48 protein-coding genes (2 of these 48 cut by a window edge) are annotated in these 57,671 nt (G+C 33.1%); 27 read left to right on the forward strand and 21 right to left on the reverse strand.

Annotated elements, in window-relative coordinates:
* Positions 1-785: the 5' portion of an alpha-L-fucosidase gene (locus ACVCXO_RS11160; protein WP_452229666.1), read on the reverse strand. The gene continues 208 nt to the left of window position 1, outside the view; the window shows 785 of its 993 coding nt (coding positions 1-785); the start codon lies at positions 783-785; its stop codon lies off the left edge, out of view.
* 297 nt (positions 786-1,082) lie between these two features.
* Between ACVCXO_RS11160 and ACVCXO_RS11165 the strand changes: the two genes are divergently transcribed.
* Positions 1,083-2,231, forward strand: a complete 1,149-nt coding sequence (locus tag ACVCXO_RS11165) for an alpha-hydroxy acid oxidase (RefSeq protein WP_452229667.1) — start codon at positions 1,083-1,085, stop codon at positions 2,229-2,231.
* A 548-nt stretch (positions 2,232-2,779) separates the two neighbouring features.
* On the forward strand, positions 2,780-3,772 hold the full coding sequence (locus tag ACVCXO_RS11170) for a LacI family DNA-binding transcriptional regulator (RefSeq protein WP_452229668.1): 993 nt from the start codon (positions 2,780-2,782) through the stop codon (positions 3,770-3,772).
* Positions 3,773-3,858: 86 nt separating this feature from the next.
* Here ACVCXO_RS11170 and ACVCXO_RS11175 read toward each other — a convergent pair whose 3' ends face one another.
* The 4 genes from ACVCXO_RS11175 to ACVCXO_RS11190 form a co-directional block, all read right to left on the reverse strand.
* Positions 3,859-6,741 (reverse strand): alpha-amylase family glycosyl hydrolase, encoded by a 2,883-nt coding sequence (locus ACVCXO_RS11175; protein ID WP_452229669.1) that lies wholly within the window; start codon positions 6,739-6,741, stop codon positions 3,859-3,861.
* Between the two features lie 70 nt (positions 6,742-6,811).
* Entirely contained in the window at positions 6,812-7,888 is a 1,077-nt protein-coding gene (locus ACVCXO_RS11180; RefSeq protein ID WP_452229670.1) for a SusE domain-containing protein, read from the reverse strand.
* Positions 7,889-7,904: 16 nt separating this feature from the next.
* On the reverse strand, positions 7,905-9,443 hold the full coding sequence (locus tag ACVCXO_RS11185; protein WP_452229671.1) for a RagB/SusD family nutrient uptake outer membrane protein: 1,539 nt from the start codon (positions 9,441-9,443) through the stop codon (positions 7,905-7,907).
* Positions 9,444-9,453: 10 nt separating this feature from the next.
* Positions 9,454-12,555, reverse strand: a complete 3,102-nt coding sequence (locus tag ACVCXO_RS11190; protein WP_452229672.1) for a SusC/RagA family TonB-linked outer membrane protein — start codon at positions 12,553-12,555, stop codon at positions 9,454-9,456.
* 224 nt (positions 12,556-12,779) lie between these two features.
* On the opposite strand from ACVCXO_RS11190, the gene ACVCXO_RS11195 reads away from it, so the two are divergent.
* From ACVCXO_RS11195 to ACVCXO_RS11235, 9 genes are all read left to right on the forward strand, one after another.
* Entirely contained in the window at positions 12,780-13,820 is a 1,041-nt protein-coding gene (locus tag ACVCXO_RS11195; RefSeq protein ID WP_452229673.1) for a LacI family DNA-binding transcriptional regulator, read from the forward strand.
* 136 nt (positions 13,821-13,956) lie between these two features.
* Positions 13,957-15,330, forward strand: a complete 1,374-nt coding sequence (locus ACVCXO_RS11200; protein ID WP_452229674.1) for an MFS transporter — start codon at positions 13,957-13,959, stop codon at positions 15,328-15,330.
* Between the two features lies 1 nt (position 15,331).
* Positions 15,332-15,988 (forward strand): beta-phosphoglucomutase, encoded by a 657-nt coding sequence (gene pgmB / locus ACVCXO_RS11205; RefSeq protein WP_452229675.1) that lies wholly within the window; start codon positions 15,332-15,334, stop codon positions 15,986-15,988.
* A 147-nt stretch (positions 15,989-16,135) separates the two neighbouring features.
* Positions 16,136-18,442, forward strand: coding sequence for a glycoside hydrolase family 65 protein (locus ACVCXO_RS11210; RefSeq protein ID WP_452229676.1), 2,307 nt, complete (start codon positions 16,136-16,138; stop codon positions 18,440-18,442).
* Between the two features lie 68 nt (positions 18,443-18,510).
* Entirely contained in the window at positions 18,511-20,448 is a 1,938-nt protein-coding gene (locus ACVCXO_RS11215) for a glycoside hydrolase family 13 protein (protein WP_452229677.1), read from the forward strand.
* 42 nt (positions 20,449-20,490) lie between these two features.
* Positions 20,491-23,973, forward strand: a complete 3,483-nt coding sequence (locus tag ACVCXO_RS11220) for a TIM-barrel domain-containing protein (RefSeq protein ID WP_452229678.1) — start codon at positions 20,491-20,493, stop codon at positions 23,971-23,973.
* Between the two features lie 7 nt (positions 23,974-23,980).
* Positions 23,981-25,654, forward strand: coding sequence for an alpha-amylase family glycosyl hydrolase (locus ACVCXO_RS11225; RefSeq protein ID WP_452229679.1), 1,674 nt, complete (start codon positions 23,981-23,983; stop codon positions 25,652-25,654).
* Positions 25,655-25,662: 8 nt separating this feature from the next.
* Positions 25,663-27,084 (forward strand): alpha-amylase family glycosyl hydrolase, encoded by a 1,422-nt coding sequence (locus ACVCXO_RS11230; RefSeq protein ID WP_452229680.1) that lies wholly within the window; start codon positions 25,663-25,665, stop codon positions 27,082-27,084.
* A gap of 11 nt (positions 27,085-27,095) precedes the next feature.
* A complete protein-coding gene (locus ACVCXO_RS11235; RefSeq protein WP_452229681.1) occupies positions 27,096-27,515 on the forward strand; it encodes a hypothetical protein in 420 nt (139 codons plus the stop codon).
* 78 nt (positions 27,516-27,593) lie between these two features.
* On the opposite strand, the gene ACVCXO_RS11240 is transcribed toward ACVCXO_RS11235, so the two are convergent.
* Positions 27,594-29,186, reverse strand: a complete 1,593-nt coding sequence (locus ACVCXO_RS11240; protein WP_452229682.1) for a Kelch repeat-containing protein — start codon at positions 29,184-29,186, stop codon at positions 27,594-27,596.
* Between the two features lie 200 nt (positions 29,187-29,386).
* Here ACVCXO_RS11240 and ACVCXO_RS11245 point away from each other — a divergent pair, with 200 nt between their 5' ends.
* Positions 29,387-31,759: a GAF domain-containing protein gene (locus ACVCXO_RS11245; RefSeq protein ID WP_452229683.1), complete on the forward strand. Its 2,373-nt coding sequence runs from the start codon at positions 29,387-29,389 to the stop codon at positions 31,757-31,759.
* Here the strand turns inward: ACVCXO_RS11245 and ACVCXO_RS11250 are convergent.
* Both ACVCXO_RS11250 and ACVCXO_RS11255 read right to left on the reverse strand, forming a co-directional pair.
* A complete protein-coding gene (locus ACVCXO_RS11250) occupies positions 31,749-32,957 on the reverse strand; it encodes a Pycsar system effector family protein (protein ID WP_452229684.1) in 1,209 nt (402 codons plus the stop codon). The two genes, ACVCXO_RS11245 and ACVCXO_RS11250, sit on opposite strands and share 11 nt — an antisense overlap.
* A gap of 92 nt (positions 32,958-33,049) precedes the next feature.
* The gene (locus tag ACVCXO_RS11255; RefSeq protein ID WP_452229685.1) at positions 33,050-33,892 is read right to left on the reverse strand and encodes a hypothetical protein; all 843 of its coding nucleotides are present in this window, start codon (positions 33,890-33,892) and stop codon (positions 33,050-33,052) included.
* 139 nt (positions 33,893-34,031) lie between these two features.
* Here ACVCXO_RS11255 and ACVCXO_RS11260 point away from each other — a divergent pair, with 139 nt between their 5' ends.
* Both ACVCXO_RS11260 and ACVCXO_RS11265 read left to right on the forward strand, forming a co-directional pair.
* Positions 34,032-35,243, forward strand: a complete 1,212-nt coding sequence (locus ACVCXO_RS11260; RefSeq protein WP_452229686.1) for an NAD(P)/FAD-dependent oxidoreductase — start codon at positions 34,032-34,034, stop codon at positions 35,241-35,243.
* 2 nt (positions 35,244-35,245) lie between these two features.
* Positions 35,246-35,776 (forward strand): DUF1697 domain-containing protein, encoded by a 531-nt coding sequence (locus ACVCXO_RS11265; RefSeq protein WP_452229687.1) that lies wholly within the window; start codon positions 35,246-35,248, stop codon positions 35,774-35,776.
* On the opposite strand, the gene ACVCXO_RS11270 is transcribed toward ACVCXO_RS11265, so the two are convergent.
* Together ACVCXO_RS11270 and ACVCXO_RS11275 are read right to left on the reverse strand one after the other, a co-directional pair.
* Entirely contained in the window at positions 35,765-36,343 is a 579-nt protein-coding gene (locus ACVCXO_RS11270) for a TetR/AcrR family transcriptional regulator (protein ID WP_452229688.1), read from the reverse strand. The genes ACVCXO_RS11265 and ACVCXO_RS11270 overlap by 12 nt on opposite strands.
* A 2-nt stretch (positions 36,344-36,345) precedes the next feature.
* Positions 36,346-36,879 carry a TetR/AcrR family transcriptional regulator gene (locus tag ACVCXO_RS11275; protein WP_452229689.1) on the reverse strand — a complete coding sequence of 178 codons (534 nt, stop codon included), beginning with the start codon at positions 36,877-36,879 and terminating at the stop codon, positions 36,346-36,348.
* Between the two features lie 200 nt (positions 36,880-37,079).
* Here ACVCXO_RS11275 and mvaD point away from each other — a divergent pair, with 200 nt between their 5' ends.
* The 4 genes from mvaD (at position 37,080) to ACVCXO_RS11295 (ending at position 41,214) form a co-directional block, all read left to right on the forward strand.
* On the forward strand, positions 37,080-38,162 hold the full coding sequence (mvaD, locus tag ACVCXO_RS11280; RefSeq protein ID WP_452229854.1) for a diphosphomevalonate decarboxylase: 1,083 nt from the start codon (positions 37,080-37,082) through the stop codon (positions 38,160-38,162).
* 58 nt (positions 38,163-38,220) lie between these two features.
* Positions 38,221-39,150, forward strand: a complete 930-nt coding sequence (locus ACVCXO_RS11285; RefSeq protein WP_452229690.1) for a mevalonate kinase family protein — start codon at positions 38,221-38,223, stop codon at positions 39,148-39,150.
* 65 nt (positions 39,151-39,215) lie between these two features.
* A complete protein-coding gene (locus ACVCXO_RS11290) occupies positions 39,216-40,127 on the forward strand; it encodes a geranylgeranylglycerol-phosphate geranylgeranyltransferase (protein WP_452229691.1) in 912 nt (303 codons plus the stop codon).
* A gap of 211 nt (positions 40,128-40,338) precedes the next feature.
* Positions 40,339-41,214, forward strand: a complete 876-nt coding sequence (locus tag ACVCXO_RS11295; RefSeq protein ID WP_452229692.1) for a pseudouridine synthase — start codon at positions 40,339-40,341, stop codon at positions 41,212-41,214.
* A gap of 392 nt (positions 41,215-41,606) precedes the next feature.
* Here ACVCXO_RS11295 and ACVCXO_RS11300 read toward each other — a convergent pair whose 3' ends face one another.
* The 8 genes from ACVCXO_RS11300 to ACVCXO_RS11335 form a co-directional block, all read right to left on the reverse strand.
* Positions 41,607-42,317: an aromatic aminobenezylarsenical efflux permease ArsG family transporter gene (locus tag ACVCXO_RS11300; protein WP_452229693.1), complete on the reverse strand. Its 711-nt coding sequence runs from the start codon at positions 42,315-42,317 to the stop codon at positions 41,607-41,609.
* Positions 42,318-42,758, reverse strand: coding sequence for a nitrophenyl compound nitroreductase subunit ArsF family protein (locus ACVCXO_RS11305; RefSeq protein ID WP_452229694.1), 441 nt, complete (start codon positions 42,756-42,758; stop codon positions 42,318-42,320). It lies immediately after the preceding gene.
* 30 nt (positions 42,759-42,788) lie between these two features.
* A complete protein-coding gene (locus ACVCXO_RS11310; RefSeq protein ID WP_452229695.1) occupies positions 42,789-43,763 on the reverse strand; it encodes a permease in 975 nt (324 codons plus the stop codon).
* Positions 43,756-44,163: an OsmC family protein gene (locus ACVCXO_RS11315; protein ID WP_452229696.1), complete on the reverse strand. Its 408-nt coding sequence runs from the start codon at positions 44,161-44,163 to the stop codon at positions 43,756-43,758. The genes ACVCXO_RS11310 and ACVCXO_RS11315 overlap by 8 nt, the downstream gene beginning before the upstream one ends.
* Positions 44,164-44,174: 11 nt before the next feature.
* Positions 44,175-44,411, reverse strand: a complete 237-nt coding sequence (locus ACVCXO_RS11320) for a thioredoxin family protein (RefSeq protein ID WP_452229697.1) — start codon at positions 44,409-44,411, stop codon at positions 44,175-44,177.
* Positions 44,412-44,461: 50 nt separating this feature from the next.
* On the reverse strand, positions 44,462-44,767 hold the full coding sequence (locus tag ACVCXO_RS11325) for an ArsR/SmtB family transcription factor (RefSeq protein WP_452229698.1): 306 nt from the start codon (positions 44,765-44,767) through the stop codon (positions 44,462-44,464).
* Between the two features lie 115 nt (positions 44,768-44,882).
* Positions 44,883-45,452 carry a sugar O-acetyltransferase gene (locus tag ACVCXO_RS11330; RefSeq protein ID WP_452229699.1) on the reverse strand — a complete coding sequence of 190 codons (570 nt, stop codon included), beginning with the start codon at positions 45,450-45,452 and terminating at the stop codon, positions 44,883-44,885.
* 320 nt (positions 45,453-45,772) lie between these two features.
* Entirely contained in the window at positions 45,773-46,450 is a 678-nt protein-coding gene (locus ACVCXO_RS11335) for a hypothetical protein (RefSeq protein ID WP_452229700.1), read from the reverse strand.
* Between the two features lie 956 nt (positions 46,451-47,406).
* Between ACVCXO_RS11335 and ACVCXO_RS11340 the strand changes: the two genes are divergently transcribed.
* The 8 genes from ACVCXO_RS11340 (at position 47,407) to ACVCXO_RS11375 (ending at position 54,368) form a co-directional block, all read left to right on the forward strand.
* The gene (locus tag ACVCXO_RS11340) at positions 47,407-48,804 is read left to right on the forward strand and encodes an arginine decarboxylase (RefSeq protein ID WP_452229701.1); all 1,398 of its coding nucleotides are present in this window, start codon (positions 47,407-47,409) and stop codon (positions 48,802-48,804) included.
* Positions 48,794-49,735, forward strand: a complete 942-nt coding sequence (gene speB / locus ACVCXO_RS11345) for an agmatinase (RefSeq protein WP_452229702.1) — start codon at positions 48,794-48,796, stop codon at positions 49,733-49,735. Before ACVCXO_RS11340 ends, speB begins: the two co-directional genes overlap by 11 nt.
* The gene (locus tag ACVCXO_RS11350; protein WP_452229855.1) at positions 49,725-50,699 is read left to right on the forward strand and encodes a deoxyhypusine synthase family protein; all 975 of its coding nucleotides are present in this window, start codon (positions 49,725-49,727) and stop codon (positions 50,697-50,699) included. The genes speB and ACVCXO_RS11350 overlap by 11 nt, the downstream gene beginning before the upstream one ends.
* Positions 50,699-52,234, forward strand: a complete 1,536-nt coding sequence (locus tag ACVCXO_RS11355) for a bifunctional GNAT family N-acetyltransferase/carbon-nitrogen hydrolase family protein (RefSeq protein ID WP_452229703.1) — start codon at positions 50,699-50,701, stop codon at positions 52,232-52,234. The genes ACVCXO_RS11350 and ACVCXO_RS11355 overlap by 1 nt, the downstream gene beginning before the upstream one ends.
* Positions 52,235-52,305: 71 nt before the next feature.
* Positions 52,306-52,629 carry a hypothetical protein gene (locus ACVCXO_RS11360; protein WP_452229704.1) on the forward strand — a complete coding sequence of 108 codons (324 nt, stop codon included), beginning with the start codon at positions 52,306-52,308 and terminating at the stop codon, positions 52,627-52,629.
* Between the two features lie 67 nt (positions 52,630-52,696).
* A complete protein-coding gene (locus ACVCXO_RS11365; RefSeq protein WP_452229705.1) occupies positions 52,697-53,110 on the forward strand; it encodes a VOC family protein in 414 nt (137 codons plus the stop codon).
* A complete protein-coding gene (locus tag ACVCXO_RS11370; protein WP_452229706.1) occupies positions 53,110-53,886 on the forward strand; it encodes an RMD1 family protein in 777 nt (258 codons plus the stop codon). The genes ACVCXO_RS11365 and ACVCXO_RS11370 overlap by 1 nt, the downstream gene beginning before the upstream one ends.
* A gap of 140 nt (positions 53,887-54,026) precedes the next feature.
* Positions 54,027-54,368, forward strand: a complete 342-nt coding sequence (locus tag ACVCXO_RS11375) for a hypothetical protein (protein WP_452229707.1) — start codon at positions 54,027-54,029, stop codon at positions 54,366-54,368.
* A gap of 55 nt (positions 54,369-54,423) precedes the next feature.
* Here ACVCXO_RS11375 and ACVCXO_RS11380 read toward each other — a convergent pair whose 3' ends face one another.
* Both ACVCXO_RS11380 and ACVCXO_RS11385 read right to left on the reverse strand, forming a co-directional pair.
* Complete coding sequence (locus tag ACVCXO_RS11380) at positions 54,424-55,245, reverse strand: alpha/beta hydrolase (RefSeq protein ID WP_452229708.1); 822 nt, start codon at positions 55,243-55,245, stop codon at positions 54,424-54,426.
* Entirely contained in the window at positions 55,235-56,650 is a 1,416-nt protein-coding gene (locus tag ACVCXO_RS11385; RefSeq protein ID WP_452229709.1) for a mannosyltransferase, read from the reverse strand. Before ACVCXO_RS11385 ends, ACVCXO_RS11380 begins: the two co-directional genes overlap by 11 nt.
* A 110-nt stretch (positions 56,651-56,760) precedes the next feature.
* Between ACVCXO_RS11385 and ACVCXO_RS11390 the strand changes: the two genes are divergently transcribed.
* Positions 56,761-56,904 carry a hypothetical protein gene (locus ACVCXO_RS11390; protein ID WP_452229710.1) on the forward strand — a complete coding sequence of 48 codons (144 nt, stop codon included), beginning with the start codon at positions 56,761-56,763 and terminating at the stop codon, positions 56,902-56,904.
* A gap of 183 nt (positions 56,905-57,087) precedes the next feature.
* Here ACVCXO_RS11390 and ACVCXO_RS11395 read toward each other — a convergent pair whose 3' ends face one another.
* A protein-coding gene (locus tag ACVCXO_RS11395; protein WP_452229711.1) for a cellulose synthase family protein crosses the window boundary here: on the reverse strand, positions 57,088-57,671 show its final stretch. 907 nt of this gene lie beyond the right edge of the window; only the last 584 of its 1,491 coding nucleotides appear in the window; the start codon falls outside the window, past its right edge; the stop codon is at positions 57,088-57,090.

A 57,671-nucleotide genomic window follows, 5' to 3' on the forward strand; every position in this document is an offset into this window, starting at 1 on the left:
TTATATTCTAAATCTAAATAATAATAGCCAGGTTCTTGCACATTAACTTCCCAAGTCACTGTACCGTCTTTTTCCCAATTACTTACTTGGTTAGCATGTTTCCATTCCCCAAATTTTTCCATCCAACGCACGTTTTCTTGTACTGCGCCTTCCGCTTTTCCAAATTCGGTTAATAATCTAGTAGGTACATTTGGATAAATGCCCAAATGCGTTTCTACAATAGGTTCTGCATCTTCCAATGCAACCTGAATAACAGAAATTAATTCTTCTGGAGCTTTATAAGGCACATCGATAACTAACCAATCGTTGTCTTTAGAAAATTTAAGTGGACTACTTTGTGAGCCATCTAAAAGCGATATTTTTTTCACCTTTGATTTTAAACCTGGTACGTATAATTTACCATCCGTTGGCCATTCGCTTACAGACAAATAAAGAGAATTATTGTTTGTTGTAATATCTCCCCAAGGTAATGCATAACCCCAAGGGGAACTACCTGCATCATAAATTACTTGCGGATATTTTTGGATCCAACGACCAGATTCTTGTAAAAACTCTATTCCAATGTTTGGAATTGCTCCATTACTATCTGGACCTACATTAAATAAATACGTACCACCTCTAGCCACGGTTTCTATAACACGACCTAGAATTTTTTTAGGACTTTTAAAGTTGTTATCATACCAAGCATAAGACCAAGAATCGTTGTTTGTATCACAAGTTTCCCAAAGCCCTTCAACATTTCTAGTTGGTACTTCCATATCTCCAATACTCGCATAGTCACCCAAGCCATTAGGTTTTAAGGCAGGAAGAAAAGGAGTGTTTCAGGAGTGGCAAGTCTTAACAACTAAATTGAAAGAAGAGAAAGGGATTTCGCTTAATTCTGCCGCCGAAATGGCATATAACAGGTTGAGTTAATGAGGGAATAGGATACCGATTTCCATGAGGAAATGAAAAAAGTGGTAATGGATAGAATACACGAATGGGTAAACCTAATGTGGAAATATCAACCAGTGCTTCTTGTTGCAAAAAAAATAGAATAGTGCCTTTTAATACAGGACATTTATCCGTTGTAAAAAAAAATTATGGAATTAACAATTAACCCAAAATATCCATCTGTAGACGATTTACGTAAAAGAGCTATGGTGAAAATGCCAAAGTTTGCATTCGAGTACTTAGATGGAGGATGTAATGAAGATATCAATTTAGATAAAAATCGAACGGATTTACAGAAAATTGAACTAATGCCTCAATACCTGTCTAAGTTTGAGAAATCAGAAATGAAAACAGAGTTATTTGGACATACATATGATGCGCCTTTTGGAATTGCTCCTGTAGGTTTACAAGGATTGATGTGGCCAAATTCACCAGAAATTTTAGCTAAATCTGCAAAAAAACATAATGTTCCATTTATTTTAAGTACGGTTACTACTTCCAGTATAGAACGAGTGGCAGAAATTACAGAAGGTAAATCTTGGTTTCAATTATATCATCCAGCTGAAGAAAAAGTAAAAAAAGATTTGTTAGATAGAGCTGCTGCTGCTGGTACAGATGTATTAGTTATTTTGGCAGATGTACCAACTTTTGGATACAGACCTAGAGATGTTCGTAATGGATTGGCAATGCCTCCAAGTATGAGTGTTAAAAATATTATTGAAGTAATGAAAAAGCCAGACTGGGCTTTACAGACTTTAATTCATGGGCAACCAAGTTTTAAGACTTTAGAAAAATATATGCCTAAAGGGCTTAATTTAAAAAAGTTAGGAGAATTTATGGATGCCACTTTTTCAGGGCGATTGAATGAAGATAGAATTGCTTCCATTCGTGATCAGTGGAAAGGTAAATTAGTTATTAAAGGTGTGGTTAGTGAAGAAGATGCTCAAAGAGCTATAAATTTAGGTGTCGATGGTATCATTGTATCGAATCATGGAGGTCGTCAATTAGACGCTGGACAATCTTCGATAGTACCAATGACTAATTTAGCTGAAAAATTTGGGAGTCAAACAAAAATCATGGTAGATTCAGGTTTACGAGGTGGTCCAGATATCGCTAGAGCAATGGCAAGTGGCGCAGAATTTACTTTTATGGGAAGAAGTTTTATGTATGGCGTTGGTGCTTTGGGTAAAAAAGGAGGAGATCATACGATATCTTTAATGAAACGAGAATTGTTGCAAGTTATGGAGCAAATTTGTTGTCAAAAAACAGGGGCTTTTAAACCGCATTTAATTAAATAAGTACCTGTTAATATGTAACGGGAATACTGAGGTGTCAAAATAATGATGGTGGTTTAATAGCAAATATTTATTCTTCCGAAGAACTTTTGAAATAACTTAAAAGTGGATTACTCCTTATAAAATGTAATCCACTTTTTTATGCTTGCAGGAATTTGATAAATTAATGTGGTTTTTAAGTCGATACATCTACAAAATAGGAGCTCAAAAGCCATGCGTTCTATGTGTTTTTTTTTACAAAGTGATAGATTAATGGACTGTTTTAGTTTTGATTTTAAAAGATATTAAGAGCTACTTTTGTTGTTTTCGGAAATTTGACTTCAACTTTATCTGACCCAAAAGGGTCTAGTTTCTTTCGGATTATATTTTGTTTTATGTCTTTGTTTATATGGGATTTAATAAGGGCTAAATGGTCATTACGGACGTTTCTGATAGTGAATGTTTATAGCTTAAGTATGTTATTCGTTTTTTCGAAAATACTGCATTATGTTATAGAAAGGAATAAAAGAAGTATTTTTGCAAAATAGTATAAATAATCAAATTCTAGTTATATGTCATCAAAAAGAACAACTTTAGCTTCTATTGCTCAAGCATTAGAGATTTCTGTATCTACAGTTTCTAAGGCGCTTTCCGATAGTTCAGAAATTGGTGCTGCAACAAAGAAAAGAGTTTTAGAATATGCTAAAGCAAATAATTATACGCCAAATAGCTTTGCTTCCAATTTTAGAAAAGGTACAACCAGTACCATAGGTTTAATAATACCTAATATTTTAAATCCGTTTTATGCAAAAGTGCTAGTCGGCGTAGAAACGTATTTAGATGATAACGGGTATAAATTAATTACCTCTATTTCTAATGATTTAATTGAGAAGGAAACAAAGAATATTTCTGTAATGTCTAGTGGTTTTGTGGATGGGTTAATTATTTGCATATCTAAAGAAGCGGAACAGAAAAACGAATACCAACACATTAAAACCTTAATAGATAACGGTACTCCAATTGTAATGTTTGATAGGATTTGTGATGAATTGGAATGTGATAAAGTGATTACAGATGATTTTCAAGCTGCTTTTGATGCTACCGAGTTTCTTATAACCAATAGAAAATGTAAACATATAGTTATCACGGCTAAAACAAATAATCTGCATCACTTAAATCTAAGAAGAAAAGGATTTGAAGCGGCAATGAATAAACATCGTGCGGATGTAAAATGTACTGTTATTACAGACGAAAGATCTAAAGGATTAAAACAAAAACTTGGAGAATTATTAAAAGAAGACCCAAGTATTGATGGTGTTTTTGGTTTAAATGAAAAAAGTGTTTTGCACGCTATTTTATTAACGAACAAATTACAAAAAGAAGATAATGCAATTTCCATTGCAGGTTTTTGTAATGATATGCAATCGAAGTATGATGCTTCCCTTATTGTAATTAACCAAAACGCTAAAGAAATAGGTGTAACATGTGCCAAGCTTTTATTAGATAGAATAAAGAGTAAGGATAATACTAGTTTTCAAACAAAAACAATCGCTGTAAATCTATAGGTTTTAGTAATTTTAATATAATAAAAAAGCGCAATCAAGTATACTTGTTGCGCTTTTTTGGTTAGAACTTAAATTCTATTTAGGGATTAGAATTTAATTAGTTTAGTGGTGCTTATTTGTTCTAACTTGTTTTTTACTTGTACTAAATACATGCCTCTAGATAGTTCTGAAATATTGAAAGCGGCGTTTTTTGTAAAATCACCTTTGTATTCTTTTACTAGTTTTCCAGAGATATCAAATATTTGAAGTCCTTTAATATCTTTATTTAATTGAAATGTATTGTTTGTCGGGTTTGGATATAGGGTTAAATCGGTAATCGTTTCCAAATCCTCTATACTTAATGTAGGAGGGTTATTTCCGAAAATTCTAAACTGTCCGGCAGGAATACTGATGGTTGTTACTGTAGATTCTATGGTTGTATTTCCTGTTTCATCCATTAAATCATACCAAGTCCCACTTGTTGGAAAACTTGTGTTAACCGTTTGCGAAACCACATCAAAGTTTGCTAAAACAATAACATTTCTTAATGCTGTAGTTGGAATAGAAGTATCGTAAATATCGATTCTTGGTGTTAAGCTTCCTGAGTTAATAGTGTAATCTCCTTCAAAAACAGGTTCGTTTATTTTTAAATAATTCATTCTAGACCAATCCCTGTACACTTGACTTCTAGTAGCATCTGTTTCCCAGTTATCTGCCCATTGCGGTTGCGGTTTTGTATCTAATTTACAATCTCCATCTGTGCCACCTGGTTCATTTACCGTTCCGTTATTACAAGTAAATATGGAGTTTTCCATACCTAATTCCGCAAAGTGCCAAATCATTTTTGGACCAGGAATAGTTAAACTTACAGCACCTAATGCCGACATTCTTGAAATTGCTACATTTAAATCCGTTACATCATGAGAAGCATTGGAAGCATTACCATATTGGAGGTTTTTATACATTAAACGTTCTTCATCATGGCTTTCTGCATAACCAACTAATCTCGGAGCATCAAAGCCTCTAGCAACATGGCCCATGCCGTCAAAATTATTATCCGAATTATACCCCATTGTTAATTGGTTATACGGATTAGTCAATTTCCCCCAAAGCATAATTCCTTTTGGTTCCGTATCGTTAAGTCTGTAGTTTGCCCATTCTGTTTCTTCTTGTGCGCTTCCGCCAAAACCTAAATGTTCAAAAATCACATAATGTGTTGGATCCAATGACCAAGAATAATCTGCATATTCTTTTAAAATAGCTACACGATCTGCTTGGTATGCGTTTGTTTGCGAATCACTACCTGTTGCATTTTGTGTAAATCCTTTAGTTAAATCCCAACGTAAACCATCAATTTTGAATTCTTCGACCCAATGTTTAACTACACGTTCCACGTAGTGTTGTGTTAATTCCGATTGGTGATTAAAATCGGAACCAACACTATAGCTATGTCTTGCTGTGGTGTTAAAATACGGGTTTTCTGTACTTGGTTCTCCCCAACCGTCGCCATCTGCATCGTTCATCCACATTCTATTCATCGGATTTCTACCAAAGGCATGGTTTAGAGCAACATCTAAAATTACAGCAATATCATTTTGGTGACATAAATCGATGAATTCTTTGAATTTGTCTTCCGTTCCATAAAACTTATCTAAAGCTAAGTGAAAAGAAGTGTTGTATCCCCAACTTTCATTACCTTCAAATTCCATTACTGGCATAAGTTGGATGGCATTTACGTTTAAATTTTTAAAATAATCTATTTTATCGATTAAGTCTTGATAGTTTCTATCGGCATCAAAATCTCTAATTAAAACTTCATAGATTACTAAATCTTCTTTTTTAGGTTTTTCAAAATCTGTAACCACCCATGAATAATCTGCTTGTCCGGTTTCTAATACAGTTACTTCACGTTCCTGTCCAGCAGGATATGCTGGTAAGTTTGGATAAGTGGAAGCCGGAATCCATGGGTCATCAAAAGGTGATAATACTAAAGTAGAAAAAGGATCTGCTGTTTTTACCAAAGCAGGTGAATTAGCTATAGGAGATTGATCCATAACCCAATATTGGTACGTTTCTATTTGATTAGGAGTTAAATTGGTAAGTTCCAACCAAAAGACACCAGTAGTTGGATCTTTTTTCATTAAATCTGAATTAGTAGGTTGGTAGTTATTAAAACTACCGGCTACATATATATAATCTTTATTCGGAGCCTCTAAAACAAGAGTTGCTTTCGTGTTATCCGAAGTGTTGTAATTTATACCGTTGTCCAAGCCGTTAGGTACGTTTTCATTAACAGGTGTGGCATTTACTAGTGCCGAAAAATGTTTTATGATAGTATCAGAACCTTGGGTAATAGTTAAAGCATAGTACTGGTTTTCGGTAATGTTAGTATGTGTGAAATTATAGCTAGTTACGCTATTTAGTGTGTTTAAAACGCTGCCGTTAGCGCTTAATATGTAGTTTGCATTTCCGTTTGTATTTGTAGCTTCTATGCTTAAGTTGCTTCCAGAATTTAATTGTGTAACACTGCTTTCTATTGGGGTTGTTAAATTAACCTGAAATGTCCCTACATTATATATAAAGTCAACGCAGCCATTATCTTTAAATTCTTGGCTTCCATTTTCATTTCTAAATACCATACCTAATTTGGTAGCAGAAGATGCTTGCTCTGGAGATAAGGAATAATACGTTTCTGGAATGAAAGAAATACTCCAAGTACCATTCCCATTATTTGTCATTGCTCCAACACCATCGTCTTGTCCCCAATTTCCAATGGCATTATAGCCAAAGGCATTGGAGTTATCTCCAATTCCGGAGTGTAAATAAACGGTTGAAGGATTGTTAAAACCATTGCAATCTGTGTCTGTTGAGTTTGCATCTACAGTAATTGTAATGCTTTCATTTACATTAAAAGGAAGCGGTGAGATGCTTACTTGAGCTTGCGCAAATAAAGAGACCAGCAATGCTAGTGAAAAGTAATATTTTTTCATTTTTAAAGAATTTTAAATGGAATAAAAAAGGCTTTGATAATATTCAAAGCCTTTAAAAAATAAAAGAGTATTAGTTTAAGGTTAAACTATAAGTGTAATTTCTTGGTGTGCTTAAATCTAAAACAATAGTGTAATTTCCTGCAGAAGGAACTGGAATATTTGTACTAGAATTTAATTCTAAAACACCATCACCTTCATCATCTCCGTAATTCCAATCCCAACCGTCATTCGATCTAAACTTAATTTCTTCGGCAGTTAAGTCCATAGTAAGTGTCCACGTAGAAGTTGCGCTATCGTAAGTCATATCTGTGTCATTATCCCAAGAACCTGTTGCAGAACCAATAACGCCCCAGTTATGGATTGTTTCTGAATATGTCAAAGCTTCTGTATCTGCTTGAATAAAGTAATATCCAGCACCATTTGGAGCACCAATATTACCTTCACCATCTTCAATTAAAGCTTCTGTGTAAGTTCCATCTGCTCCAGATGCGTCACCCCAATCTGTATTTCCCCATTCAAAATTACCATCCGCATTTGTTGCGATAAATTTATGATCACCATCTAACCAAACATATCCTTCAAAGTCCGTTTCTCCATAAGCAGAAGCAAATAAACTAGGTGCTGTAGGTGCATCCCAACCTTGATGATTTCCAGGTACACCAATTTTCGGTGCTTCCGTTGTATATGGAGTAATAGATATAGTCACGATTTCTGAGAATACAGCTTCCGAACCATTAGTGCCCGTAGAAGATTTAATACGCATATCTACATCTCCAGGAGAAAAAGGAGTTAGGCTTAGAGTCCCAACAGCTATGCCATTTAATTCTTCGTTAGTCCAAACTAAATAATTGGTGGTAGTCGTTGCTACATCAAAAGATGTTTCAAAATCTGTTCCTGCTGCGGCAAATTGTAATGTGTAATCTATGGCCGTTGGCACATTGTATACAGCATCTTCCCAAACTACAGTAGTTGCGGTGCCAGTAGGGTTTGCAATATCTAAAACAATGGAAGTTCCAGAAGTTGGTAAATTAATAATTGCGGCTCTTGATTCAGATGGAAGTATTTGAAAATTAGTATCATCTTCATCGCAAGAGTTAAAGCTAATTAATGCAATAGCTGCTATTAATACGATTTTTAAATTTTTCATTTTTATGTTTTTTAAATTAATAACCAAGATTTTGTGTTAGATTAGGATTTGCTTGTAAAGCGGTAGATGGAATAGGAAATACATTGTATGTGGAAGGAATGGAAGTACCATTAAGTGCGTTTCCTTTCCAAGGCCATAAGTAACTTCCGCCAGTAAACATACCAAAGCGTATTAAGTCGGAACGTCTATGTCCTTCTAAGTTTAGTTCTCTTCCTCTTTCATCGATTAAAAATCTTAAAGTAAGATCACCCATTCCTATAGCATCTGCATTAGAGCGTGTTCTTACCATATTTACATAAGAAAGTGCGTCTGTCATACTTGCATTTGAAGCACCTCTAACAGCACATTCCGCATACATTAAATATGCATCTGCCAATCTAAATAGTGGAAAATCCGTACTTGAAAAAGAAGAAGGTAATGAAGCACCACTAAAATTGGTGTTTCTAAATTTAATAGAAGGATATCCATCCGTCCAAGTAGTATAATCTGTCATTTCATATTCATGACCATCTGTCCAAAATAGACTTGCTCTTACATCATTTGAAGTGGATAAATCACCAAATAAACCATACCAACCTTTAGAAGCTCTATGTCCTCCCCAACCTTCTGTTGCACCAAATTGACTTAAAGGCATGGTATCCGAATTTAAATTTCCATTCACAATATAGGTTGTGTTTCCAAAACTCTGACTTACAACAGCATCGGCAATTAAAGGGAAAATGATTTCATTAGATGTATTATTATCTGCAGAAAACAAACTCACAAAATCATCTGCTAAGGTGTGACTAGAAGCAATCACCACGTTTAAATAAGTAGCAGCATCATTGTATCTAGCAGTTCCTGTGTATACTTCAGCATTTAAATATAATTTAGATAGTAACATCGCTGCTGCGCTTTCTGTAGCTCTACCATACGTATTGGTTGCAGGTAGATCGGATTGAATAGCAAGTAGTTCTGCTTCTGTAAAATCAAATAATTCTTGTCTTGAAGCTTCTGGTAACGGATTTGTTTCTCCGAAGTTTTCCTGTGTTGCTAAAACACCTTTTCCAAATACATCAATTAGATAATAATATGCTAAAGATCTAATAAACCGTACTTCCGCAAGTATTTGTTCTTTATTTTCAACGTCTACATTTTCTAAAATAGAAAGTAGATTGTTACACTGAGGTATCGTAAAGAAAATTCTGTTATACATATATCTAAAAAACTTGTTTTCAGAATTCCAGTCAGAAGTTGTAGTTAATTGATCTAATCCATTATCTCCCCAACGGTTTTTCATACCATCAGCGGTAAAATCTTGTAGGTTCACAATTCCTCTTAAAAATGGAGATTCCCCCGGATCATCACTAATATCTGAACTTCCAGGTCCATCTGCACCAGAAAGTGCAAAAGATGCATAAAGTCTGGATAAAATACCTTCAACGGCATTTGGGTCTTGAGCTAATAGATCTTCTAAGGAAAGTTCTACTTTCGGCTCCGTATCTAAATCATTAGTACAACCTACAAAAAGCAGAATACTAAGACTAAATAAATATTTTAAAATGTTATTTTTCATATTTAATTTTTTAAAAATCAATGTTAACTCCTACATTATATACGGTTGCTCTTGGATAGAAATTGGTGTCAATTCCGCCAAAATTTTCAGGATCTTGTCCGCTATAATTTGTAATAATAAAAGCATTATTTACAGCGCCATATAATTTAATAGTTGTGTTTTTAAATAGGTTATTAGGAAGCGTATATCCTAAAACAATATTTTCACATCTTAAAAAAGCAGCCTTTTCTAAAAAGTAATCCGAATATTGCATAGGGTCTCTAATTTCGGTAAAGGCTAAATCTGCTTCCCCTGAATAATAGTCTAAAGTATTATTTAAAGATTGCTGATCTAAAGAAACTGCATTTTGAATAACTCCAGCAGTTAATCGTCTAGAATTATATACTTCTCCATCTAGCTGTCCTCTAAAACTAGCTCCAAGATCCCAGTTTTTATAATTCATATTTAAACCAAAACCAAAAGTCCAGTTAGGTTGTATTGCTCTATAGTATCTATCTTCTTCATTAATTTTATTATCCCCATTTAAATCTACAAAACTTCCAAGAATTGGACTTCCATCGGTGTCATATACTTGTTTTAATACCCACGCAGAACCTGCTTGTTCTCCAACGGCGTGTCTTAATAAGTTGTTACCTGTACCAATTGGTAAACCGCCACCTGCAGATATTTGCTCAATACCTTTTAAGTCGGTAACTTCATTTTTATTGTAAGAAATATTTCCGTTTAGGGATACTGCAAAATTATCGGTACTTATAGGATTTAAATTTAAACCTAATTCAAAACCTTTACTATCTGTAGAACCAACATTTTGTATTAATAAATCACTTAATGCTTGTCCTGGAGGCACATTCGTTACCACTAATAAGTCGGTTGTTTCTCTTTTAAAGATATCAAAAGAACCGCTTAAAAAGCTGTTTTTAAAGATGTCAAAATCTAAACCTACATTATAAGTAGTTGTTTTTTCCCAAGTTAAATCTGGATTAAACTCTTTAGCGTTATATAATGTTACGCCTTCTATAAATTGACTGTTTGGTGATCCAATTTCAAAAACAGGAATGGATGGGAAGAAACCTACTTGTCCGGAAACATCTTGGTTACCCGTTTTACCCCAACCTAATCTTACTTTTAAATCGTTGATAACGTTTACATTTTGTAAAAAAGATTCTTCTTTTAATTTCCATGCTAATGCAGCAGAAGGAAAATAACCCCAACGATTTTCTTCGGTAAAGAAAGAAGAACCATCCGCTCTCATCGATAGTGTTACTAAATATTTATCTCCTAAATTAATATTAGATCTTCCAAAGAAGGACTGTAAATTTAAAAGGCTGAAATATCTATTGTTAGGATTTGCGGTATCGATGTTTGGAATACGTACCCCAGAAACTTCATCGTTTCTAAATTCGTCTCTATTACCATCGTTTTTAAAATTTTGATATGCATAACCTGCTTGCACATTATAGGAATTTATAAATCCATCTAAATCTTTGGCATAATCTAAATAAGATTCCCAAGTAGTATTCGTAATATGTTGACGTTCTCTACTTGCTACACCAGGATTAAAGATATACGTTCCTGTAGGTTCGTTAGGGTCTGGTACTAAAGTGTACGTTGCAAGGGCATTCTCTTGAAAACTTTCTTTTGTTTTCGCTCTTGACGCTTCTAATCCAAAATTGGTAACTGCTCTTAATTCTGGTAGAAAATGAAATTTATAATCCAATTCTAAACTTCCTAAAATTCTATTTACACGTTGCGGGTTAGAACGTTGTTCTAATAAAGCTAATGGATTACTCGATCCAACTCTTCCATTAGGTAAGTTAGTATCTGAAGCTGATAATATTTTACTGTAGTAACCACCAAAAATGGAGTTTGAATCGTAAACTGGTTTTGTTGGGTCCATAGAAATGGCTCCACCTAAAGCACCACCTTCGTCGATAGAACTTTTATTTACAAAAGTTCCTTTTGCATTGAAATCAATTTTAAGATGATCATCAAATAATTTTGGTGTTAATCTTAAGGAAGCAGTAACACGTTCGTAGTCATTTTCTTTTACAACACCTTCACTTTCATTGTAACCTACAGATGCTCTAAATGGTATTTTTTTAAATAAATTAGCTCTTACACCAAAGTTATAATCTTTATTAATTGCTGTTCTGTAAATAACATCTTGCCAGTTTGTATCATAAATTGCTCTAGGTCCATCAGGTGTATCAATAATTTGAGATACGTTTTCATTTGTAGAAACAGATCCAACAGGAACTCCTAAAAGACCAGTTTTTTCTGGGTAATACTCACTAATGAATCTAACAAAATTAGCGCTATCCATTACAGGTACATAGTTGTTATCACCAATATTACTTATAGATGTGCTAGCAGAAAAGTTGTATTTTGCTTCGCCAGAGGTTCCTTTTTTAGTCGTAATAATAAGAACTCCATTAGATGCTCTCGATCCATAAATTGCCGTTGCCGAAGCATCTTTTAGAATACTAAAGCTTTCAATGTCATTAGGATTAATCAAGCTTAAAGGGTTTCCTACACCAGAAATACCGCCATTATCCATAGGAACTCCATCAATTACAATTAACGGATTATTATTTCCTCCTAATGATGTTCCTCCTCTAATTCTAATATTTGGAGAAGCATCTGGTTGTCCACCAGAACTTGTGATTCTAACACCTGCAGCTTTACCTCTTAAAAGCTGTTCTGCTGATTGAATGGAACCTTTATTGAAATCTTCTGAAGTGATAACTTCTACAGATCCCGTAAGATCTTTTTTCTTAACACTACCATAACCAATAACTACAACTTCATCTAAACTAGAAGGATCTTCTACTAGATTTACATTAATTGTTTGTTGTCCGTTATAAATAATTTCTTGCGCGATAAAGCCTATATAAGAAAAAACTAAAACGTCTCCGTTATTTACGTTAACTTGATATCTTCCATCAAAATCTGTAGCAGTTCCTCTAGATGTGTCTTTAATAATCACATTCACACTAGGAAGCGGTAAAGATGAGGATTGTTCAGTTACAGTTCCTTGTACCGTATTTTGTGCTATCATACACAAAGGAAAAACCAGTAGAAAAAACAATAAGCCATTTAACTTTGTTTTCATAAAATAATTTAATTAGTTATTAATTTAATTAGTTATATTTTCACTTCTCGATGTTAAAACTATGTAAATTTTATGTAAAGATTTAACCTAAGAAAAAGAAAACATTAGCGCAAACGTTTTCGTGTTGAAAACTTTTTGAAAAATGAGAGTTTTTACTAAAAAACACCTAAAAATTAACACTTTGCTAATTATTTAATACCTTAATTGCGCATTTAACAAACAATATGAAAAGAAAAGTAACCCTAAAACAAATAGCTAGAGAATTGGATGTATCCATTTCAACGGTTTCTAAAGCTCTAAGAAATAGTAAAGAAATTAGTGAAGATACTAGGCAAAAAGTACAAGCATTTGCTAAACTCTATAATTATAGGCCAAATAATATTGCACTTAGTTTAAAGAACCGAAAAACAAAAACGATAGGTATTATCATACCAGAAATTGTACATCATTTTTTCTCGAAAGTTATTCGAGGTATTGAGTTAGTTGCCAATAAACGAGGTTATAATGTTATTGTTGGGTTATCTAACGAGTCTTTCTCAAAAGAGGTTATAAATATGGAAATGCTTGCCAACGGTAGTATAGATGGTTTTATATTATCTATTGCAAAAGAAACGTTGCAACAGCAGGATTATCATCATTTTACCGAAACTATTAACCAAGGTATGCCTATTGTAATGTTTGATAGAGTTGTAAATGAAATAAAATGTGATAAAGTTATCGTTGATGATGCTGAAGGTGCCAAACAAGCAGTAACAAAGTTAATTAATAACGATTGTAAAGACATCGCGATTATTACAACAATGGATTATGTGAGTGTTGGTAAATTAAGAACCCAAGGCTATTTAGAAGCGCTAGAAGAACATAAAATCGATCCAAAAGCAAGTTTAATTTTAAAAGTGCATGACCAATTGTTATCTGAAGATCATTTAGATTCTTTAGAAATAGAAATAGAAAATTTATTTAAAAACAATAAAAATCTGGATGGTATTTTTGCAGTGAACGAACTCTATGCGCTTACCGCAATGAAGGTTGCCAGAAAGATGAATTTAAGAATTCCAGAAGACATTCAAATCATTGGTTTTACAGATGGTGTGCTCTCTAAACATGCCGTTCCTGCCCTAACAACTGTAAGTCAACATGGTCAAAAAATAGGGGAGAAAGCAGCCGAATTATTAATCAATAATCTAGAAAGAGAAGACGAAGAAGATATCTACGAAACCGTAGTTATTGAGACCGAATTGATAGAGCGAGAATCCACCAAATAAAAAAATAACACAGAATATTTAAAAACTTTTATATATTTACACCCAAATCAAAACTTATATTTTTACTTCTCAGGTAATTTAGTTTTGATAAGTAAAATGCTTATCAGAATAGTATTAATTATAAAATATACTATTAATGAAAAAGCGCGCATTAGGTTTTTGGGAAATCTGGAACATGAGTTTCGGTTTCTTAGGAATACAATTCGGATTTGCACTACAAGGAGGCTTTATGTCTCGAATATTTCAAACGCTTGGAGCAGAAAAAGATGCCATTCCATTATTATGGATTGCTGCACCTTTAACTGGTTTATTAGTACAACCAATTATTGGTTATTTAAGCGACAGAACATGGAGTACCAAATGGGGAAGACGTAGACCGTACTTTCTAATAGGAGCAATTCTAAGTTCTATTGCATTATTCTTTGTTCCACACTCTCCAGCACTTTGGGTTGCCGCAGGATTTTTATGGATTCTAGATGCTTCCATAAATATTTCTATGGAACCATTTAGAGCTTTAGTAGCAGATAAACTGCCTGATTCGCAACGCTCTTACGGTTTTGTAATTCAAACCTTAATTATTGGTATTGGTACTTGGGTTGCAAGTAATTTACCGTGGATGGTTTCGCAACTTGGCGTTAGTAATTCTGCAGCTTCAGGTGTGGTGCCAATGTCTGTAAAAGTGGCTTTTGCTATTGGGGCTTTTGTGTTTTTAGCAAGTATATTATATACGGTTTTTACTACTACCGAATATCCTCCGGAAGACATGGAAGCATTCGAAAAAGAGAAAGCAAAGAAAAATCAATTCATTCCAGATATTTTAAATAATATAGGAAACATGCCACTAACTATGAAAAAGTTAGGTGTCATTCAATTCTTTTCCTGGTTTGCTTTTTTTACGATGTGGAGTTTAGCAAATCCAGCACTAACAGAACATGTGTTTAACACACCAGCGCCGATTGAAAGTGCTTTCGATATGACAAATGCAGTACAAGCGGAAGCCTTTAAAATTGCAAACACCGCATTTCAAGAATCTTCCAATGCCGTTGGTTCTGCAATGGGTGTTTACGGATTATCCTCTATGGCATTCGCGTTATTATTAGTTTTATACACTGCCAAAAGACGTATCAATAGAAAATTAGTACATATGTCGGCTTTAATTCTAGGAGGCTTAGGTTTCTTATTAATGAGCTATACATCACCCGAAAATTTAAAATGGTGCTTTGTATTAATTGGTTTTGCTTGGGGAAGTATTCTTTCCATGCCTTATGCCATGCTATCTAGCTCTGTAGATCCCAAGAAAATGGGAGTGATTATGGGAATCTTCAATATGTTTATTGTAATCCCGCAAATAATTGCAGCACTTGGTGGAATTAATTTTGTTTCTGGATTATTAGGAGAGGAAGCAATAAATGCCATGACAGTAGCAGGAATAAGTTTAATCATTGCAGGACTTTGTAATTTACTTATTACCAATAAAAACGCCATTTCCTATCAAACAGAAGAGATTTAAAATGAGTAAAAAAGGATTCATATTCGACTTAGACGGTGTTATCGTAGACACTGCAAAATACCACTTTTTAGCTTGGAAAAAATTAGCTAATCAATTAGGTTTCGAATTTACAAAAGAACAAAACGAATTATTTAAAGGCGTTAGTAGAAAACGTTGTTTAGAAATTTTATTAGACATAGGAAAAAAAGAAGCTACACAAGAACAATTCGATACTTGGATGATCGAAAAAAATGTAGACTACTTACAATATATAGAAAACATGGATGCTTCTGAGATTCTTCCAGATGTTCCTCGCGTTTTAGCGTTTCTAAAAGAAAATAACATTCCAATTGCTTTAGGATCTGCTAGTAAAAATGCACGTCCCATTTTAGAGAAAGTAGATTTGCTACATTATTTCGATGCTATTGTAGATGGAAATAATGTGACAAAAGCAAAGCCGGATCCAGAAGTTTTTCTACTTGCAGCAGAACAGTTAGGAGTAAATCCGGAAGATTGTATCGTTTTTGAAGATGCAGTCGCAGGAGTAGAAGCTGCAAATGCAGCAAATATGATTTCCATTGGTATTGGAGAGCAAAACATATTAAAAGAAGCAAATTATATTTTTTCAGATTTTACAGAAATGGAAAACAGCTTCGTTCAAGAATTAATAAATAGATAATTAAGACGAAAGAAAAGAGAAGTTAGAAAAGAGAAATAAGATTTTTCTCATCGCTAATTCTTTTTTTAATCTTAAAATAAATTAAAGATCAAGAGTGAGTCTAGCAGCAAAGCGGTCTAGCATCTTTGTTCTAATATCTTAAAAAAAATGAATTTAGATTACATAAAACCAGATAATTGGTCCATTATTGAAGAAGGCTTTAACGCAGAAAATGTAAAGTCTTCAGAAAGCATATTTAGTATCGGAAATGGTGCCATGGGACAACGTGCTAATTTTGAAGAGCAGTATTCCGGACCAACATTTCAAGGTAGCTATATTGCAGGTGTTTATTATCCAGATAAAACACGTGTTGGCTGGTGGAAAAACGGGTACCCAGAATATTTTGCGAAAGTACTTAACGCACCAAATTGGATAGGTATTAATGTGCTTGTAAATAAGGAGCAACTGGATTTATTTGCCTGTAAGGAAGTGAAAAACTTTCGTAGAGAATTAAATATGAAAGAAGGTTGGCTTTCTAGAAGTTTTGTAGCAATGCTTCAAAATAATGTGGAAGTTGAAGTGACTACCAAACGTTTTTTAAGTCTAGATTTGGATGAGGTTGGTGCCATTAATTTCAATATTAAACCTTTAAATGAGGATGCCGAAATTACGTTTCAGCCGTATTTAGATGCAGGTATTACCAATGAAGACACCAATTGGGACGATAAATTTTGGAATACCCAAAACGTCAGCCAGGAAAATAATCAGGCTTTCATTCAAGCAACAACCATGAAAACCGATTTTCATACCTGTACTTTTATGGAATCTCATTTGTTTTTAAATAACGAAAAAGTAAGCATTACATCAAATATTAAACAAGAAGAGAATACCGTATCTTTTGCTTATACAAACCAAGTAAAACAAAATGAAACCTTTACTATTAACAAGTTTGGAGGTTATACAGTAGATAGAAATCATGATAAATCTGCTTTAGTTTCCGCAGCAAAAGAAGCATTACAAACAGCAACCGATTTAGGTTTTCAAGCTTTATTAGAAAATCAAAAACAAGCTTGGGCAAGTATCTGGAACATGTCTGATATTACCATCGATGGTGATGTAGAGGCACAACAAGGAATTCGTTTTAATATTTTTCAATTAAACCAAACCTATTTAGGTAAAGATTCCACGTTAAATATTGGTCCAAAAGGGTTTACAGGCGAAAAATATGGAGGAAGTACCTATTGGGATACCGAGGCATATTGTATTCCTTTTTACATGGCAACCAAAGACCAAAAAGTTGCTAGAAATTTATTAGAATATCGTTACAACCATTTAGAAAAAGCAATTGAAAATGCAGAGAAGTTAGGCTTTAAAAACGGCGCTGCTTTATATCCAATGGTTACTATGAATGGGGAAGAATGCCATAATGAATGGGAAATTACTTTCGAAGAAATTCATAGAAATGGTGCCATCGCTTTTGCTATTTATAACTACTACAGATATACTGGCGATTACAGTTATATTCCAGAAAAAGGATTAGAAGTCCTTATCGGAATTGCTCGTTTTTGGCAACAGCGTGCTACATTTTCTACAGATAAAAACCAATATGTTATTTTAGGTGTTACTGGACCAAATGAATACGAAAATAACGTTAACAATAACTGGTATACCAACTATATTGCACAATGGTGTATTCAATATGCCTTAGAAAATATTGCTAAAATCGAAAGCGAATATGCTTCCGATTATACCAGGATCATGAACAAAGCAAAACTTTCTAAAGAAGAATTAGAACAATGGAAAGCGGTTGCCGATAATATGTATTTTCCGTATTCGGAAGAGAAAGGTATTTACTTACAACAAGACGGATTTTTAGATAAAGAATTAATTACGGTTGCAGATTTACCAAAATCAGAAAGACCAATTAATCAAAAATGGTCTTGGGACAGAATTTTACGTTCGCCATATATCAAACAAGCAGATACTTTGCAAGGTTTTTATCTTTTTGAAGATCAGTTTACAGAAAAAGAACTAGAAAAGCATTTCGATTTTTACGAACCATTTACCGTGCATGAAAGTTCGCTTTCTCCTTGTGTACATAGTATTCAAGCAGCGAAATTAGGTCGTATGGAGCAAGCTTATACTTTTTACTTACGTACTTCTCGTTTAGATTTAGATGATTATAATCATGAAGTAGAAGAAGGCTTACATATTACTTCTATGGCTGGAACTTGGATGAGTATTGTAGAAGGTTTTGGTGGTATGCGCGTTGTAGACGACAGCTTGTCGTTTACGCCGAAGATTCCAAAACAATGGGAAGCATATTCGTTTAAAGTAAACTTTAGAAATCGAATTTTAAAAGTGAATATCTGTCAGAACGATACCAAGTTTGAATTAGAAGGAGATCAAGATTTAGAGATTTTAGTAAATAATAAAAAGGTGACTATTACGCCAAACAGTTTAGTGACAGTATAATTATATCCTGCAAGGCTTGTACCAAAATCGATTTGGTATTTAAACCTTGCAGGTATTTAGATAAGCAAATGAAAAAACTAATACTACTCTTTGTAATCAGTTTCTGTTTTTCTTGTAAAAAGGAAAAACCAGCTATTGCTTTGCAGGTTTCAAATACAAAATTGGAACGCGTAGAGCCACCGCATTGGTGGATTGGTTTTAAAGACGCAAAGTTTCAGTTATTGGTTAAAGAAGAAAACATAGGTAAAGCAATTCCCGAAATTATATACTCTGGAGTTACTATCGATGTGACGCATAAAGCGGATAGTCCTAATTATTTGTTTATCGATTTCAATATCGATAAAAATACGAAAGCAGGAAAATTCGATATTGTTTTTAATTTTGAAAATGGCGAACAGAAAACGCATACCTATGAGTTAAAAAACAGACAAAGAGATGCCGATGCATTTCAAGGTTTTGATAGTTCGGATGCTATTTATTTAATTACTCCAGATCGTTTTGCAAATGGTGATACTTCGAATGATATCTTTTTAGATACTTCCGGTATGAACGAAAATGGCGAAAAGGTTAGCCTTTTAAAAGAAGCGACCATCAATAGAAAGGATGATTACGCAAGACATGGTGGAGATATAAAAGGAATGATCCAACATCTCGATTATATAGAAGATATGGGTTTTACACAAATTTGGTCTTGTCCTTTGTTAACCAATGACATGCCAAAATCTTCGTATCATGGTTATGCGATGACTGATTTTTATGAAGTAGATCCGCGTTACGGAACATTAGACGATTACAAAGCGTTTTCCGCGAAAGCGAGAGAAAAAAGTATTGGTGTCATCATGGATCAAGTAGCTAACCATTGCGGAAGCGGGCATTGGTGGATGCAAGATTTGCCGTTTAAAGATTGGGTAAATCAACAAGATAGTTTTGAGAATAATAAACCTTTAAAGAATTCCAATCACAGACGTACAAGTAATCAAGATCTGTATGCTGCCAAACGTGATAAAAAGGAAATGGCAGAAGGTTGGTTTGTACCGGAAATGCCAGATTTAAATCAGCGAAATCCGTTTATGGCCAATTATATTATTCAAAATAGTATTTGGTGGGTGGAAACCCTAAACTTATCCGGAATCCGACAAGATACGTATCCATATCCAGATAAAGATTTTATGTCTAATTGGGCCGGAGCGATTATGAGTGAATATCCAAACTTTAGTATCGTTGGTGAAGAATGGAGCTACAATCCGTTACTAATTGCATATTGGCAAGATGGTCATGAAAATAAGGATGGTTATCAATCTAATTTAAGATCTACGATGGATTTTGCAATGCAAAGAAATATAGTAAATGGGTTAAATGAAGAAGAATCTTGGGATAACGGACTAGTTAAAATGTACGAAGGTTTGGCCAACGATTTTGCATACACATCACCAAAAGATATAATGATTTTTCCAGATAATCACGATATGAGTCGCATTTATACACAACTTAAAGGAGATGTGCCAAATACCAAAATGGCCTTAAGTTATCTGTTGACTTTACCAAGAATTCCGCAGCTATATTACGGAACAGAAATTTTAATGAACGACTTTGAAAAACCAGGAGATCATGGTTTAATTCGTACCGATTTTCCTGGTGGCTGGGAAGGTGACGCTATAAATGCTTTTACAGGAGAAGGATTATCCGATGCACAAAAAGACATGCAGCTTTTCCTTAAAAAAGTATTGAATTATAGAAAATCAAGTGACGCTATTCATAACGGAGAAACCATTCATTTTGCACCTTTTATGGGAACCTATTTTCTCTTCCGAAGTATCGATGGAGAAACCGTAGTACATATTATTAATAAAAATAACGAACCAATTAGTTTAGATTTAAAACGTTTTGAAGAAGTTGGTTTGCATGGGAAAACATTAAAAAATATAGTAACTAATGAAACTTTTGTTTGGGAAGATGAAATAATCTTAAGCCAAAGAGGAAGTTTACTATTATCCACTAAATTATAACCTAAATGTCACCTCGAGCGTAGTCGAGAGGTCTCCAACGAAATGAAAAACATTATATACATACTATCTTTTTTGCTATTTCAAATAGCATCGGGGCAAGTAACCATTATTGTAGAAGCGCTACCAAAAGAGACTCCAAAAAACGCATCTATCTTTATTGCAGGGGACTTTGAAGGTTGGTCTGGTGGGAAAAAAGAATACCAATTAGAGCAAAAGAATGGTGTTTATCGCATTACGCTTCCAAAGGCAGAAGGACAAATAAACTTCAAGTTTACACAAGGTTCTTGGGAATCTGTGGAATGCACTAAAAAAGGATTAGAAATAGATAATCGCACCTATACTTTTGACCAACCAAACGACACGATTAAAGTGAAAATTGCTGGTTGGGATAATCTATTCGAAGTGAAAAATGCCGCAACAGCTTCTAAAAATGTTACTATTTTATCGGAAGAGTTTAATATTCCACAGTTACATAGAAAGCGTCGTATCTGGTTGTATTTGCCTGCAGATTATAAAACATCTAACGAGAATTATCCTGTGGTTTACATGCACGACGGACAAAATCTTTTTGATGGGAGTACATCTGGTTATGGAGAATGGAATGTAGACGAAACAATGGATAAATTATTTAAAGAGCAAAACTTAAAACTCATTGTTGTTGGTGTAGATCATGGAGATTCTAAAAGATTAGATGAATATTCCCCTTGGAAACACCCAGAATATGGAGGTGGAGAAGGCGATGCATATCTGGATTTTATTACGAATACATTGAAACCTTATATCGATGCGCATTATAATACCAAAAAAGATAAAAGCAATACTGCTATTTTTGGTAGCTCGATGGGCGGATTAATTTCACATTATGCAGCTTTAAAATATCCAAACATTTTTGGTAAAGTTGGTGTGTATTCGCCATCGTATTGGTTTGCTCCAGAAGCGGTAAATGCCTTTTCTAAAAAGCATGGTAATATTCAAGATACTAAAATGTACTTTTTGGCAGGTGGAAAAGAAGGTGCAAATACTTCGCGAACCGAAATTAGCCAAACAGTAACCGACATGAATAGTATGATCGGTCTTTTGCAATCCAAAGGATTTCCTTCAGAAAACATACAATCTAAAGTTGTTCCAGAAGGGAAACACAACGAAGCACTTTGGCGTAATAATTTTGAGGAAGCAATCACTTGGCTATTCAACGATTCCATTAAAAAGAGAACGTTCTTGGAAGCAGATTTTAATAACAATCAATTGCAAATAAACGTTTCCGACGGGACATACAAAATGCAATTCTATTCCCCAGAAATTGTGGAAACAACATTTCTTCCAACGGGAGAAACGTATAATAAAGAGTCACATGCGTTGGTTCTAACCGAAGCTTTTTCAGAAGTTGCTTTTAAGGAAAGTGATTCGGAAATAACATATTCCACGAAAGATTTATCCGTTAAAATAGCGAAAACACCTTTTCATATTTCGTATTGGTATGAAGGAAAAGAAGTGACTTCCGAAAAAAATGGCTATCAAAAAACGGATGCTTTTGAAACCATTCAATTTAATCTAAAACCAAAAGAAGTTTTATATGGTGGAGGCGCAAGAGCTTTAGGAATGAACCGAAGAGGAAATCGCTTAGAATTATACAATAAAGCGCATTATGGTTATGAAGATCGCAGTGCATTGATGAATTACACAATGCCAATTGTCGTGTCTTCCAATCAATATTTAATTCATTTTGATAATGCACCAATTGGCTTTTTGGATTTAGATTCTAAAGCAGATAACACCTTGACTTACGAAACTATTTCTGGTAGAAAAACCTATCAAGTTGTGGTTGGTGATTCTTGGTTAGATCTTACTAAAAACTACACAAAACTTACAGGAACGCAACCTATGCCACCACGTTGGGCTTTGGGTAATTTCTCTAGTCGATTTGGCTACCATTCGCAACAGGAAGTCGAAGAAACTGTTCAGAAATTTAGAGAAGAAAATATTCCGTTAGATGCAATAATTATCGATATTTTCTGGTTCGGAAAAACCATCAAAGGTACAATGGGAAACCTAGCTTTTGATCGCGATTCTTTTCCAAATCCGAAGCAAATGATAAAAGGACTAAAAGACAATAACGTGAAAACCGTTTTAGTTACAGAGCCTTTTGTGTTAACCACTTCTAGCCGTTGGGACGAAGCAGTAAAAGAAGATGTTTTGGCCAAAGATTCTATTGGGAATCCGTTTACCTACGACTTCTATTTTGGGAATACTGGATTGATAGATATTTATAATCCGAAAGGAAAAAAATGGTTTTGGAACATTTATAAGGGCTTAGCCGATTTAGGTGTTTCCGGAATTTGGGGAGATTTAGGAGAGCCAGAAGTGCATCCTAAAAGTTTGCTACACGCAACAGGAACTGCAGATGAGGTACATAATATTTACGGACATAATTGGGCAGAATTAATTCAGGAAGGATACACCGCCAATTTTCCAAATACAAGACCCTTTATTTTAATGCGTGCAGGAAGTTCGGGATCGCAACGTTTTGGAATGATTCCTTGGTCTGGAGATGTAAATCGAACTTGGGGCGGATTACAATCTCAACCAGAAATTGCGCTACAAATGGGTATGCAAGGTTTGGCTTATATGCATAGTGATTTAGGCGGATTTGCTGGTGATAACTTAGACGATGAGCTTTATGCACGATGGTTGCAATATGGCGTTTTTCAACCAATTTACAGACCACATGCGCAAGAAGAAGTGCCTGCAGAACCAGTTTTTAGAAGTGATACAGCGAAAGCATTAGCTAAACAAGCTATCGAATTAAGATATAAATTATTGCCATATAATTACAACTTGGTATTTGAAAACAACCAATCTGGAGCGCCTTTAATGCGACCACTATTTTTTGAAGAAGATGATAATACAGAATTACAGACCGTGGCATCCACGTACCTTTGGGGAAATGATTTTCTAATCACGCCAATCGTAAATCCGAAGCAAACGGAAGTAGAAGTGTACTTTCCGAAAAATAATAATTGGTTTAACTTTTATACAGATAAAAAGGTAAAGGGAGGACAAACTTTAAGCATTAAAACAGAAGAAAATAATATTCCCACTTATGTTCGTGGTGGTGCATTTATTGCAACAGCAAAATCCATGCAAAGCACTACAGAATATGATGGAAACACTTTGGATGTGCATTATTATTTGGATGCATCTGTTACAAAAAGTGAACGCACACTATATAATGATGATGGAACAACTAAAAATGCTTTCGAAAAAGGAGTATTTGAGATTTTAGCCTTTAAAGCAGAAACGGGTAAACAATATGTAGAGATAAATTTTGAAGCGGAAACAGGTTCTAGTTATTACACATCTACTAAAACAATGCAAGTTATTGTTCATGATTTTCCAAAGGATCCAAAGCGTATAAAATACGATGGCAAGAAACTAGATTTTGATTATAACCAAGATACCAAAGCATTACGCTTTAATTTACAATGGAATACTTCAAAAGTAGGGAACGTACAAATTAAATATTAAGTAAAAGATGAAAAAAAGCATACTTTTAATAGCTACTATAGTACTCGTTTTTAGTTGTAAATCGGATAAAAAAACGAATCTGGATATCGCTGAAAACCAAAAGCAAGACACCATGAAAACACCTTTTGTTTGGGAAGCAGCAAACTTATATTTCTTATTAACCGACCGTTTTAATAATGGTGATAAGACCAATGATGTTAATTACGATAGAACAAAAGAAACAGGTGTTTTACGTGGCTTTGAAGGTGGTGATTTAAAAGGAATCACCCAGAAAATTGAATCCAATTATTTTTCAGATTTAGGTGTTAACGCTATTTGGATGTCGCCAATTGTTGAGCAAATTCATGGAGGAACCGATGAAGGTACTGGAATTACGTATGGTTTTCATGGCTATTGGACTAAAGATTGGACTAATATCGATGCCAATTTAGGAACCGAAGAAGATTTAAAAAACTTAGTAGCAGCGGCACATAAAAAAGGCATTCGGGTTTTACTCGACGCAGTGATCAATCACACAGGGCCTGTAACCGATAAAGATCCGGTTTGGCCAAACGATTGGGTTAGAACTGGTCCGCAATGCGACTACAAAAATTTTGACAATACCGTGACTTGCACTTTGGTTAAAAATCTTCCAGATATTAAAACCGAAAGTAATGAAGATGTAGCATTACCGCCTCATTTAATTGCTAAATGGAAAGCAGAAGGGCGATATGACCAAGAAGTTGCAGAGCTAGATGCGTTTTTTGAAGCGAATGATTATCCGCGAGCACCTCGTTTTTACATTATGAAATGGTTGAGCGATTACGTGAAAGATTTCGGGATTGATGGGTACAGAGTCGATACAGTAAAGCATACAGAAGCTTATGTTTGGCAGGAGTTTAAGGCAGTTTGTGATAACGCTTTCGCGGAATTTAAAGAGGGAAATCCAAACAAAGTGTTAGACGACACTGATTTTTACTTGGTTGGTGAATTGTATAACTACGGAATTTCATCCGGAATAGCTTTCGATTTTGGAGATAAAAAAGTCAACTATTTTGAAAATGCGTTTAATAGCTTAATCAATTTTGAGTTTAAATGGAATGCTGCACAACAATCTTATGAAGAACAATTCAAGAATTACGATAGTATTTTAAATAGCACACTGAAAGATTATGGCGTTTTAAACTATTTAACTTCTCATGATGACGGACAACCTTTTGATAAGAACAGAGAGAAAACATACGAAACCGCAACGCGATTGTTGCTGTCTCCAGGAACTTCTCAAATATATTATGGAGATGAGCTGGCAAGAGATTTAACTATAGAAGGCACCATTGGAGATGCGACACTTAGAAGTTTTATGAATTGGGAAGAGATGTCTACCAAACAAGACTTGTTAATTCATTGGCAAAAATTAGGTCAGTTTAGACGTAACCATCCTTCGGTTGGAGCAGGGAAACATCAAATGATTAGTGATTCTCCTTACTTTTTTAGTAGAAGCTATACGAAAGGGGATTTTAAAGATGAAGTTATTATAGGTATCGATATTCCTAAAGGAGAACAAACCATTAATGTGTCTTCAGTTTTTAAAGACGGACAGCAAGTGAACGATTTTTATTCCAAACAAACAGTCGAAGTGCAAAATGGGAGTATTACCATTAGCAGAGCTGCAAACATTATTTTATTAGAAAAACAACAATAAATACAACTATGAAAAAAGTAATCGCATTAGTCTTTTTTATCAGCATTTTGGCGTGTAAAGAAGAAAAGAAACAAGTTGAAAACGAAACAGTTTCAGAAGAAAAAATAGCTCTTAAACCAATCTCAGATACAGATTTAGAAACAGCTGTGATTTACGAAGCTAACATTCGTCAATATTCTACAGAAGGAACTTTTGATGCTTTTACCAAAGACATTCCGCAGTTAAAACAATTAGGAGTAAAGGTAATTTGGCTGATGCCAGTTTTTCCTATTTCAGAAACAAAACGTAAAGCAACAGGAGGAGAAGATAGCAAGTTTGCAACCGATTTCCCAGAAGCTGAACAAGGGAAATATTTAGGGAGTTATTATGCGGTTTCCGATTTCACCAAAATCAACCCAGAGTTCGGAACCATAGAAGATTTTAGAACATTGGTAAACACAGCACATGATAATGGAATTTATGTGATTTTAGACTGGGTTCCAAATCATACCGGTTGGGATCATACCTGGTTAAAAACCAATCCGGAATATTATACACAAAATGATAAAGGGGAAGTGGTGCACCCAGCAGATACGGATTGGACAGATGTTGCAGATTTAAATTACGACAATCAAGAGATGCGTAAAGAAATGATTGCAGACATGAGCTACTGGTTAACAAATGAAGGTGTGGATGGTTTAAGATGTGATGTTGCGGGATCTGTACCAACTGACTTTTGGGAACAAGCGATTCCAGAATTAAGAGCTAAAAAGGATATTTTTATGCTAGCGGAAGCTTGGGAACCAGCGTTATTAAAAGAAGGATTATTCGATATGGCTTATGGTTGGGATAGACATCATGCTATGAATCATATAGCACAAGGAGAAAAGGATGCTGCCGAATTTACGAATGCAGTACAAGCCGATTTGGATAGATATGAAGCCAATGATATTCTTATGAACTTTGTAACCAATCATGATGAAAATTCTTGGAATGGAACCATCAAAGAACGCATGGGAAATGCCTCCGAAGCGATGACTGCTTTAAGTTACTTAACGCCTGGGATGCCTTTAATTTATTCGGGTCAGGAATACGATTTAGATCATAAATTACTCTTTTTTGAAAAAGATAGTTTTCCGCATACTAAAGGGAAAATGTGGCCAATTTTAGAAAAACTAGGAAAACTAAAAACGACAAGTTCCGCATTGCATGGAGGAAAAGATCCTGCTTCTTACGAAAAAATAGAAGTTGCGAATAAAAATGTTTTAGCATTTACACGAAGCAAAAATGGAAGTACCATTATGTATGTAGCAAATATGTCTGCAGAGCCATTAGAAGTAAGTTTACCACAAAAAGGGAACTATATCGATTATATGTCTAATACAGCATTGGAGTTTAATGGTGATGCTATTTCCTTAGGTGCTTGGGAATATAAAATATTAATGCAATAAACTTTAAATTCATGAAAAATATTTTATTGATATGTTGTTTTTGCCTTTTTAGTACTGCGATTTTTGCGCAAGTAGGTGTTGGTACAACAGATCCTAAAAGTACTTTAGATATTAATGGGAATCTTTCTGTAAAACATATTAAGTTAACAGGAAGTACAACGCCAACGAGTATAAGCGATGGTGTTTATTTGTCTATAGATCCGCAAATGCATAATGGTGAATTTATATTGCCAGACCCAACTGCTTTTCCTGGTAGAATATATATTATTAGAAATATTAATAATTTGAATACTGCAAAATTAACCACTACTGCAGGATCTTTGTTTCCAAAAGGATCCACAACAGGAAGTTCAGAACTTTATATGTATGAAAATGGTTCCCGAACAATTATTGTAATTAGCGATGGTTTTAATTGGACGTATATCAATTAAAGATGCAATGAATACGTATTAAAAAATCTCTTGGTGTATTATTATCAAGAGATTTTTTGTTTAAAATAGCGACGGAAATTATATTTTAATAATTTTTATTGTTTCACTAACCTGCGAAGCATTCTTTACCTGAATAAAATAAACGCCTTTTGAAAGTTTAGAAATATTAAAAGAATGCTCGTTACTAAAATCACCATGAAATACTTTTATGGATTTTCCAGTAATATCAAACACATTTAATTGTGTGCTTTTTGTATTTAATTGGAATGTCGATTTTGTAGGATTTGGATATACCTTAAGTGTCTTTAAATCGTCGGGATTAGCAACAGATAAAGTTGGATTGAGTGTGCCTTCTAATGCAATATTTAAAGTTGAATTGTTATTGTACGTTACTAGCACATTTCCGGAACTCATATTTTGGGAAGTATCATTTAAAACCGCTTGAATAATTAAATCTTGATTCGCACCTAAAAGTAAGTTGCTGTAGGTCGCATTTAAAGTGTAATTTGCTCCAGAAATAGTAATCGTATCAATATAAGTTGCTGTGGTTCCTAAGTTATTGGATAGTGTAATAGGGATATTCACGGTACCATAACTAGCGCCATATTGAAAAGTTTTAGTGGTTTCATCTGCAGCAAAAGTGCTATTCACATTAGGACTTCCTGTCGGATTATCCATATTATAATATTCCATATTTTTCATAGAAGTCCCACCATTAGAACCGCCAATAACTACTATGCCATCGCCTGAAACTATTGCTTGAATACCATGTCTGTAATAATTTAGATTGTCTTTGGTTGTCCAAGTTCCTGTTAAAGGATCGAAAGCTTCTACAATATCGCGTTGGCCGTTATTACCGGTCGCACTTCCAAAAGTAGTTTCGCCACCAATAACATATATTTCATTTTGAAATAAAACAGTTCCTGCTCCAGCTCTTGGTGTTGGTATATTACTACTTGCGGCTAATGTAGACCAAAGATTAGTGTTTAAATCATACACGTCTACTTCAGGTACTTGAGGTGCAAATAATCCGCCTGCACCGCCTGTAAGTCTGCCTCCTAAAGCATAAATTTTGTCGTTATAGGTAACGGCATGAAAATGATCTCTTGCATGCGGAGCATCTGCTAAGGACGTAAATGTGCCAGTTGCAGGATCGAATTCATCGAAGTAAGGCACGTAACCGCCACCATGGCCATACACATTTCCTCCAACTAAATAAAATTTGTTATTGTGCATGGTTAAACCAGCTGCACCACGTTTTCTAGCGGTAGGTATTTCCATACCCTGAATCCATTGTTGACTTGCAGGGTTATACATGTAAATATAATCTGCAGATAGTTCGGGGTTTGGTTCGTTTGTTTTAAAAGCACCAATGACCCAAATTAAGCCTTCATAAGTCACTGCTTGAAAATGATTAAAGTCCACAGGAGCCATTCCTCCATTAGACCAAGTATTAGATGTATAGTCATAAACGTCTAATACTTTAGGGGATTCTCTGCCTCCAAAAAGGAAGAATTTATCGCCCGCTTGTGTAAAACCAAATTCGTGTCTGGCGATATAACTTTCATCTTCGTTTTTATCTGTCCAAGTTTGTCCTAACAAATGAGGTGTGAAACTCAAAAAAGTAAAGAGTAAAAACCAATAATGTGGTTTGTGTGTAATTTTTTTCATGTGATTATTTTGATGTAATAGCTTAATACCTAGTAAATTTATTAAAATTAAGGGTTAAAAAGGGGAAAAAGGGATTTAATTGTTTGATTAGATTTTTTGTAGTCTATATAAATAAAACTTAATTTAATAACATGTTAAGCTTTCTCACTTACTACGACTAATCAATAAAATTGTATTTTTGCACAATAAAGTATTTTTAAATGAAATTAATTAGTCTGTCAGAATCCCCAATGCGTTTAAAGATTAGCTTTAATAAGCTACTCGAACATTATGAGGATTTAGCAACAAATTCGGATGAATTTCTTGCTAAAAAGGCGAAGCGTGTTTTGAAAACTGCTGCAGCTTACCCTATTCTTCGGGAAGGGTTTTCGGACTTGAAGTTACTAGAAATCCATAAAAATGAAATCCAAATTATTTTACAAGACTCGTTTAGTCCTGTATTAACTAAAAATGAAATAAAAACAGCTTCTATACCTTTTGAAGATATCGTTTTTAATTCTTCAGAACGTTTTAAATCCATAGTGGAAACAGCTGGAGAAGATTATGAATTGGAAATAAAAAACATGTCTGTAGATTACAAGTATATGTTGGCTTGTGTTACTATTTTAAATTATTATTATGGCTATTCCTTAGATTTTAAAAGACCTTTTTATTATGAAATTCCAGATAGAAATGGAATAAAAAAGTATTACAAAATATTATATAATGCAGACTTTGTTGAGATTATCCCAAACAAAAATGCACCAAAAATCACACAAGAAGATTACGATGAATTAATCGATAATTTTGAAAATATAGCTTTATGGAAGGCAAAGTTTCCGCCAAATAGCTATGACTTTAAAGGGTTTGTAATATCGAATATGTTTGATGTTACTAACGACCAATCTATTTCTAATATTAAATCTACTTTAATAGGCGAAAATAAAAGAAAGGATGCGTCTTTTATGGAAGGCTTCCATGAGATTTTTCGTTCCTTATTAGGACTAAAAGATATACAGGTTGGGTTTTCTATCTATAATCAAGAAGACGATACTTTTGATCGTGTGTATGGATCTGGAATGAATAGTTTTTTGTTAGATGATCAAGATACTTCGAAGTGTTGTGACACTTTATGTAAATGGTCTTACAATAGACTTTTAGTTGAAAAAAGATATTTTTCGGTGTCTAATGTTAATGACATGTTTGAAAAAACACAAGGAAAAATTCCGCATATAAGCGCGCTGCATAAACAAGGAATTCAAAGTGCTATTTTTGCACCTATTGCTAATGAGAAAGGGGTTATGGGAATTCTGGAAATAGTTTCCGAAAAACCAAAAATACTCAATAGCATTAATGCCAATAAACTGGCAGATATTATGCCTTTTATTGTTTCTGCAGTAGAGCGTTCTAAAAACGATGAAGAAAATTTAATAGAAGCTATTATTCAGCAGGAATGCACTTCTATTCATTCTAGTGTTAACTGGAGGTTTGTAAAGGAAGCTAAAAAGTTTATTAGGGCCCAAATAGAAGGAAAAGAGCCAAATTTTAGTAAAATAGCTTTCGATAATATTTATCCGCTTTATGGTCAAATAGATATTAAAGGTTCATCGGAAGCCAGAAATTTGGCAACACAACAAGATTTAATATTACAATTAAATGCTGTAAAATCTATTTTAAAAAGTGCATCTAAACTAGATAAGCTTCCTATCTATGATCAGTTTATCTTTCAAATAAATGAATATTTAAAAGACCTAGTGGATCATTTTCAAGTAGATAGTGAACAGCAAATAACTTCCTTTTTTAATCAAGATATAGAACCAGTATTAGAGCACCTTATTTCTGTAAAAACTTTAAAACCTGAAATAGAAACCTATTATGAAAGTATAGACGATACTGTCAAAGTAGTGTATAGTCATAGAAAACAATATGATGATACCGTGACTATAATTAATAGAGAAATGGCTTCGCTTTTGGATAAGAAACAAGTGAAAGCACAAAAAATGTATCCGCATTATTTTGAGCGTTTTAAAACGGATGGAGTGGAACACAACATGTACATTGGAGAGTCTATTACTAAAGAAGATAGCTTTAATCCAATCTACTTGTACAATTTAAGATTGTGGCAATTACAAGTGATGTGCGAAATGGAAAATAGCTATTACCAGATGAAAAATAATTTTCCTGTGGCCTTAGATGTTGCTTCGATGATATTGGTTTTTAATCAGCCATTATCCATAAGTTTTAGAATGGATGAAAAGCAATTTGATGTAGATGGTACGTATAATGCTAGATACGAAATTGTAAAAAAACGTGTCGATAAAGCATTTATAAAAGGTACTACAGAACGTATTACCCAAAAGGGAAAAATTACTATTGTGTATTCGCAAAAGCAAGACGAAATAGAGTATTTACGTTATATCAAGTTTTTACAATCTAAAAATTATTTAGATACCGATGTAGAGATTTTAGAACTACAAGACTTACAAGCAGTAACCGGTTTAAAGGCTTTGCGCGTAAGTGTATTGTATCACAAAAACAAAGAGGATAAAGCGTTTTATACGTATAATGATTTAATGAAAGAGATTAAGGCTTAATGTTAATTCCTGCATACTGAAAAGCAACAGCAAAAGCAATAACACTACAAATAATTCCAATCATAAAAACAGTGTACGTAACACGTAGTATTTTATATTTTCTGTTTAAAACTAAACCTAAAAAGTAAAGGTCTTTTTTCATGGCAGAATATAAATAGTCTTTGTCTTTCATCATTTCTCCCATTGCCCATTCAAATTCTTCTAATTTCATTTTATGAAAATTCCCAAAGAATAATAAGTTTACTTTTTTATTGGCAACATCCTCTTTGGTGAATTCTCCTCTAGTTACATTTGGTCTTGTAGCTAAAACGGATAAAATCATAGAAGCAACAGTGAATAAAACAAAAACTACGGTTGGATAAATTAGGTAACCGTTTGACGGATTATCTAGTTTAGGTAAAAGATTAGCCAATACTAGAGAAACTATAATCGCATTTACAGATAGTAAAATATTCGCTTTTGTGTCTGCAATGTCACTTAAGGTTATGTGGTTTTTAAGCGTTACTCGAAACATGGTTTCTATACCACGTTCTGGAATTTCTATTTTATCTTTTTTAAATTGAAGCTCTGCTTTTTTCTGCTTTAACTTCGCTTTATTTGTTTTTTGTTTGTTTTGGTCTTTTAGTAGTTTTGCAAGATTTTTACTTTTGCCTTTCTCCCAAAGGGAAACCGCTAAGTCGCTACTAAAGGTATGCTTCTCGGTAAGGAAATTAATATTTTCTTCTAGCCACTTTGTATTTGTTAATTCCTTTTGACTTGTTAGTTCTAACTCTTTCTTTAAAAGTTGCGTAACATCTCTAAAATTCTTATTTCCAACATGCGCGCAATCGGCATCACGAAGAAATGCTTCTAGCTGCGTTTTTGGCGTATAGTCCATTTTAGTTGCTAGAATTAAATCGTTAACCACTTGAATATCTTCAGCAGTGGCATGGTGCTCTTTTAAAAATGCAGTAGCTATAGCTGCACTATGTGTTTCGTGGTCATCAATACTTTTTGTAAAACCAACATCATGAAACCAAGCGCTAATTATTAATTGTTTTTTTTGGGTAGGATCTAAGTTCGCTAGATCTGCTAATTCTGTTGCTTTTTTTACAACGTTTTGCGTATGCGTCAAATTATGATAAACAAAAGCATGGTCTAAATGTGTATTTAGAAGGGTAATAACATGTTTCTCTGCTTCAGCAATAAGATGGTCCATAAAAAGATATGATTTTGAGTAAAAATACTAAACTTTAATTAATGTTTAGTAAACGATTATTTTAGTCGAAAATTATAGAAATGCTTACCGTATTAATTTAAAGAGAATTCATATAAATTCCCACCTGCTCCATGTGCTTTTTCGTCGGTAATATAAACGGTGTTATTGTCTTTAAAAGAAATACCTTCTTTTTGTGATTCATAACCAAAAGGAAATTCTTTTATGGTGCCATTAAAGAAATCATTCCCTTTAAAGTTTGTAAAAAGTAAAACCGATTTCTGGTTTAGCAATACCATTTTTGTGCCATCCGGACTAATATCTGCCGCAGTTATCCAGCATCGTAAATCAGTACAATTAGAATATGTTCCTAAAAATTCGGCTTCATGCATTCCTGCGTTTGCAGGGATTTTATATAAACTAGTTTTTCCGAAATCGCCTTTTACGCGACTTTTAGTAAATAAATAAAAGCTGTTATTGCTATAAAAGAAAGCTTCACAATCGAAATACCTTTTTTTCTTTTTTGGTGGAAATTTTTCTTGATCTGGATATTTAAAAGAAATACGCTCGATTTCTACCGAAGTATCGCTTTGTAAATCAGAAGCACTTACTTTTAAAATGGCTAAGTTTTTGCGTTTACTTTCGTTGTTTCCAAAATCGCCAATATAAATATTTCCTTCAGGGTCACTTGCTAAATCTTCCCAGTCATGGTTTTTAGCCTCGATTTCTAATTCTTTTTTGATTTCTCCTTTTGTGTTAAGTCCAAAGAGAATGGGTTTGTTACCACTATCGTTTACCATCCAGATTAAATCAGAATGCACAGCGATTTCTGTACCAGAGACTTCGTTTAAATCGGAAGGTAAATCTATTGCGCTTTTAAATTCTTTGGAACCGCAACTAGCGTATAAAAATATTATTAGGATAAGGAATTTATTCAAAGCAGTTTTTCATTTATTAATGTTAAATTTACGTGGTTTTTAAAAGATTATGAAACATCCATAACTAAAACCAGATAATCAAAGATAAGGATTAAATGGATGCTACATGTGACCTATGAAAAACAATAGAAATAAACACATGAAACAAAAAGATGTAATAATTATTGGTGGAGGTGCAGCAGGTTTTTTTGCAGCAATTAATATAGCAGTTCAAAATCCGGAATTAAAAATAGCAATACTAGAAAAAGGAAAGGAAGGTTTACAGAAAGTGAAAATATCTGGTGGCGGCCGTTGTAATGTCACGCATGCCGAATTCATTCCTCAAGAATTAGTTTTAAATTATCCTAGAGGCGAAAAAGAATTGCTTGGTCCTTTTCATAAATTTATGACTGGAGATACTATTGCTTGGTTTGAAGAGCGCGGCGTCGCTTTGAAGATAGAAGAAGACGGTCGTATGTTTCCAGAGTCTAATACCTCACAAACCATTATTGATTGTTTTTTAAACGAAACGAAGAAACATCAAGTGGAAGTTTTATATAGCCAAACCGTAAAGTCGATTATAAAAGATGAAAATTCTTGGACTGTCATCACACAAGCGGAAGAATTTTCAGCAAAAAAAATATTGGTAGCCACAGGAAGTAGCCCCAAAATGTGGAAGCTTATGGAGACACTAGATCATAAAGTGATTCTACCAGTACCTTCGTTGTTTACATTCAATATAAAAGATAAACGCATCCAAGATATTCCTGGAGTTGTGGCACAAAATGTAGAAATACAGGTTGTTGGTACCTCGTTGTTTTCCGAAGGGCCATTACTTATAACGCACGTTGGTATGAGTGCGCCTTCTATTTTAAAACTGTCGGCTTTTGGTGCTTTAGAACTTGCCAAGTTAGACTACAAATTTACTATTGAAATCAACTTTATTAAAATCACTTTCGAAGATTGCATAGATGTTTTAAAAGGTTTGAAACTAGATCTAGCTAAAAAATCAGTTTTAAAAGCACCGCAATTCAATTTACCAAAACGTTTGTGGCAACAGCTAGTTTTGGCTTCTGAAATAACGGAAGAAACACGTTGGGCAGATTTAAATAAAAATCAATTAGAAGCACTTGCAGCACAATTAACCAAAGCGCATTTTAACGTAGATGGAAAAAGTACTTTTAAAGACGAATTTGTCACCGCAGGAGGAATCGATCTAAAAGAAGTAAACTTTAAAACTTTTGAAAGTAAACTGCATAAAAACCTATACTTTGCTGGTGAAATCATTAATGTTGACGCGATAACTGGAGGTTTTAATTTTCAAAATGCATGGACAGGAGCCTATATTGCTTCGCAACACATTTCTAAATAAAAATGGAAACATACGTTGTTTTATTAAGAGGGATTAATGTTGGAGGTCATAAAAAAGTACCCATGGCAACATTGCGTGAATTGTTAACCAAAACAGGTTTTCAAAATGTGCAAACCTATATACAAAGTGGTAATGTTGTTTTGCAGTCTTCCGAAGAAAACACAAAAATTATTGAGGATAAAATACATAAAGCCATACGGGCTCATTTTCAATTTGAAGTTTCTGTTTTAGTAAAAACAAAAGAAGAATTAGAATTGATTTTTAATAATTCTCCTTTTGAAGAAGAGAGAAAAGTAAAAAGCTATTTTATCTTATTGCAAGACACACCAAGTAAAGAGTTGATAAAAGAAGCTTCAAAAAAAGTATATAAATCGGAAGAATTTAAAATTACGAATACCTGTATTTATTTGTATAACCAAGCAGGCTACGGAAAATCAAAATGCAACGCTAATTATTTTGAACGCATGTTGGAAACGGTAGCAACAGCCAGAAACTATAATACGATGGTGAAGTTGTTATCTCTAAGCAAATAATTTATTCTCAGAATATTTTATAGCATCCCAGCAAGCTTCAATAGATTGGTCTATTTGTTTTGTATGCATTGGTACCTCTTCTTTAATTTTTAGTTTTACAACAGAAGATATAAGTCCGTAACATAATTTCATGATTAGAGTTTCGTCCATGTTTTTTACTTTTTTTTCTGTAATTCCTTTAAAAAAGAAGTCTGTTATTGTTTTATAGAATGGTACTGTTTTTTTTACAATTTCAGGAGAGATAATTGGAGGGACACCAACATATTCAATAAAATAAAAAGCTAAAGGATTGCTTGAGAAATAATTATACATGTTATACAACATGGTGGTAAATTGAGTTTTATAGGTAGCACTAGGTTTACTGTTTGTTAGTAGAACGATGCTTAAATCTTTATAAACCATCAAAAAAATAGCTTCAATAATTTTCTCTTTGGTTTCAAAATAATGATAAATGGTACCTACAGCAACATTGGCTTCTTTAGCAACCTGAGACATTGGTGTAGCATGATATCCTTGTTTAACAACAAGCTCTAACATGGTGAGTATAATACGTTGTTTTTTGCTCATCGTTAATCTTTAATTTGTCTTACAGCATCCCAAGAAGCATTTGCGGCTTCCTTAATCTGTGTATTTGTCATTGGTAAAACACCGTTTAATTTTAAATGAACAGCAGCAACAACATTACTATACGCTATTTGTACTAATAGTGTAATATGCATATCTTTAAGGAAACCTTCTTTTATCCCTTTCCAGAAAAAAGCGGCGTGCGGTTTATAGTGTATTTTTGTTTCTTCAATTAACTCTATGGGTATAATAGGGGCTTTAGCTATGTGTTCATAAAAATGAAAAGCATAGGGATTGCTAACATAATAATGAAATAAATCGACCCAGTATTTTTTAAATACTTCTTCAGGATTTTGGTTTTCTTCTTTTAGAATAAGAATAGTGCCAAAATCCTCTCTAATCATTTTATAGATTTGACAAAGCACGTCCTCTTTGTCTTTAAAATAATTATAAATGGTGCCTATTGCTACGTTAGATTCTTTAGCAACCTGATACATAGGTGTTGCATTTACACCCTGTTTTACTACAAGTTCTAACATTGTAATAAGAATTCTTTGTTTTTTATACACAGATAATTGATTGAATAGTCATTCGGTTTTCCAATCTACAAAAAATAAGGAATTCTACTATTTTTTTAAAAACAATTACGATGAAATACCTATTATTTTAAGTTTTTTGGAATAAAAGCTATACATACATGCTATGTAATAAGTTATATTTGCAGACTAATTTGCACATCATGGAAACCGCTTCGTTTATATTTTCTGGAAATAATAAAGTAATTAATGATGGACAATTTACTTGGTCTTCGCCTAGTAATATTGCCTTGGTTAAATATTGGGGAAAAAAGGAAAACCAGATACCAGAAAACCCATCTATCAGTTTTACTTTAGATGCCTGTAAAACAACGACAAGCTTAAGTTTTTCTAAAAAAGAAGATACCAACTCTTTTTCTTTTGATGTTATTTTTGAAGGCAAAAAGAATCAAGATTTTAAACCGAAAATCGAAACTTTCTTTAAACGTATTGAAGCATATCTACCTTTTTTAAAAGACTATCATTTTACAATTGAAACTGCAAATACATTTCCGCATAGTTCTGGTATTGCATCTTCTGCTTCTGGAATGAGCGCTTTGGCACTTTGTTTAATGTCTATAGAAAAAGAAATAAATCCCGAAATTACGCTAGAATACTTTAATCAAAAAGCATCTTTTTTAGCAAGATTAGGATCAGGAAGTGCTTGTAGAAGCGTAGAAGGTGATCTTATTGTTTGGGGAAAACATGAAAAGATAGAAACGAGCTCTGATCTGTATGCTGTAAAATATCCGTACCAAGTACATCATAACTTCAAGAACTATCAAGACACTATTCTTTTAGTAGATAAAGGCGAAAAGCAAGTAAGTAGTACGGTTGGTCATAATTTAATGCATAATCATCCTTTTGCACAACAACGTTTTACGCAAGCTAAAGAGAATATGACCAAACTTATGGACATTTTAAAAACCGGAGATTTAAATGCATTTATTGAAATTATAGAAAGTGAAGCCCTAACGCTTCACGCTATGATGATGACAAGCATGCCGTATTTTATTTTAATGAAACCAAATACCCTCAAAATAATTAATGCTATTTGGGCGTTTAGAAAGCAAACAGGATTGCATATTAGTTTTACCTTAGACGCCGGAGCAAATGTACACGTGCTGTATCCAGAAAAGGAAGCCGCAGAATGTATCGAGTTTATTAAAAATGAATTAGTTGCGTATTGCCAAAATGGACATTATATTTGCGACAGAATTGGCTTTGGTGCTAAACGAAAACAATAAAAATTACGTATATTTGATATAAGTTACTACTAATAATAGTTTGTAACGCAAAATATTTATGAAAGGACCCCTTTTTTACTCGAAAATTTTACTCTTTGGTGAATACGGAATCATTAAAGACTCTAAAGGATTATCTATTCCTTATAGTTTCTATAATGGTGCTTTAAAAATGGATGATAACCCATCGGAAGAAGCAGTTAAATCTAACGCTAGTTTAAAAAACTTTGTTTCCCATTTAAAAGAAATAAAAGAAGACGTTGTTGTCTTTAATTTAAATAAATTAGAAGAAGATGTTCAGGCAGGAATGTACTTTGATTCTTCGATACCACAAGGTTATGGTGTTGGTAGCTCTGGCGCATTGGTAGCTGCTATTTATGACAAATATGCACAAGGTAAAATTACCGTTCTAGAAAACTTAACACGCGAAAAACTATTGAAGTTAAAAAGCGTTTTTTCTGAAATGGAATCGTTTTTTCATGGTAAATCTTCTGGACTAGATCCTTTAAATAGTTATTTAAGCATTCCTATTCTAATACATTCTCAAGATAATATTGAAGCAACAGGAATTCCTTCACAAACCAATAATGGTAAAGGAGCTGTCTTTTTGTTAGATAGCGGAATTACTGGTGAAACTGCACCAATGATTAGCATTTTTATGGAGAACATGAAACAAGAGGGTTTTAGAAGTATGCTAAAAGACCAATTTACAAAACATACAGATGCTTGTGTAGATGATTTTTTAAAAGGAGATATAAAGTCCCTGTTTAAGAATACCAAGCAATTATCTAAAGTCGTGCTAAACAACTTTAAACCAATGATACCAATGCAGTTTCATGAACTTTGGAAAAAAGGAATTGAAACCAATGAGTACTACTTAAAACTTTGTGGTTCTGGTGGTGGCGGTTATATTTTAGGTTTTACAGAAAACTTTGAGAAAGCAAAACAATCGCTTAAAGGGTATAAATTAGAAGTGGTTTATAATTTCTAATACTTCATGAATTGTTCTACTAAACTTGATGAAGTGTAGTTATTAGAGTTTCATTAAATAAATTTATGCTTTCCAGAAAACAAAAACATATTTGGCTAAAATTTTTCAGCATGTTTTCTGTGGTTAGAGGCTACAATATCTTAATTGTAGTAATTGCACAATACGTTACCTCTATTTACATTTTAGCACATGATAAACCTTTACGCCAAGTAGTTTTAGATGTCAATTTACTGCTGTTAGTTTTAGCGTCTGCGGCAACAATAGCAGGAGGTTATATTATTAATAATTTTTACGATTCAGAAAAAGATCTAATAAATAGACCACAAAAATCTATGTTAGATAAACTGGTGAGTCAAAACACTAAACTATCCTTTTATTTTGTACTAAACTTTCTTGCTGTAATTATGGTAAGTGCAGTTTCGTTTAAAGCAGTAGTTTTCTTTTCGGTATATATTTTTGCTATTTGGTTTTATTCACATAAGCTAAAAAAGATGCCAATTATTGGTAATATCACCTCGGCAATACTAACCATAACGCCATTTTTTGCCATTTTTATGTACTACAGAAATTTCGAACATGTAATTTTTGTACATGCCGCATTTTTGTTTTTAATAGTATCTATGCGCGAATTAGTAAAAGATTTAGAAAATATAAAAGGAGATTTGGCACTTAATTATAAAACCATCCCTATTGTTTATGGTGTAAAATATTCAAAAGGCATGCTTACCATTTTAAGTGCTTTAACACTTATTCCATCCTATTTATTAGTCAGTAGATATCAAATTGGAAAAATGGATTATTTCTTTTATGTGAGCACCATATTATTAGGGGCGTTTCTAATATTACTCTTTAAATCGAATACAAAAACACAATATTTAATCTTACATAATATCTTAAAGTTTATAATAGTATCCGGTGTTTTTAGCATTTTACTAATAGATGTAGATTTGCTTTTAAATAAGCTCGTTTTAATATAAATTATGGCGTTTGCTACTACGTATAAACTACGTAGCAACGCGCTTTCCACTATATCTTTTTCTCGTATCTCAAAAAAGGATGCCGTTGCAATCGCTAACGCAAGAAAGGATGAGTATCAAAAATCGTTAATCCACAATCGTAAATCATAATATATACTATATCTTTGTAGCTTAATAAATTAAAATATTCCCATTTACTTGGGGAAAAATTATGAGTAAGCCAAGAGATAGTAAAAGCAAAGGGAAGCTTTCAGGACGTGGAAATACTAATACACGTAGCCAAAGCAATGAAAGAGGAAATGCTCCAGTAAAAAAGAAAGCAGCAGGAAATAAAACGCAAAAGCCGCAAAAAACACAGAAGCCACAAAAAGCATCTGATCCGGATCAAATGCGTTTAAATAAGTACATCGCAAATTCAGGTGTTTGTTCTCGTAGAGACGCAGATATGCATATTGCAACAGGTTTAGTTTCTGTAAACGGAAAGATAGTTACAGAAATGGGTTACAAAGTGAAACTAGAAGATGAGGTTCGTTTTGATGGTTCTAGAATAAATCCAGAGAAAAAAGCATACGTTTTATTAAATAAACCAAAAGGTTTTGCAACTACTACAAGTGAAGGTAAAGGACGTACGGTTATGGATTTAGTTGCCAATGCAACCAATTCTAGAATTAAGCCAATAGGTAGATTAGGTAGAAATAGTAAAGGATTATTGTTGTTTACCAATGATGATTTAGTTGCTAAAAAATTCACCAATTCTAAAAATGGTGTATCGCGTTTATTTCAAATAGAATTAGATAAAAACCTGAAGATAGAAGACCTTAAAAAAATTAGAGAAGGTTTTAGAATCGAAGGAAAACTAATCACTGTCGAAGAAATTAGTTATATAGAAGGCGCTTCTAAAAAAGAAATTGGTCTTAAAATTAAAAACACAGGAAATACCGTACTTCGTGCTATTTTTGATAGCTTAAAATACGAGATTGTAGCTGTAGATTGCGTGGCAATTGGACATCTTACAAAAAAAGATCTTCCTCGTGGTCACTGGAAACATCTAACAGAACAAGAGTTGAATACATTGAAAATGTTGTAGTATTTAATTTACTATTACAAAAGTCATATTACTATTAAAAATGCTTCGTTTCCCGGAGCATTTTTTTTGCTTTAATCTGAAAATAGCTTTATAAAATTTATAGCCTTTACAGATACCTGTTTATAAAGAATTAATGGTTTTTAAGGCAATCTTAAAATTGAATGAAAGGTTAGAAATAAAACGTAGTTTCCTTAAAGAATAAATTTGAAGAGGCCATTCTGCTACATCTATTTATAGGTGTTAAAATAATAGTGTTATAAAAAAAGAGGCGAAGGTTAAGGTGCCTTTTAATAAAGAACTAGTTAGCGATTTTAAAAATAATAGATGCATTTTAGCCGTATTGCAAACCTTATGGATTCTGTTATAAGTCTATTTGGAGGTCTGCATTTTGACTATTCTATTATTCCCGTAAAAATAAAAATATAGTACAAGCCTGTTAATACAAAAACGACACCTGCAACGGTTCGCATTACCTTTTCTATTTTGGTGATTTGGTTGTAAAATACACCAACTTTTCCAATGGTAAAAGCGATTAAATAGGTAAATAGAATTACAGGTAATCCAGTTCCAAAAGCAAATACTATTGGTAAATAAAGTCCGTTGGCAGATGCAATGGTCATTGGTATTAGCATTCCGAAAAATAATGCGCCACTATACGGGCAAAAGGCTAAAGCAAACACCACTCCAATTAAAAAAGAACCTAGTAAACCTTTGTCTTTAAATTTTTCGGATAGCTTTTCTTGAAAATTAAATTTCCCGAAAAAAGGCAGTTTAATAACATTTAGCATTATCAAACCGATTACTAGCAATAGCGGACCTAAATATTTTTCACCATTCTGATTAAAAAATCGAGCAATATGAAACTTGCTTGCTCCAAAATAAAGGATCAATCCAATGGTTGTGTAACTAAATCCTCTTCCAATAGAATATAATAATCCGCTAAATAGTACTTTCCGTTTACTCGAAATATTTTTAGAAATAAAAGCAGTTGCAGTTATATTGGTAGCTAAAGGACACGGACTAATAGCTGTCATTATTCCTAGGAGAAATGCAGATACAATAGGAATATTATATTGCTCTAAAAGGGACTGTAAAAAATCCATTTACAGCATTTTTAATTCCGTGTCAATTTTTGCCTTCAATTGTTTAGAAAAGGTTTCTTTGTCGTTGCCTTCCATAAAAGCAAATTCGGTTAAATCTATTTTAGTTTCTCTTCCGCTTTTTATCACATTCAAAATTAAGGCAGTTCCAGATGCTTCAAATTTTTCAGCAATTTGTTCGTTTTCCTCTTTATCTACATTTATTACTTGAAAGGTGATTTTGTCGGCTTTCATTTCCTTAGAAAAATAGGTGTCCAATGTATATTTTGTATTTGCTTCAATAGCATTACAAGTCATACATCTATGTGTAGAATGGAAATCTATTACTTCAATTTTAGCAATAGATGTATCAACAGATGCTACGTCCGTTTTGTTTTTACTATTACAAGAAGTAAGTGTAAAACCGATGGTTATAACCGCTAATAATTTAAATGTTTTGTACATGGTTTTCATTTTTTTGTTTTCGTTATTTTTTTATAATAAGAAGTTAAACAGATATCCGGAAAGGATAATACAAAGCGTTATTACAGCGAAAAATATGGCTATTAGCTTTAAAGACATTACCTTTTTTAGTAAGGTTGCTTCTGGAATGGACAAACCTACAGTTGCCATCATGAAAGCAATAGCAGTTCCTAATGAAACGCCTTTAGCAACAAAAACTTGAATTACAGGAACTATTCCTGCGGCATTGGCATACATGGGTACGGCAACTAATACTGCTAATGGAACCGTCCACCATTCGCCACCTCCCAAATAGGCATTAAAGAAGTTTTCTGGTACATAGCCATGCATTGCTGCTCCAATTGCAATTCCTATAATTACATAAAGTAAAACGCTTTTTACTATATCCCAAGCGCCACGTGTTATTTCAGGTAATCGTTGGTAGAAAGTTTGTTTTTCTTCTTGATAATTAGCTTGTTTCATTTTGTTTTCCAAAATCTTTTTTACCCAATCGGAAAGCAATGGCTCTAGATTAAATTTACCAAGTAGCCAACCACCAAGTGTACCTAATAAAATACCAGATATCACATAGATTAAAGTCGCTTTTATACCAAACATACCAATAAACATGGCTATGGCAACTTCATTAACTAAAGGAGATGTAATTAAAAAAGAAAAAGTAACGCCTAGCGGAATTCCTCCTTGTACAAAACCAATAAATAAAGGTACCGAAGAACAAGAGCAAAAAGGAGTTATTGCTCCAAACACAGAAGAGAAGAAGTATTCTAAACCGTAAAGTTTTTTTTTATGGAGATAATCTTTAAGTTTTTCAATTGGAAAATATGCATTTACAATTCCCATTATAAAAACGATGATAAATAAAAGGATCAGAATTTTTAGTGTATCGTACACAAAGAAATTCAAAGCAATTCCTAAATGGGATTCTGCTCCAATTTTTAAAACAGAATAAATCAACCAATCTGTAAAATGTTGTAACCAATCAAACATTTTTTATAGTGTTAATGGTACCAGAAATAGAACATGACAATTTTACGGTATTGTAGATAGTGCCAAATTTTTCAATGTTCTTTTTTAGTAGGCTTATATTGAGTTTTTCATCGTTGCTATAAATGGTTAAATTATAAATGATATTGTCCATTCTTGGCGGATTTTCTAGACGAGTCGCTTGCACTTCCAATGTCGCTTTTGAATAGGTGAATTTCATCATGCCTGAAAAACGTTCTACATTCTTCAACATGCATGCAGAGAATGATCCTAAGAATAATTCGGCAGGATTTGGTAAGGTTGTAGTGGTTTTAGAGGTTGTTCCAAAATCGATATTCGATTCCTTAATATGAATAACGGCATCCTGATTTGCAATGGAAGAAGCCTGTATCTGATAATTCATAATTCGTACTTTTAATTTAAAAGAGCCAATACTTCTGTTTTTGAAGGTACTCTACCTTTAATAGTAATAACATCATCTATTACTAAAGCGGGTGTTGTCATGATATTAAATTTCATGATTTCCATAATATCCTCTACTTTTTCAATAGTTGCATCTACATTGTTTTCGGTAATTACATCGGTAACAACCTTCGTCATAGATTGACACTTTGGACAACCTGTTCCTAAAATTTTAATTACTTTACTCATAATATCTCTATTTGTTTATCGCCAATAGACGATGTGTTTTTGAAAAAATATCAATCAAAAAACTGCGCGAATAATGATTTTGCAATCTTCCAGTTTTCTTGATTAATACAATACTTTATTTTGGGAGGTTTCAATTCTCCTTGAATAAGACCAGCATTTTTTAACTCTTTAAGATGTTGAGAAATTGTAGACTGTGCCAAAGGAAATACTTCTACTAAATCGCCTGTACAACAACAAGATTGCTTTTCTAGATGTTTTAAAATAGCAATACGTGTAGGATGTCCTAATGCTTTTGCAAATTTAGCTAAAGATGTTGTGTCTTCTTTATAGGCTATATGTTCTAAACTTCTTTTCAAATGCTAATTTTTTATGGATTATAAAAATGCAATGGACTTCTTATCGTAAATGTACGATAGGTTTAGATGGAGAAATATGACTTTTATCATATTTGATTTTTTGAATAGCAAGAAATTAGTTTTTAGAATTTATAATCCGACAAGGATTTCCAGCTGCAAAAACATCAGAAGGCATATCTTTAGTAACAACACTTCCTGCTCCAATTACTGTTCTGTCTCCAATAGTAACTCCTGGACAGACAATTACGCCACCACCTAACCAAACATCTTCTCCTATAGTTATCGGTTTAGCAAATTCTAGCCCAGAAGCTCTTTTTTTAAAATCCATAGGATGTGTTGCAGTATATAATTGCACATTTGGGCCCATCAAGCTTCTGGGGCCAATCTTTATAGGCATAACGTCCAGAGCAATACAATTATAATTAAAGAACACACCTTCGCCAACAATTAAATTGTAACCATAATCACAATAAAAAGGAGTTTGAATCCAAAGGTTTTTCTCCTGATTCGGAATTAAATCTTTTAAGATTTCACCTCGTTTTTCTTTCTCGTCTTCCTTAAGGTCATTTAATTCTTTTATTAATAACCTAGCTTTCAAGCGTTCTTGGCTAAGTTCTATATCTAGGGCATTATAAAGCTTGCCAGATAACATTTTTTGCTTTTCTGTTTTTATAGGGTTACTCATTAGTTCCTGTGTTTTATGTTTTTAATGGGTATGATCATGTTTATAGCTAATTACTTAAAAAATAAAGACAAGAAATACCTTTAATCATTTTATTTTTATTGGTTTAAAGAGGTTGTTATTTCTTAGAGAGCGTTTCGTTGTTCTAGTATTTCTTTGAAAATGGAAACATAGTATAATCCTGGTATACAAGTCAATCTGAGAAATGTTGTGTCCAATCTTATGTGGATAGATAAAATTGGTCTTAAAAAATAAGAACACAGAAGTATATAGCAGAAAGGAAAGAGGTTAAATACGCTTAAAGTGTTTTTTTAGTAATGGAGTTATTGTTTTTTAAACACGATTAACTTTATTGCTTTTTCTGAATCTTCCAAAATCATAATTTTATAATCCTTCCATTCTAAGGTTTGTTCTTTTCCATCATATTTACTTAGTGACATAAACGATATGGTCTTCTGCTCTTTCCCTGCTGATAACGAAATATTATAGGTGTTAAAAGAATCTGTCTGATTTCCATTTATATCCACAGATGATTCTCCAATATAATCTTTAAATAGAATGGTAAGGTTCCCAATAATAGCTGTTTGACCTAGATCTATAAATATTGTTTTTTCAAAGTCTAATTTTTCAACAACTAATGTAACTTCCTCTTTATTGATTTTTAAATAAAAGGAATAGTTTTGATATGCTTTCGGATAGTTTGTTTTTTGACTACCACTAGACGCGCCATAATACCAGAGAAAAGTAGCATATTTACTATTGTTTTCAACTACATTTAATTCTAGTTGTATATGAGGAGAGTCTGTATTTATTGGTTTTGATTGCATAAATAGATTAGTAGGTTCTATAACTAAATTCTCAAATGGAGTACTAGGATTTTTTCCCTGTTTTAATGGAATTCTGATTGAATTATTTGTCATTTTGTTTTCTATTTGAGCATATCCTTGTAATGGAATGCATACAAGTAGTAGAATCCATATGGTAATTTTAATAATCTTCATTATTAGGTGTGTTTTAGTATAGTACTTACTATTTAATTCCAAGCGTAATTTATGATTAAAAAAGTTTATCTATTTTGAATGTCGATATATAATAAAGCATTCCTGTTGCAATCAATAAATGAACCCCAAAGCCTATATAATTTATAACTTTTACATACGTTTTTTTATGAAAACCTATTATGTAGAACAGGGCGAATATTAAAATACAGGCTTCCATCCCTATGACAAATAACGCTCTAAATTCGAAGATATGTTTTTTTATATTCAGCGTATAGATCATCCAAAAAAGAAATACACCTATCACTACAATTACATTTAAATATGAAATTAATAAAGTGGTTTTTTGAGTTTTACACCCAATAGTAATGGTTGCTAAATGGCAAATCAAGAAAATAATCACTGCAGCGCTTATGCTTGTATCATGCATCACTTATGGGTGTTTTATTTGGTTGCTATTGTAGGTGTTGTTCTTAATCTCTTTGAATGACTTATATCAGACATTAAACAAGTTAGTATTTTTCTTAGAAAAGCAAGTAGTAAATAGCCTTAAAACCATTTCAAAAAAAAAATAAAAAATTTTTCAAAAAAACATTGCAATTCAAAAAAAAGCATTTCATTTGTATTGCATTTAGCTGAACAAATTGAACACTGTTTCTATGTTCGGGCTTTTGGAAATTAGGAAGTCATATTCAAAAGCAGCTTACAGATTAAGCGACCGAATTTTAAAGCTAACTTCCGAGTATACTACCATCGGTGCTAGTCAGCATCAATACGGCTTTGTGCCTACTACAGAACTAAAAATTCAAGTTTGAATTAATTCATAACCTTTTTTATAACAGTGTTTTATGCGCTGTTATCCGATTTATATTTCAATATTTTTTTTAAAAATAAAGGCTATAATATTTTAAATAAACTTTAGAATGTTATAATTTACAATTAAAGCAAAACACACAAACATGAATACCAAGTATTTTGATCTAATCAATCAAACTTTCGATTTTCCTCAAGAAGAATTTAAACTAGAGGACAATAAACTAAGCTTCCATGATATCAACCTTATGGAGCTTGTAGAGCAATATGGAGCACCTTTAAAATTCACGTATTTACCGCAGATATCTAACAATATTCAGCGTGCAAAAAAATGGTTTGCAGAAGCTATTGAAAAACATGATTATAAAGGGAACTACAACTATTGCTATTGTACAAAAAGCTCGCATTTTAAACATGTGTTACATGAAGCGTTACAAAATGATATTCATATTGAAACCTCTTCGGCTTTTGATATTGATATTGTAGAAAACCTTAAAAAAGAAGGGAAAATTACGAATGATACTTTTGTAATTAGCAACGGTTTTAAACGTGCGCAATACGTAACAAATATTGCGAGACTTATTAATGAAGGGCATAGAAATGCAATTCCTATTATCGATAATTATGAGGAAATAGAATTGCTTTCCGAAGAAATAAACGGGAAATTTAATGTAGGGATTCGTATTGCTTCCGAAGAAGAACCAAAGTTTGAATTCTATACCTCGAGATTAGGAATAGGTTATAAAAATATTGTACCATTTTATAAAAATCAAATTGCAGATAATAAAAAAGTGAACCTTAAAATGTTGCACTTTTTCATTAATACTGGAATTAGAGACAATGCGTATTATTGGAATGAATTGCAAAAATGTTTAAAAGTGTACACAAGCCTTAAAAAGATTTGTCCAACATTAGATAGTTTAAATATTGGTGGAGGTTTTCCTATAAAAAACTCGCTTGCCTACGATTTTGACTACGCTTATTTAGTAGACGAAATTGTAAATCAAATTAAAACGACTTGCGAAGAAGAAGGTGTAGATGTACCAAATATTTTTACAGAATTTGGAAGTTTTACCGTTGGTGAAAGTGGTGGCGCTATCTATGAGATATTGTACCAGAAACAACAAAATGATCGTGAAAAGTGGAACATGATAAACTCGTCTTTCATTACAACATTACCAGATACTTGGGCAATTAATAAACGTTTTATCATGCTGCCATTAAATCGTTGGGATCAAGGTTATGAACGTGTTTTGCTTGGCGGGTTAACTTGCGATAGCGATGATTATTACAATAGTGAGCAACACATGAATGCCATTTATTTACCAAAATATAATAAAGATAAACCACTGTACATTGGCTTTTTTAATACAGGAGCTTACCAAGAAAGTATAGGCGGATTTGGTGGTTTACAACACTGTTTAATTCCGTCACCAAAACATATATTAATAGATAGAGATGCCGACGGAAAAATCTCTACTAAACTATTTAGTGAACAACAAAAAAGTGAAGACTTACTTAAAATTTTAGGTTATGCAAACTAAAACGTATGCTGGTATTCCAGAAGATTTAGCAAAATTAGACAAAGCGAAAATTGTACTAATACCTGTGCCTTATGATGGTACAAGTACATGGCAAAAAGGAGCAGATAAAGGTCCAGAAGCATTTTTAGATGCTTCAGCAAACATGGAACTTTATGACATTGAAACAGGAACAGAAGTATACCATCAAGGTGTGTATTTGGCAGACGCTGTAACAGAGAACAGTTCGCCAGAAGCTATGGTAGAAGCGGTTCATCAAGTAACAAAAAAGTACATTAAAAGAAATAAATTTGTAACCATCTTTGGTGGTGAGCATTCGGTTTCTATTGGTACGGTTCGCGCTTTTAATGAAATGTATCCAAGCTTAACTGTTTTACAATTAGATGCACATGCAGATTTACGTAAAAGCTACGAAGGATCTACGTGTAACCATGCTTGCGCAATGTACGAAGCGAGTCAGAATACCAATTTAATTCAAGTGGGTATTCGTTCTATGGACGTGATGGAAAAAACGGTTATGGATGAAGATAAAACGTATTTCGCTCATGAAATGGCTGTAGATGATACTTGGATGGATGCTGCTATTGATCAAATGACAGAAAACGTTTTTATAACTATAGATTTAGATGTTTTTGATCCTTCTATTATGCCAAGTACAGGAACTCCAGAACCTGGAGGTTTGCTATGGTATGAAACGATGGAGTTTTTAAAACAAGTTTTTGAAGAGAAAAACGTAGTAGGTTTTGATATCGTAGAACTTTGTCCAAATAAAATAGATAAATCTTCCGATTTTCTTGCGGCTAAATTATACTATAAAATGTTAAGCTATAAGTTTAAAAATGAAGAAGCAGAAGAGGTGTATGACAACTCTTTTGACGATGATAAAGTAAATAAAAATAACAATACTAAATTTCAAGATGAAGATGCGTACTAAAGGACCAATTTCACAGTTTATAGAAAAACACTATTTACACTTTAATGCGGCAGCTTTAGTAGATGCAGCAAAAGGGTATGAAGCACAATTAGACAGTGGTGCAAAAATGTTAGTTTCTCTGGCAGGAGCGATGAGTACTGCAGAGCTTGGTAAAAGTTTTGCGGAAATGATTCGCCAAGACAAAGTACAAATCATTTCTTGTACAGGAGCAAATTTAGAGGAAGATATCATGAATTTAGTAGCGCATTCGCATTATAAACGTGTGCCTAATTATAGAGACTTAACGCCTCAAGACGAATGGGATTTATTAGAGAAGGGACTAAATAGAGTAACGGATACTTGTATTCCAGAAGAAGAAGCGTTTAGACGTTTGCAAGAGCATATTGTAAAAATTTGGAAAGATGCGGAAGCAAATGGGGAACGTTTTTTACCGCATGAATACATGTATAAAATGTTGTTATCAGGAGTATTAGAGCAATATTACGAGATTGATTTAAAAGACTCTTGGATGTATGCTGCTGCTGAAAAAAATCTACCAATAGTTTGTCCAGGTTGGGAAGACAGTACCATGGGAAATATTTTTGCTAGCTACGTGCTTAAAGGTGAATTAAAAGCAAGTACCATGAAATCTGGTATTGAATATATGACGTTTCTTGCAGATTGGTACACCGATAATTCACAAAAAGGAATTGGTTTCTTCCAAATTGGAGGAGGAATAGCTGGAGATTTCCCTATTTGTGTGGTGCCAATGTTATACCAAGATATGGAAAGACCAGAAACACCATTTTGGAGTTATTTCTGCCAGATTAGTGATTCTACAACAAGTTATGGTTCGTATTCAGGAGCAGTTCCTAACGAGAAAATTACTTGGGGAAAACTAGATATTGATACTCCAAAATTTATTATTGAAAGTGATGCAACTATTGTTGCTCCTTTAATTTTTGCTTATCTTTTAGATCAGTAATGGACACAAATAAAATTGATAATATAGAGCTTAAGTATTTAACGGTTAATGATTTTGAAGAGCTAAAAGAAGCTACCTTAGAATCGTATGGCGGTGTGCTTAATTCGTATTGGAAAAAACATCATATAGAAGAATTGACTTCTATGTTTCCAGAAGGTCAAGTGGTTATAAAAATCGATGGAGACATTGCAGGTTGTGCATTATCGCTTATCGTAGATTATGATTCTATTGATGATGAACATACGTATGAAGATATTATTGGTGGGAAATCTTTTAAAAATCACGATCCAGATGGCGATGTGCTTTATGGTATTGATGTGTTTATAAAACCACAATACAGAGGTTTACGTTTAGGTAGAAGATTGTACGATTATAGAAAAGAGGTTTGCGAAAACTTAAATTTAAAAGGAATTGTTTTTGGAGGAAGAATGCCAAACTTTCATAAGCATACCGATTTAACGCCTAAACAATACATTGAAAAAGTAAAGCGTAAAGAAATTCATGATCCTGTTTTAAACTTTCAAATTTCTAACGACTTTCACCCAGTTCGTGTATTAAAAGGATATTTGGAAGGAGATACAGCCTCCAATGAATATGCCGTTTTAATGGAATGGGATAATATCTATTATACCAAACCAAACAAAAAAGCAAGTTCTGTAAAAAGTATTGTAAGACTTGGTTTGATACAATGGCAAATGCGTCCGTATAAAGGTATGGATGAGTTAATGCAACAAGTAGAATATTTTATAGACAGCGTTGCTGCTTATCGTTCTGATTTTGCTGTGTTTCCAGAGTTTTTTAATGCGCCTTTAATGGCAGAATTTAACCACATGCATGAGCCAGATGCTATTAGAGAGTTGGCAAAATTTACAGAAGTTATTGTAAAGAAAATGCAACAGCTTTCTATTTCCTATAACATCAATATTATTACTGGTAGTATGCCCGAACTGGTAGACGATAAGTTATTTAATGTGGGTTATTTATGCCGAAGAGATGGAAGTTTAGAGCGTTATGAGAAAATTCATGTAACGCCAGACGAAGCGAAAGTTTGGGGAATGCAACGCGGAAACAAATTGCAAACCTTTGAAACCGATGCGGGTAAAATTGGAATCTTGATTTGTTATGATTCTGAATTCCCAGAACTATCTCGTTTGTTGGCCGATGAAGGTATGGATATTTTATTCATTCCTTTTTTAACAGATACGCAAAATGGCTATTCTCGTGTTCGTTTATGTGCACAAGCTCGTGCTATAGAAAATGAATGTTATGTGGCTATTTCAGGAAGCGTTGGTAATTTACCGAATGTTAATAATATGGATATTCAATATGCGCAATCTGCCGTATTTACGCCATGTGATTTTTCATTTCCAAGTAATGGAATCAAAGCAGAAGCGACTACAAATACAGAAATGATTCTAGTAGCAGATGTCGATTTAAGTCTGTTAAAAGAATTGCATTCTTTTGGAGCAGTAAAAAATTTAAAAGATAGACGAAAAGATTTTTACGATGTTATTAGAATTAATAACAATAAATAATATATTTAAACTTTCAAACATTAATTATAGGATTAGATTTGCGCTTTCGCGGAAATGAAAATACATTTTAAATGGCAAATAAAAGAGACAACCTAAAAAGAGTAATTGTAGATTTTAAAAAGCTAACACCAGAAATTTTAGCTTTATTAGTAGAAAGATATCCTGATGGTTATGATGATGACCAAGTAGTGTCTTTTAGAAATGCTAAAAATGAACTAATTGAAGCAATTGAAGTAACTACAGAAGATACCAAGTATTTGGTTAAAGTCAGTACAAAACTGGAAGTTACTATGGAGAATTATGACGAAGATGATTATGAAGATTTTGATGAAAGCGATCCAGAAGCTGTTCAAGATCCCGAATTAACAGATGAAGATGCTGAAGATTTAGACTAAAAAACGAAATCACATGATTTTATTTTGTAACTTAATATAACTAAGTTATAACTTTAAAATCAAGTGTATGGAAACGTCATTTCACATGTCATTACCATGTTTAAGTGTAACAAAAACGAAAGATTTTTACACGAAAAGTATTGGTGCTTCCTTAGGAAGAATGACTAAAAATTGGGTAGATATTAATTTGTTTAATCATCAGTTAACGTTTATTAAAGCCGAGAAGTTTCATTTCAATAGTCCTAATTATGTGTTTGAAGGTAAAATATTACCATCCTTTCACTTTGGTGTTATTGTAGATGTAGATACTTGGGAGAAAATTTACGAAAAACTAAAAGAGCAAAAATTAGAAGTAGTAACACAGACTACTTTTTTAGAAGACAAACCAGGAGAGCATGTCTCCTTTTTTGTAAAAGACCCAAATGATTATATGTTAGAATTTAAAAGTTTTAAAGACCAAAAACAAATGTTTATCTCATAATGTACAAAGTTGTTGCTTATCAAGTAGCAAACACTATCCAAATAAAAGCTAGTAAACAGCAATTGCAATGGCAGTTGCTGTTTCAAGATAGTGACGAGCTGTATTATAAAAGCTCAGAAAATAAATTTATCTATATTTTTCACTACGGAATGGTTAGTTTTTTTAATATGAATGCTACAGAAATAGCATCGGTATTGGAAGAAATAAAACCATTTTGTAATACCTATATTTCTGAAAAACTTTCCGAAGATATTCAAATAGAAGTCCGAGAAAATTCCTTAAAAGTAGAATATAATAACGTTATTTTACCAGAGCTAAATGATGAAATGATTCGTTTAGTGATGTTAAATACTTCGCAATCTGTAGCATTAGATCGCTATGCAGATATTACCGAAGAATTACTTATTGAAACACATGAACATACCAAATACCTCGAGAATAAAGGGAAATTGGATATTTCAGGAAATAAGTTAAAACGTTTTATAGGAAGAGTATTGAACATTAAAAATAAGATTTCGGAGAATCTGTATATTTTTGATTCCCCCGAAAGTACTTGGGAAAATGAACAACTTAATAAGCTAAATCAGGAGCTTAAAATTTCTTTCGATTTAAAAGATAGATACCGATTAATTCATGACCGAATAGAAATTATTAAAGAGAATTTAGAGCTCTTTAAAGATATTATGGATCATAAAGAAAGTAGCAGATTAGAGTGGATCATTATTATTCTAATTGTTATTGAAGTAATAGATATGTTTATTTTAAAATTTAATTAATCCTAAAGCGAATTTGAAACGTATATAGAAGAAATACATTGTACTACCACTGTTTCCTAGGTTGAAATGGTTTAAGTAATTCGGACTTTAGGTAGAAATTTTTCCGATACATATTTCTAACTTTTAAATATTTATCAAAAATGAAAACAAAAATCACATTAGTACTTGCTGTTTTATGTATTGCTTTAACCAGTTTTACAACGATGAATCAAGATCGAATTACTGTAGATGGACAGTACGACGGAAACGATGCTTATGGCTATAATTTTATAGTTTTTAATGCCGATGACGAAGAAACTACGCTAACGCTTCATGAAGTAGAAGAAGATGTATTAGCCGATTATGATTTAGATACAGAAGACGTAATAGGATCTCATTTCCAAATTACCTATACGGTGTTAACAGAAACTGTTTTAGATGAAAACGGTGAGGAGCAAGAGGAAGAAAAATTGACTATTGTAGCTTTAAAACCTATAAACTAAATTAAGTATTCCATTATAATAAAAAAAAGAGGCTATCTACAGATAGCCTCTTTTTTTATAGAATAATTTTTAATAAATCATAATATTCTTTGGTGATATGTAAGCCATTATGTCCAGCATCTGTAATGGGATGAATTGTGATATTTTCTGGTTGTAAAGCGTATAGTTTTTTGGTGTTTGTTTCTGGGTTTATTAAAAAATCACGCGTACCATAACATATATGTATTGGGCACTTTACTTCTTGTACAAATTGATAGGAAGGAATATCATACCGAATTAAAAATTGAGGTACGGGAGGCGCAATCTCTTCCGCAATTAGTGTTTTCCAAGAGTAATAAGGCGCGTTTAAAATGAGCATTTTAGGATTGTTTTTAGATGCTACATAACTAGCTATTCCTGTGCCTAAAGAAAAACCTAAAACGGTAATTTTGTCTTCGTCGTATCTAGTTTTAGTGTAATCGTAAACTTTTTGTGCATCACTAAAAAGCTCTTCGCTGTTGCTATAATGACCATCACTTTTACCATAGTTCCTATAATCTACAAAAAGTACATCATAATCGTTTTCTAAAAATAAATGTGCGCGTTTTCCCCAATCATGAATCGCTCCGGCATTACCATGAAAGTATAAAATAACACCTTTAGGTGCTTCGGCTTTAAAAAGGACAGCGTTTAAAAAAACATCTTTTTCTACTTCGATATTTACTTCTTCAAAAGGTTCTTTAAACTGAAAAACATAATCTTTTTCTAAGTGTTTCGGATTAAAAAAGAAGCGTTCCTGTTTGAAATATAAAAACACCAACGAGAAAAGATACAACAGTATTAGCGCTACAACAGTTCTTTTTAAGCGTCTTAATATTTTTTTAAAATTAATTTTCAATAGATTTTCTTTTTATGAGCTCATACAAAAATACACTAAAAACAATAAGATACTCCAATGCAATAATATATAGGTTTTCGGACTTGTCTGCTTTGTCAATTTGTATGTATGCCAAGTAGCTTAGAATGATAGCAAAACTCCAAACTAAAGGGAATTTGTAAGTCGTAAATACAGATAGAATTAATAAGGTTGCTATATACCAAGGATGTATGGTTGTGCTTAGAAATAAGTAAAAAGCAAATGCAAATAGCATCGATTGTAAGAGTTGTTTTGTGCTTGTATTCTTTTTGAAAAATGCCAAGAATAAAATAAACAAGAGTACTAAAACAGGAAGGGTTTTACCAATAATTGCAATTTCGTTATAGCCTCTAAACCAATAACCGATTTCTCTAGCAATGTAGTAAACACTGGCATTAAACTCGAAATTCTGAAACCATAAACCAACTGTTTGTGCATAATTGTTTATAAATTCGGAAGAATAAAAAGGAAGAAATAATAGTAGCGTTACCATGCCTATTATTGCATAAAATGATATAAGCTTTGTCATACTTAGTGCAGTCGAAGTATTTTTGTTTTCTAAAGATTGCTTCGTTGTGCCTGCAAGGACGTTTCCTTTCTTGAAATATTTAAATAATAAAGGCAAAAATAGCAACGGAATTAATTTCACCGAAATCGAACAAGCAAAAACTACAGCAGCTTGTTTCCATTTATTAATATGTAATAGGTATAAACTCCAAACTAGAAAGAAAATCATAACCCCTTCAAAGTGTAAATTCCCAGTAAGTTCTATAATTATAAAAGGGTTTAAAATGTACCAAAAAATGTTTTCTACAGGTAGATTTAGTTTTTCGAGAAGCTTTTTTCCAAAGTATAGGGTTCCAAAATCAGCCGCAATAATTAGTAGTCTTAAAACCATAGCTGCACCCAAAATACTTTTCCCGCCAAATATTCCTGCAATCACAAAGCAGAGCTGGTTTATTGGCGGGTAGTTTGTGAAGTGGCTTCCGTTGAGGGTTCCCATTCCAGCATATAATGCTTCCGCTTGGTTCACTGGTAATTCATTATATGTTAAAAAAGATTCAGGTGTGTATAAATACGGATTAAAGCCTTCCAAAATCATGCGTCCGTCCCAAATAAAACGATAAAAGTCTTGCGACAGATTAGGAATGGCAAGAATAAATACGGCCCGAAATATAAAGGCAATCCAAGCTAAAAATTTAAAATTGTTTCTGTGGATGCGAACCAATTTATAAAACAGGATAAACAATGCAACATACAGTGTAATTAGCTTTATGTAATCTGTTCTTACTAAATTATAGGCAAAAGAAAAGTAGAATAGTATACATGCTATTACCAGTAAAATGGAAGGTTTTTTGAGTTTTAAAAAAAAGGTATTGTAAAGCATGGCTCAAATATAAATATTATTTGTTTGTCGGCTTTAAAGGTTTGAAATTACTATTGGATTTAAAAATATACGGGTTCGTTTTTTTCTTTTTAAATGTTTTTACGACAAACATGGGACTGTTTTTAGAAAATGCAGCCTATCGAAATTCTATTTATACGAAACAATTTCCAACTGGTTCTTGGCTTGGTGTTAAAGAATTGGCAGTGCCAGAATTCATGATTGAAATCGAACTAGAAGTGCATAAAACGGAGTAATGAACTGCGTTAGCGATTGATGCGGCATCCTTTTTTGGCGTCTGTTCGAGTGCATTTGTGAAGCATGAGCAAATTGGTATCGAGAACAAGGGAAAAAAGATATAGCGGAAAGCGCGACTTTTTATGATCCTGCAAGGTTTTGGAAACCTGGCAGGATTATAAAAAGAAACGCCCAAATTATAACTAGGCTTTAGAGGTTAAAGATTTTAAAAATACAAATCCGAAACCTAAGAAAAGCATCAGATGAAAAGGGAATAATCCAAAATCACCACCTTGATCACCAACTACAAAAGCGCTGTATAGACCAAAGGCAAAATAGAGCATAAGCATACCTTCAATAATTACGTGAGCAGAAATATTTTTCTTTAAGTATTTATTGCCTTTCCAACTATCTGTTACGCTATTTATATTAAACTTTGGTGTACGTATAAAATCACTTCGTTTACCCAAATGACCTTCTAAAACGGCAATCGAATTATGTAGTGAAAAGCCCATTGCTATAGAGAAAAAGGTGAAAAATAATACAATGTATTGCAGGAAATTTTTCGCACCACTTCCGTAGGTTTTCTTGTACATATACCAGTAGCAAATAAAGAAAATAAGCGTACTAATAACAAAGAAACTCATGACATAAAAGTACGGTTTTAAGTGCGCGTATTCGTTTTTAATGTAAAGCATTGGAATGCTTAATATAGCAACAATAAGTACGTTTAAAAACATGGTAGAGTTCAGTAAATGCAGTAAACCGTGTACTTTTGTTTTAGTAG

This window comes from Lacinutrix sp. MEBiC02404, from assembly GCF_053601575.1.

What these genes read in the sequence shown, in the direction of transcription:
- ACVCXO_RS11165 (WP_452229667.1), top strand. Translation starts at nt 1,083, where the DNA reads ATGGAATTAACAATTAACCCAAAATATCCATCTGTAGACGATTTACGT.
- ACVCXO_RS11170 (WP_452229668.1), top strand. Translation starts at nt 2,780, where the DNA reads ATGTCATCAAAAAGAACAACTTTAGCTTCTATTGCTCAAGCATTAGAG.
- ACVCXO_RS11175 (WP_452229669.1), bottom strand. Translation starts at nt 6,741, where the DNA reads ATGAAAAAATATTACTTTTCACTAGCATTGCTGGTCTCTTTATTTGCG.
- ACVCXO_RS11180 (WP_452229670.1), bottom strand. Translation starts at nt 7,888, where the DNA reads ATGAAAAATTTAAAAATCGTATTAATAGCAGCTATTGCATTAATTAGC.
- ACVCXO_RS11185 (WP_452229671.1), bottom strand. Translation starts at nt 9,443, where the DNA reads ATGAAAAATAACATTTTAAAATATTTATTTAGTCTTAGTATTCTGCTT.
- ACVCXO_RS11190 (WP_452229672.1), bottom strand. Translation starts at nt 12,555, where the DNA reads ATGAAAACAAAGTTAAATGGCTTATTGTTTTTTCTACTGGTTTTTCCT.
- ACVCXO_RS11195 (WP_452229673.1), top strand. Translation starts at nt 12,780, where the DNA reads ATGAAAAGAAAAGTAACCCTAAAACAAATAGCTAGAGAATTGGATGTA.
- ACVCXO_RS11200 (WP_452229674.1), top strand. Translation starts at nt 13,957, where the DNA reads ATGAAAAAGCGCGCATTAGGTTTTTGGGAAATCTGGAACATGAGTTTC.
- pgmB (WP_452229675.1), top strand. Translation starts at nt 15,332, where the DNA reads ATGAGTAAAAAAGGATTCATATTCGACTTAGACGGTGTTATCGTAGAC.
- ACVCXO_RS11210 (WP_452229676.1), top strand. Translation starts at nt 16,136, where the DNA reads ATGAATTTAGATTACATAAAACCAGATAATTGGTCCATTATTGAAGAA.
- ACVCXO_RS11215 (WP_452229677.1), top strand. Translation starts at nt 18,511, where the DNA reads ATGAAAAAACTAATACTACTCTTTGTAATCAGTTTCTGTTTTTCTTGT.
- ACVCXO_RS11220 (WP_452229678.1), top strand. Translation starts at nt 20,491, where the DNA reads ATGAAAAACATTATATACATACTATCTTTTTTGCTATTTCAAATAGCA.
- ACVCXO_RS11225 (WP_452229679.1), top strand. Translation starts at nt 23,981, where the DNA reads ATGAAAAAAAGCATACTTTTAATAGCTACTATAGTACTCGTTTTTAGT.
- ACVCXO_RS11230 (WP_452229680.1), top strand. Translation starts at nt 25,663, where the DNA reads ATGAAAAAAGTAATCGCATTAGTCTTTTTTATCAGCATTTTGGCGTGT.
- ACVCXO_RS11235 (WP_452229681.1), top strand. Translation starts at nt 27,096, where the DNA reads ATGAAAAATATTTTATTGATATGTTGTTTTTGCCTTTTTAGTACTGCG.
- ACVCXO_RS11240 (WP_452229682.1), bottom strand. Translation starts at nt 29,186, where the DNA reads ATGAAAAAAATTACACACAAACCACATTATTGGTTTTTACTCTTTACT.
- ACVCXO_RS11245 (WP_452229683.1), top strand. Translation starts at nt 29,387, where the DNA reads ATGAAATTAATTAGTCTGTCAGAATCCCCAATGCGTTTAAAGATTAGC.
- ACVCXO_RS11250 (WP_452229684.1), bottom strand. Translation starts at nt 32,957, where the DNA reads ATGGACCATCTTATTGCTGAAGCAGAGAAACATGTTATTACCCTTCTA.
- ACVCXO_RS11260 (WP_452229686.1), top strand. Translation starts at nt 34,032, where the DNA reads ATGAAACAAAAAGATGTAATAATTATTGGTGGAGGTGCAGCAGGTTTT.
- ACVCXO_RS11265 (WP_452229687.1), top strand. Translation starts at nt 35,246, where the DNA reads ATGGAAACATACGTTGTTTTATTAAGAGGGATTAATGTTGGAGGTCAT.
- ACVCXO_RS11270 (WP_452229688.1), bottom strand. Translation starts at nt 36,343, where the DNA reads ATGAGCAAAAAACAACGTATTATACTCACCATGTTAGAGCTTGTTGTT.
- ACVCXO_RS11275 (WP_452229689.1), bottom strand. Translation starts at nt 36,879, where the DNA reads ATGTTAGAACTTGTAGTAAAACAGGGTGTAAATGCAACACCTATGTAT.
- mvaD (WP_452229854.1), top strand. Translation starts at nt 37,080, where the DNA reads ATGGAAACCGCTTCGTTTATATTTTCTGGAAATAATAAAGTAATTAAT.
- ACVCXO_RS11285 (WP_452229690.1), top strand. Translation starts at nt 38,221, where the DNA reads ATGAAAGGACCCCTTTTTTACTCGAAAATTTTACTCTTTGGTGAATAC.
- ACVCXO_RS11290 (WP_452229691.1), top strand. Translation starts at nt 39,216, where the DNA reads ATGCTTTCCAGAAAACAAAAACATATTTGGCTAAAATTTTTCAGCATG.
- ACVCXO_RS11295 (WP_452229692.1), top strand. Translation starts at nt 40,339, where the DNA reads ATGAGTAAGCCAAGAGATAGTAAAAGCAAAGGGAAGCTTTCAGGACGT.
- ACVCXO_RS11300 (WP_452229693.1), bottom strand. Translation starts at nt 42,317, where the DNA reads ATGGATTTTTTACAGTCCCTTTTAGAGCAATATAATATTCCTATTGTA.
- ACVCXO_RS11305 (WP_452229694.1), bottom strand. Translation starts at nt 42,758, where the DNA reads ATGTACAAAACATTTAAATTATTAGCGGTTATAACCATCGGTTTTACA.
- ACVCXO_RS11310 (WP_452229695.1), bottom strand. Translation starts at nt 43,763, where the DNA reads ATGTTTGATTGGTTACAACATTTTACAGATTGGTTGATTTATTCTGTT.
- ACVCXO_RS11315 (WP_452229696.1), bottom strand. Translation starts at nt 44,163, where the DNA reads ATGAATTATCAGATACAGGCTTCTTCCATTGCAAATCAGGATGCCGTT.
- ACVCXO_RS11320 (WP_452229697.1), bottom strand. Translation starts at nt 44,411, where the DNA reads ATGAGTAAAGTAATTAAAATTTTAGGAACAGGTTGTCCAAAGTGTCAA.
- ACVCXO_RS11330 (WP_452229699.1), bottom strand. Translation starts at nt 45,452, where the DNA reads ATGAGTAACCCTATAAAAACAGAAAAGCAAAAAATGTTATCTGGCAAG.
- ACVCXO_RS11335 (WP_452229700.1), bottom strand. Translation starts at nt 46,450, where the DNA reads ATGAAGATTATTAAAATTACCATATGGATTCTACTACTTGTATGCATT.
- ACVCXO_RS11340 (WP_452229701.1), top strand. Translation starts at nt 47,407, where the DNA reads ATGAATACCAAGTATTTTGATCTAATCAATCAAACTTTCGATTTTCCT.
- speB (WP_452229702.1), top strand. Translation starts at nt 48,794, where the DNA reads ATGCAAACTAAAACGTATGCTGGTATTCCAGAAGATTTAGCAAAATTA.
- ACVCXO_RS11350 (WP_452229855.1), top strand. Translation starts at nt 49,725, where the DNA reads ATGCGTACTAAAGGACCAATTTCACAGTTTATAGAAAAACACTATTTA.
- ACVCXO_RS11355 (WP_452229703.1), top strand. Translation starts at nt 50,699, where the DNA reads ATGGACACAAATAAAATTGATAATATAGAGCTTAAGTATTTAACGGTT.
- ACVCXO_RS11360 (WP_452229704.1), top strand. Translation starts at nt 52,306, where the DNA reads ATGGCAAATAAAAGAGACAACCTAAAAAGAGTAATTGTAGATTTTAAA.
- ACVCXO_RS11365 (WP_452229705.1), top strand. Translation starts at nt 52,697, where the DNA reads ATGGAAACGTCATTTCACATGTCATTACCATGTTTAAGTGTAACAAAA.
- ACVCXO_RS11370 (WP_452229706.1), top strand. Translation starts at nt 53,110, where the DNA reads ATGTACAAAGTTGTTGCTTATCAAGTAGCAAACACTATCCAAATAAAA.
- ACVCXO_RS11375 (WP_452229707.1), top strand. Translation starts at nt 54,027, where the DNA reads ATGAAAACAAAAATCACATTAGTACTTGCTGTTTTATGTATTGCTTTA.
- ACVCXO_RS11385 (WP_452229709.1), bottom strand. Translation starts at nt 56,650, where the DNA reads ATGCTTTACAATACCTTTTTTTTAAAACTCAAAAAACCTTCCATTTTA.
- ACVCXO_RS11390 (WP_452229710.1), top strand. Translation starts at nt 56,761, where the DNA reads ATGGGACTGTTTTTAGAAAATGCAGCCTATCGAAATTCTATTTATACG.